46 protein-coding genes, 2 tRNA genes and 1 pseudogene are annotated in these 43,005 nt (G+C 67.5%); 22 read left to right on the top strand and 27 right to left on the bottom strand.

What is annotated here, in order from left to right:
- From EON91_RS07255 to EON91_RS07240, 4 genes and pseudogenes are all read left to right on the top strand, one after another.
- Positions 1-624: pseudogene (locus tag EON91_RS07255) on the top strand (DNA mismatch repair protein MutL); the annotation flags it as partial.
- Between the two features lie 222 nt (positions 625-846).
- Entirely contained in the window at positions 847-2,232 is a 1,386-nt protein-coding gene (drt2, locus tag EON91_RS07250) for an antiviral reverse transcriptase Drt2 (RefSeq protein WP_292092923.1), read from the top strand.
- Between the two features lie 4 nt (positions 2,233-2,236).
- Positions 2,237-2,746, top strand: coding sequence for a low molecular weight protein-tyrosine-phosphatase (locus EON91_RS07245; protein ID WP_292092921.1), 510 nt, complete (start codon positions 2,237-2,239; stop codon positions 2,744-2,746).
- 200 nt (positions 2,747-2,946) lie between these two features.
- Positions 2,947-3,612 carry a hypothetical protein gene (locus EON91_RS07240; protein WP_292092919.1) on the top strand — a complete coding sequence of 222 codons (666 nt, stop codon included), beginning with the start codon at positions 2,947-2,949 and terminating at the stop codon, positions 3,610-3,612.
- Here the strand turns inward: EON91_RS07240 and rsmD are convergent.
- The 3 genes from rsmD to EON91_RS07225 are packed head-to-tail and all read right to left on the bottom strand — an operon-like array spanning position 3,570 to position 6,085.
- Positions 3,570-4,136 carry a 16S rRNA (guanine(966)-N(2))-methyltransferase RsmD gene (gene rsmD, locus EON91_RS07235; RefSeq protein ID WP_292092918.1) on the bottom strand — a complete coding sequence of 189 codons (567 nt, stop codon included), beginning with the start codon at positions 4,134-4,136 and terminating at the stop codon, positions 3,570-3,572. The genes EON91_RS07240 and rsmD overlap by 43 nt on opposite strands.
- On the bottom strand, positions 4,136-4,561 hold the full coding sequence (locus EON91_RS07230) for a GFA family protein (RefSeq protein ID WP_292092916.1): 426 nt from the start codon (positions 4,559-4,561) through the stop codon (positions 4,136-4,138). The genes rsmD and EON91_RS07230 overlap by 1 nt, the downstream gene beginning before the upstream one ends.
- Before the next feature lie 12 nt (positions 4,562-4,573).
- The gene (locus EON91_RS07225; protein ID WP_292092913.1) at positions 4,574-6,085 is read right to left on the bottom strand and encodes a pseudouridine synthase; all 1,512 of its coding nucleotides are present in this window, start codon (positions 6,083-6,085) and stop codon (positions 4,574-4,576) included.
- 12 nt (positions 6,086-6,097) lie between these two features.
- Between EON91_RS07225 and tadA the strand changes: the two genes are divergently transcribed.
- Both tadA and EON91_RS07215 read left to right on the top strand, forming a co-directional pair.
- Entirely contained in the window at positions 6,098-6,559 is a 462-nt protein-coding gene (gene tadA / locus EON91_RS07220) for a tRNA adenosine(34) deaminase TadA (protein WP_292092910.1), read from the top strand.
- Positions 6,560-6,605: 46 nt separating this feature from the next.
- Positions 6,606-7,022 (top strand): MliC family protein, encoded by a 417-nt coding sequence (locus EON91_RS07215; RefSeq protein WP_292092908.1) that lies wholly within the window; start codon positions 6,606-6,608, stop codon positions 7,020-7,022.
- On the opposite strand, the gene EON91_RS07210 is transcribed toward EON91_RS07215, so the two are convergent.
- Genes EON91_RS07210 through EON91_RS07200 form a run of 3 tightly spaced genes read right to left on the bottom strand, consistent with a single transcriptional unit; the run spans position 7,019 to position 9,272 of the window.
- Positions 7,019-7,609, bottom strand: a complete 591-nt coding sequence (locus tag EON91_RS07210; protein ID WP_292092905.1) for a GNAT family protein — start codon at positions 7,607-7,609, stop codon at positions 7,019-7,021. The two genes, EON91_RS07215 and EON91_RS07210, sit on opposite strands and share 4 nt — an antisense overlap.
- Complete coding sequence (aroB, locus tag EON91_RS07205; RefSeq protein WP_292092903.1) at positions 7,606-8,706, bottom strand: 3-dehydroquinate synthase; 1,101 nt, start codon at positions 8,704-8,706, stop codon at positions 7,606-7,608. The genes EON91_RS07210 and aroB overlap by 4 nt, the downstream gene beginning before the upstream one ends.
- Positions 8,703-9,272 carry a shikimate kinase gene (locus tag EON91_RS07200; protein ID WP_292092900.1) on the bottom strand — a complete coding sequence of 190 codons (570 nt, stop codon included), beginning with the start codon at positions 9,270-9,272 and terminating at the stop codon, positions 8,703-8,705. The genes aroB and EON91_RS07200 overlap by 4 nt, the downstream gene beginning before the upstream one ends.
- A gap of 69 nt (positions 9,273-9,341) precedes the next feature.
- Between EON91_RS07200 and EON91_RS07195 the strand changes: the two genes are divergently transcribed.
- The 4 genes from EON91_RS07195 (at position 9,342) to EON91_RS07180 (ending at position 12,402) form a co-directional block, all read left to right on the top strand.
- Positions 9,342-10,247, top strand: coding sequence for a tyrosine recombinase (locus EON91_RS07195; protein WP_292092899.1), 906 nt, complete (start codon positions 9,342-9,344; stop codon positions 10,245-10,247).
- Positions 10,248-10,333: 86 nt separating this feature from the next.
- Positions 10,334-11,284 carry an acetyl-CoA carboxylase carboxyltransferase subunit alpha gene (locus EON91_RS07190; RefSeq protein WP_292092898.1) on the top strand — a complete coding sequence of 317 codons (951 nt, stop codon included), beginning with the start codon at positions 10,334-10,336 and terminating at the stop codon, positions 11,282-11,284.
- 75 nt (positions 11,285-11,359) lie between these two features.
- Positions 11,360-11,926: a response regulator gene (locus EON91_RS07185; RefSeq protein ID WP_292092897.1), complete on the top strand. Its 567-nt coding sequence runs from the start codon at positions 11,360-11,362 to the stop codon at positions 11,924-11,926.
- On the top strand, positions 11,923-12,402 hold the full coding sequence (locus EON91_RS07180; RefSeq protein WP_292092896.1) for a chemotaxis protein CheE: 480 nt from the start codon (positions 11,923-11,925) through the stop codon (positions 12,400-12,402). Before EON91_RS07185 ends, EON91_RS07180 begins: the two co-directional genes overlap by 4 nt.
- Here EON91_RS07180 and EON91_RS07175 read toward each other — a convergent pair.
- From EON91_RS07175 to EON91_RS07150, 6 genes are all read right to left on the bottom strand, one after another.
- A complete protein-coding gene (locus EON91_RS07175; RefSeq protein WP_292092894.1) occupies positions 12,399-14,279 on the bottom strand; it encodes an ABC transporter ATP-binding protein/permease in 1,881 nt (626 codons plus the stop codon). The genes EON91_RS07180 and EON91_RS07175 overlap by 4 nt on opposite strands.
- Positions 14,280-14,331: 52 nt before the next feature.
- Complete coding sequence (locus EON91_RS07170; RefSeq protein WP_292092891.1) at positions 14,332-15,351, bottom strand: beta-eliminating lyase-related protein; 1,020 nt, start codon at positions 15,349-15,351, stop codon at positions 14,332-14,334.
- Positions 15,352-15,354: 3 nt separating this feature from the next.
- A complete protein-coding gene (locus tag EON91_RS07165; protein ID WP_292092888.1) occupies positions 15,355-16,257 on the bottom strand; it encodes a mechanosensitive ion channel domain-containing protein in 903 nt (300 codons plus the stop codon).
- 38 nt (positions 16,258-16,295) lie between these two features.
- A complete protein-coding gene (locus tag EON91_RS07160; protein ID WP_292092887.1) occupies positions 16,296-17,978 on the bottom strand; it encodes a cisplatin damage response ATP-dependent DNA ligase in 1,683 nt (560 codons plus the stop codon).
- 79 nt (positions 17,979-18,057) lie between these two features.
- Positions 18,058-19,866: an ATP-binding protein gene (locus EON91_RS07155; RefSeq protein WP_292092885.1), complete on the bottom strand. Its 1,809-nt coding sequence runs from the start codon at positions 19,864-19,866 to the stop codon at positions 18,058-18,060.
- Positions 19,867-19,973: 107 nt separating this feature from the next.
- Positions 19,974-20,270 carry a BolA family protein gene (locus EON91_RS07150; RefSeq protein WP_292092926.1) on the bottom strand — a complete coding sequence of 99 codons (297 nt, stop codon included), beginning with the start codon at positions 20,268-20,270 and terminating at the stop codon, positions 19,974-19,976.
- Between the two features lie 45 nt (positions 20,271-20,315).
- Between EON91_RS07150 and EON91_RS07145 the strand changes: the two genes are divergently transcribed.
- On the top strand, positions 20,316-20,984 hold the full coding sequence (locus EON91_RS07145) for a J domain-containing protein (protein ID WP_292092883.1): 669 nt from the start codon (positions 20,316-20,318) through the stop codon (positions 20,982-20,984).
- Here the strand turns inward: EON91_RS07145 and EON91_RS07140 are convergent.
- On the bottom strand, positions 20,962-21,216 hold the full coding sequence (locus EON91_RS07140) for a hypothetical protein (RefSeq protein WP_292092881.1): 255 nt from the start codon (positions 21,214-21,216) through the stop codon (positions 20,962-20,964). The genes EON91_RS07145 and EON91_RS07140 overlap by 23 nt on opposite strands.
- Positions 21,217-21,344: 128 nt before the next feature.
- Between EON91_RS07140 and EON91_RS07135 the strand changes: the two genes are divergently transcribed.
- From EON91_RS07135 to EON91_RS07125, 3 genes are all read left to right on the top strand, one after another.
- A complete protein-coding gene (locus tag EON91_RS07135) occupies positions 21,345-21,773 on the top strand; it encodes an organic hydroperoxide resistance protein (RefSeq protein ID WP_292092880.1) in 429 nt (142 codons plus the stop codon).
- Between the two features lie 74 nt (positions 21,774-21,847).
- Positions 21,848-22,852 (top strand): cobaltochelatase subunit CobS, encoded by a 1,005-nt coding sequence (gene cobS, locus EON91_RS07130; protein ID WP_292092878.1) that lies wholly within the window; start codon positions 21,848-21,850, stop codon positions 22,850-22,852.
- Between the two features lie 340 nt (positions 22,853-23,192).
- Entirely contained in the window at positions 23,193-24,269 is a 1,077-nt protein-coding gene (locus tag EON91_RS07125) for a PA0069 family radical SAM protein (RefSeq protein WP_292092876.1), read from the top strand.
- On the opposite strand, the gene EON91_RS07120 is transcribed toward EON91_RS07125, so the two are convergent.
- Positions 24,266-25,510: a class I SAM-dependent RNA methyltransferase gene (locus tag EON91_RS07120; RefSeq protein ID WP_292092875.1), complete on the bottom strand. Its 1,245-nt coding sequence runs from the start codon at positions 25,508-25,510 to the stop codon at positions 24,266-24,268. The two genes, EON91_RS07125 and EON91_RS07120, sit on opposite strands and share 4 nt — an antisense overlap.
- A gap of 150 nt (positions 25,511-25,660) precedes the next feature.
- Between EON91_RS07120 and EON91_RS07115 the strand changes: the two genes are divergently transcribed.
- Positions 25,661-26,260 (top strand): glycine zipper 2TM domain-containing protein, encoded by a 600-nt coding sequence (locus EON91_RS07115; protein WP_292092874.1) that lies wholly within the window; start codon positions 25,661-25,663, stop codon positions 26,258-26,260.
- Between the two features lie 149 nt (positions 26,261-26,409).
- Here the strand turns inward: EON91_RS07115 and EON91_RS07110 are convergent, their stop codons facing one another.
- The 5 genes from EON91_RS07110 to EON91_RS07090 all read right to left on the bottom strand — a co-directional run bounded on the left by EON91_RS07110 (position 26,410) and on the right by EON91_RS07090 (position 33,124).
- Positions 26,410-27,141 carry a TlyA family RNA methyltransferase gene (locus EON91_RS07110; protein WP_292092872.1) on the bottom strand — a complete coding sequence of 244 codons (732 nt, stop codon included), beginning with the start codon at positions 27,139-27,141 and terminating at the stop codon, positions 26,410-26,412.
- Complete coding sequence (locus tag EON91_RS07105; RefSeq protein WP_292092870.1) at positions 27,138-29,879, bottom strand: valine--tRNA ligase; 2,742 nt, start codon at positions 29,877-29,879, stop codon at positions 27,138-27,140. The genes EON91_RS07110 and EON91_RS07105 overlap by 4 nt, the downstream gene beginning before the upstream one ends.
- 126 nt (positions 29,880-30,005) lie before the next feature.
- Entirely contained in the window at positions 30,006-30,611 is a 606-nt protein-coding gene (locus EON91_RS07100; RefSeq protein ID WP_292092869.1) for a DUF2497 domain-containing protein, read from the bottom strand.
- A 167-nt stretch (positions 30,612-30,778) separates the two neighbouring features.
- Positions 30,779-32,359 (bottom strand): TolC family outer membrane protein, encoded by a 1,581-nt coding sequence (locus tag EON91_RS07095; RefSeq protein WP_292092867.1) that lies wholly within the window; start codon positions 32,357-32,359, stop codon positions 30,779-30,781.
- 135 nt (positions 32,360-32,494) lie between these two features.
- Entirely contained in the window at positions 32,495-33,124 is a 630-nt protein-coding gene (locus EON91_RS07090) for a protein-L-isoaspartate O-methyltransferase (protein WP_292092865.1), read from the bottom strand.
- A gap of 129 nt (positions 33,125-33,253) precedes the next feature.
- Between EON91_RS07090 and EON91_RS07085 the strand changes: the two genes are divergently transcribed.
- Positions 33,254-33,327 (top strand) — tRNA-Cys (locus tag EON91_RS07085).
- A 39-nt stretch (positions 33,328-33,366) separates the two neighbouring features.
- Here EON91_RS07085 and EON91_RS07080 read toward each other — a convergent pair.
- Positions 33,367-33,489: a hypothetical protein gene (locus EON91_RS07080; RefSeq protein ID WP_292092863.1), complete on the bottom strand. Its 123-nt coding sequence runs from the start codon at positions 33,487-33,489 to the stop codon at positions 33,367-33,369.
- A 64-nt stretch (positions 33,490-33,553) separates the two neighbouring features.
- Positions 33,554-34,384 carry an RNA methyltransferase gene (locus tag EON91_RS07075; protein WP_292092862.1) on the bottom strand — a complete coding sequence of 277 codons (831 nt, stop codon included), beginning with the start codon at positions 34,382-34,384 and terminating at the stop codon, positions 33,554-33,556.
- Positions 34,385-34,451: 67 nt separating this feature from the next.
- Here EON91_RS07075 and EON91_RS07070 point away from each other — a divergent pair.
- Positions 34,452-34,526 (top strand) — tRNA-Asn (locus EON91_RS07070).
- Positions 34,527-34,659: 133 nt separating this feature from the next.
- On the opposite strand, the gene EON91_RS07065 is transcribed toward EON91_RS07070, so the two are convergent.
- Positions 34,660-35,448: a hypothetical protein gene (locus EON91_RS07065; RefSeq protein ID WP_292092860.1), complete on the bottom strand. Its 789-nt coding sequence runs from the start codon at positions 35,446-35,448 to the stop codon at positions 34,660-34,662.
- An 85-nt stretch (positions 35,449-35,533) separates the two neighbouring features.
- Here EON91_RS07065 and EON91_RS07060 point away from each other — a divergent pair, with 85 nt between their 5' ends.
- Positions 35,534-36,139, top strand: coding sequence for a TIGR00730 family Rossman fold protein (locus EON91_RS07060; RefSeq protein WP_292092856.1), 606 nt, complete (start codon positions 35,534-35,536; stop codon positions 36,137-36,139).
- Positions 36,140-36,266: 127 nt separating this feature from the next.
- Complete coding sequence (locus EON91_RS07055; RefSeq protein WP_292092854.1) at positions 36,267-36,560, top strand: hypothetical protein; 294 nt, start codon at positions 36,267-36,269, stop codon at positions 36,558-36,560.
- A gap of 81 nt (positions 36,561-36,641) precedes the next feature.
- On the opposite strand, the gene gltX is transcribed toward EON91_RS07055, so the two are convergent.
- The 3 genes from gltX to EON91_RS07040 all read right to left on the bottom strand — a co-directional run bounded on the left by gltX (position 36,642) and on the right by EON91_RS07040 (position 39,097).
- Positions 36,642-37,976, bottom strand: coding sequence for a glutamate--tRNA ligase (gltX, locus tag EON91_RS07050; RefSeq protein WP_292092852.1), 1,335 nt, complete (start codon positions 37,974-37,976; stop codon positions 36,642-36,644).
- Positions 37,977-38,050: 74 nt separating this feature from the next.
- Positions 38,051-38,485 (bottom strand): RNA polymerase-binding protein DksA, encoded by a 435-nt coding sequence (dksA, locus tag EON91_RS07045; protein ID WP_292092851.1) that lies wholly within the window; start codon positions 38,483-38,485, stop codon positions 38,051-38,053.
- 183 nt (positions 38,486-38,668) lie between these two features.
- Positions 38,669-39,097, bottom strand: a complete 429-nt coding sequence (locus tag EON91_RS07040) for a flagellar assembly protein FliX (RefSeq protein ID WP_292092850.1) — start codon at positions 39,095-39,097, stop codon at positions 38,669-38,671.
- Between the two features lie 182 nt (positions 39,098-39,279).
- Here EON91_RS07040 and EON91_RS07035 point away from each other — a divergent pair, with 182 nt between their 5' ends.
- The 3 genes from EON91_RS07035 to EON91_RS07025 are packed head-to-tail and all read left to right on the top strand — an operon-like array spanning position 39,280 to position 41,143.
- The gene (locus tag EON91_RS07035) at positions 39,280-40,395 is read left to right on the top strand and encodes a flagellar basal body P-ring protein FlgI (protein WP_292092849.1); all 1,116 of its coding nucleotides are present in this window, start codon (positions 39,280-39,282) and stop codon (positions 40,393-40,395) included.
- Positions 40,395-40,697, top strand: coding sequence for a rod-binding protein (locus EON91_RS07030; RefSeq protein ID WP_292092847.1), 303 nt, complete (start codon positions 40,395-40,397; stop codon positions 40,695-40,697). Before EON91_RS07035 ends, EON91_RS07030 begins: the two co-directional genes overlap by 1 nt.
- Positions 40,694-41,143, top strand: a complete 450-nt coding sequence (locus EON91_RS07025; RefSeq protein WP_292092846.1) for a flagellar basal-body protein FlbY — start codon at positions 40,694-40,696, stop codon at positions 41,141-41,143. Before EON91_RS07030 ends, EON91_RS07025 begins: the two co-directional genes overlap by 4 nt.
- Positions 41,144-41,146: 3 nt before the next feature.
- On the opposite strand, the gene EON91_RS07020 is transcribed toward EON91_RS07025, so the two are convergent.
- Together EON91_RS07020 and EON91_RS07015 are read right to left on the bottom strand one after the other, a co-directional pair.
- Entirely contained in the window at positions 41,147-42,718 is a 1,572-nt protein-coding gene (locus EON91_RS07020) for an ABC-F family ATP-binding cassette domain-containing protein (RefSeq protein WP_292092843.1), read from the bottom strand.
- Positions 42,684-42,815, bottom strand: coding sequence for a hypothetical protein (locus EON91_RS07015; RefSeq protein ID WP_292092841.1), 132 nt, complete (start codon positions 42,813-42,815; stop codon positions 42,684-42,686). Before EON91_RS07015 ends, EON91_RS07020 begins: the two co-directional genes overlap by 35 nt.
- Positions 42,816-43,005 lie beyond the last annotated feature (190 nt).

The raw sequence follows: 43,005 nt of genomic DNA, 5'->3' as shown, positions 1-43,005 counted from the left end.
CCTCACCACTCACCACTCACCACTCACTCCCCCGACCCCCTCGACTACCCCCTGGGCGTCGCCCGGGGTCAGGTCCACGCCACCTATATCGTCGCCCAGACCCGCGACGGCCTGGTCGTCGTCGACCAGCACGCGGCGCATGAGCGCCTGGTCTATGAGCGGATGAAGACCCAGATGGCCGACGGCGCCGTCACCCGCCAGGCCCTGCTGACGCCCGAGGTGGTCGAGCTGGACCCGGCCGAGGCCGAGCGCGTCGCCGCCCGCGCCGACGAACTGGCCGAGATGGGGCTGATCGTCGAACCGTTCGGCGCCGGCGCCGTCCTGGTGCGCGAAACCCCGGCCCTGCTGGGCGACACGGACGTTCAGGGCCTGATCCGCGACATCGCCGACGACCTGGCCGAACACGGCGCCGCCCTGTCGCTGAAAGAGCGCATGGCCGAGGTTTGCGGAACCATGGCCTGCCACGGCTCCGTCCGCGCCGGCCGCACCCTGTCCGCCCCCGAAATGAACGCCCTCCTCCGCCAAATGGAAGCCACCCCCCACTCAGGCCAATGCAACCACGGGCGGCCTACGTATGTGGAGCTGAAGCTGGCGGATTTGGAGCGGCTGTTCGGGAGAAGGTGAGAGCGGTTGCGCGGTGCAGCGACTCGGCTCATCAAGCGATCAACGCTTCCGTAATCTTTGCCGTTGCTGCGCGCTATCGAATCAGTGCAGAACCGTGCTGCCCCGAGATGAGTTCGCTGGACTTGGGGGGACTAGGTTAATGGACGCAAGGGCGATCTTCACCGAGGTGAGGAGTAACTTGCACCAGATCGCGGATTGCCCGGTGGGCATGATGAGGTCTCCATGACCGGCGTCACGACTATACGCCAGAATGTTAATGCCGTGGCCGGTCCAGGCCGGAACATCATCGTGAATGCAGCCGGGGGAGCGCAAGGGTTGAACGGCACCCGCCCCCGGCGCGTAACGTCTCGGACGCTCAAGGTTCGAGAGTATAAACACTTCGATGACCCACTCGACCGGGCAGCCTTGGACGCGCTTGTATTGACGAGCGATCAGGTCGCTCAACATGCGTTCTTCCCCCTTCTGGCCTATACCAAGACGCGACGGAAGATCGACTTCAGCGTCTTCCCGCCAGTGGTTGACGAAAAGCCACGTGAAATTAAGTACGCGGCCCACATGGATTCAGCGATCTATGCAACGTACGCGTCTGTCCTTGCTGACAAATATGAAGCTGTCCTCGCTCAACGCCAGCTCGGATCCAGCGTTTTGGCTTACCGGGGAGGCATCGGCTACAATGTCCCGTTCGCCAAATCTCTTTTCGATGAGATACGAACTCGAGGCGAATGCTCCGTAATCTGTCTCGATATTTCCAAGTTCTTCGACTGCCTAAATCATACCAATCTGCGAAGCAGACTCATGGGCGTCTTGGGTTGCGACCATTTCCCGGACGATTGGCTTTCCATATTCCGCCGACTGACCCGCTTCGAGTATGTCGAAGCGAAGGACATCGAGGCGCGGCTGGGCAAACCGAAAGGTCGACGCATCTGTAGCATTGACGTGTTTCGGGAAGTCATCCGCAAGCTTATTCGCCGAAACCAGAAGGATCACGGAATTCCCCAAGGCACGCCGCTCTCTGGGCTGCTCGCCAACATCTATATGTTGGATTTCGACGCCACGGTTAAGGCGTGGGTCGAGGCGCGTGGCGGATCCTATCGACGATACAGCGATGACATCGCGGTCGTGCTCCCACGGGGAGACCTTGAGGCAGAATTCTTGACGCTCATCCGCGCTGAGGCATCCGCTATCCACCTCTCCCTCAACGACAAGAAGACCTGCCGCACGCAGTTTGCGACACAGGGATCAACGTTGGTGTCTGCAGGAGATCAGCTTCAGTACCTTGGTTTCATATTCGATGGAGCCAACATCCGCATTCGTTCAGAAAGCATGAAGGCCTTCTATGCCCGGATGAAGACAAACCTTCGGCGCTATGTTCGCGCCGCTAAGCGCGACGGGATTCCGGCTGACGAAATCAGAAAGCGCGTAGTCATCGGACGCTTTACGCACTGGGGCGATAGCAGGAATTTTGTACAGTACGCGTACCGGGCGGCACGGGAGCTAGACTCGCCGGCAATTCGCCGTCAGCTGCGTAACCATGTCGGTATTTTCGATCGGTATTGGGCGCAGATGATAGCCAAGTTCTATTCTGAGGCGGGGAACGTAGCTGACTGACCCCATGCCATCCATCCTCTTCGTCTGTCTCGGCAACATCTGTCGCTCGCCCATGGCCGAGGGGGCGCTGCGGGCCGAGGCGGCGCGCCTTAGCCTGGACCTGACCATTGATTCCGCCGGGACCGGGGACTGGCATGCGGGGCAGGCGCCGGATGCGCGGGCGCAGGCGACGGCGCGGCGGCATGGGGTGGAGATCGGGGGCCTGCGGGCGCGGCAGGTGACGGCGGCGGACTTTCACCGTTTCGACCACATCATCGCCCTGGATCACCAGAACCTGACGGATCTGGAGCGGCTGCGGCCCGATGACGCCCCAGAGGACTCACTTGCGGCGCTCAGCCTGCTGCTGGACCATGTGCCCGGCCGCCGGGGTCAGGCCGTGACCGACCCCTGGTTCGGCGACGCGTCCGGTTTCGACACCACCTGGGCCGAGGTCACGGCCGCCGCGCGGGGGCTGGTCGCCGCCCTTCTTCCCTCTCCCGATGGGAGAGGGCTTGAGCCTCCGAGAGCGAAGTGATCGGCAAGGCGAAAGGGTGAGGGTCGCCGGTCGGCCTTCGGCGTCAGCCGCCGCCCCGCCCGCGCCACAGCCAGCGCCCCGGCTTGCGCCGACTGAAACGGCCGACCCTCATCCGGCGCTGCGCGCCACCTTCTCCCAGCGGGAGAAGGAAAATCGCCCACGACCGATTCCGGCGCACCCGGCCTTTAGGGTGCCGCCTCATGACCGAAAGCTATCGCATCCGATCCGCCGAAACCTGGCTGATGGCGCGGGACGACTATCTGTCCGGCATGAGCGCCGAGGCCGTGTGCCATCGCCATGACCTGGGCCTGTCGGCCTTTCGTCGCCGCGCCCGTCGCTATGGCTGGCGACGGGTCGATCAGGCCGATCCGGCGCCGACCGAGGTGGACCTGTCCATCTATGACGACATCGACCCCGACGATCAGGTCGAGACGGCGCGTCTGCGGTTCATTCAGGCGCTGAACCACGGCCGCGCGGTCGAGGCGATCCGGTGGCGGCGCCTGTGGCTGGAACTGCGCACCGAAATGACCGAGTCGGACATCGAATTCTTTGGCGAAAGCGACCCGGCCCGGCTGGCCGCCCGTGTGGCCGCCGCGCGCCATGACGTGGATCAGGACGACATCACCCCCGGTCTGGACGCCCTGGCCATGACCACCCCGCCCGCGCTGGACGCCCAGGTGCGTAACGCCGCCCTGTCAGCCCCCGCGCCGGCGCCGGCACAGCCGCAGGGGGCGGCGACGCGGGCCGGAAATGTGCACGATGTGCACTATGTACACCCTGTTTTTTCTGATCCGGGCGCCATCCCGGCGGGGTCGCGGAACGATCAGTCCGCCCGCTTCAGGAACAGCACCCTCGCCGCGCCATAGTCGCGGGCGTCCAGGCGGTCATAGCCGGGGGTGTCGATCTCGGGCTCGTCCGAGCCGCGCTCGAACACCACGATGGCGCCGGGCGCCAGCCAGTCGCCCTCCAGCAGGCGGGCCAGCGTCTGTTCGCCCAGCCCCTTGCCATAGGGCGGGTCCAGGAAGGCCAGGGTGAACGCCTCGCCCGCCGAGCCGGGGCGGGGGCCCATGTCCGTGGCGCTGCGCCGATGCACCCGGCAGCGGCCGAACAGGCCATAGGCGTCCATGTTCTCGCGGATGGCGCCGCGCGCGCCGTCGTCCGTCTCGACGAACAGGGCGAAGGCCGCGCCGCGCGACACAGCCTCGAACCCCAGGGCGCCGGACCCCGCATACAGGTCGATCACCCGCGCGCCGTTCAGCCCTTCGGACCAGGGGGCATGCTCCAGCACGTTGAAGATGGCCTGGCGGGCGCGGTCGCTGGTCGGGCGGGTGCCCTGCCCCTCCGGCGCGACGATGGCGCGGCCCTTCAGGCTGCCGGCGACGATGCGCATCAGTCGCCGCCCATGCCGAACATCGCCTCGACCTCGGCGCCCGTCAGGCGCTGGCGCTCGCCGGCGAAGGCGTAGTTGCCGGGCTTGGCGTCGATGTAGATCTCGCCGTCAAAGCTGAAGGCGCCGGGGTCGTCGAACGCCTGGACCGCGACGGAGTCCAGGCTGCCGTCGCGCATGCGCCAGAACAGGCTGGCGCCGCAGTCGCCGCAGAACTGGCGCACCGCCCAGTCCGAGGACTCATAGGTCTTGAGCGGGCCTGTCGCCTGGACGTCCACGCACTCGACGCTCAGGAAGACGCCGCCGGACATGCGGCGGCATTTCTCGCAATGGCAGGCGTGCATGCCGCCCCTGGGCGTCGCCTGGAACCGCACCGCCCCGCACAGGCAGCGGCCCGACAGACGGGCGCCGGTCGCGTCCTTGGCCATGCCGCCGCCCCCTTAGCTGCGTCCGCGCGGGCCGCCGCGACCGCCGCCGCCCGGCTTGCCGCCGAAGGGCTTGCCGCCTGCGGGCCGGCCTGCGCCGCCGGGGCGCGCGCCGAACGGCTTGCCCTCCGACCGGGGGCCGCCCGAACGGGCGCCGCCGCCGGGCTTGTTGCCGAACCCGCCGGGCTTGCCGCCCCGCGCCGGGACGCGGCGGTCCTCGATGAACTGATCCGGGCGCGGCTCGGCCCGCTGGAAGGGCTTGCGCGGACGTTCCGTGTCGCCGCCCTCGCCGGCTTCGGGCCGGGCGCGGGGCTTGAAGGTCTTCTTGTGCTCGAACTTGGGCGCGGCCTTAGCCCAACCGTCCTTCTTGACCGGGCGATCGCCGCGGGCCGCGCCCTCTTCGGCGGCCGCCGTGGCCGCGCGGACGCGGCTGGGCTTGCGCGACGGGTCCGACATGGCCGAGCCCGAGTTCCCCTTGACGATGGGGCCGACGGCGCGCCGTCCGGGGATCGGCGCCGGGGTCTGGACCGTGTTGCCGGTGGGCAGGTTCTCGGGCCGGATATGGTCGGCCAGCATCTCGCGGATCACGCGTGGGCCGACCTCCTCGATCGCGCCCACGGGCAGGGCGCCCAGCTGGAACGGACCGTAAGCCAGGCGGATCAGGCGGTTCACGGTCAGGCCCACCGACTCCAGCACCTTGCGGACCTCGCGGTTCTTGCCCTCTGTGATCGAGACGCTGATCCACAGGTTGGCCGAGCTGCGCTCGCCGTCGGCCTTCTCCTTGGCCTTGTCGATGGTGGCCTCGATGGGGCCGTAGTGGACGCCGTCGACGGTGCAGCCGGTCTTCAGCTTGTCCAGCTGCTCCTGGGTGATGCGGCCACGGGCGCGGGCGCGGTACTGGCGCACCAGGGCGCTGTCCGGCAGCTCCAGCGCCCGGCTCAACTCGCCGTCATTGGTTAGCAGCAGCAGGCCCTCGGTGTTCAGGTCCAGCCGCCCGACCGAGATCACGCGCGGCAGGCCGCTGGGCAGGGCGTCGAACACGGTGGGACGGCCCGCCGGATCGTTGTGGCTGGTGATCAGGCCCGCCGGCTTGTGATAGCGCCAGACCCGCGTGGACTGGGCGGCGCCGATCGGCTTGCCGTCCACGGTGATGACGTCGTCGCGCGTGACCAGCACGGCGGGCGTGGCCAGGATGCGGCCGTTGACCGCCACCTTGCCCAGGCCGATAAGCCGCTCGACCTCGCGGCGCGAGGCGATGCCTGCGCGCGCCATGGCCTTGGCGACACGCTCACTGCGGGCCGGCGCCGTCGGTTCCTTGGCCCCTGCGCCCTTGCCCGCACCCTTCGGTCCGGACTTGGAGAAGGGCTTGTCCCCCTTGGCGAAGGGTTTGTCGCCGCGCGGTGGGCCCTTCCGGTCTCCGAAACCGCCCTTGTCCGGGCGCGCATCGGCGAATTTACGGGGTCCACGCGGGCCGTCGTCTTGACGGGAGCGGGGCTTCTTGTCGTTGTCTTTGGGATGGCGATCCATGATGAGCGGTTCATGAGCATGGCGCTCGACCTGGCGCAAGCGGCGGCGAACGTCGGCGAAGTGCCTGTCGGCGCCGTGGTGGTCGATGAAACGACCGGAAAAGTGCTGGGCCGAGGGCAAAATGGCCCCATCGGCGCCCATGATCCCACCGCTCACGCCGAAATCGTGGCGTTGCGCGAGGCTGCGCTGGCCCTCCAGAATTATCGTCTGACCGACCTGACTCTCTATGTGACGCTTGAGCCGTGCGCCATGTGCGCCGGGGCCATCAGCCACGCCCGCATCGGCCGGGTCGTCTGGGGCGCCGACGATCCCAAGGGCGGCGCCGTGATCCACGGCTCACGCGTTTTCGATCAACCGACCTGTCACTGGCGGCCTGCTGTCGCTGGCGGGGTCATGGCCGAAGCGTCGTCCACCGCCCTGAAGGCTTTCTTCCGGGCTCGCCGGGGCGGAACGCGCACGCTCGCCTCGCGTTAAGCGTGGCCGGAGACGGCGACGTGTCCAAGGTGATCAGCGGGGGCCCATGTTCATTCACTCAGCGCGGACAAGTCTGGCGGCCGTAGCCCTGCTGTCGATCGCGGCCTGCGGGCCCAGCCCTGGCAAGGGGCCGACCGACGGCGAAGAGGTCAAGTCCCGCGCCATCCAGGCCCAGACAGCCCGCCAGCGCACCGGCGCCGAGATTCAGGATCGCGCCCTGAACCGCACCATCCGCGCAGTATACCTGTGCGGCAACGGCGAGCGCCTGTCGGTGGATTTCGACAATCCGCGCCAGATGGCCACTGTCCGTAACTCGATGGGCGAGGCCGTCGACCTGTATCAGGAACAGGCGCTTGAGGGTCTGTGGTACCGCGCCAGCGGCCACGAACTGCGCGGCAAGGGCGTCCTGGCCACCTGGACCGCCGACGGCCGTCAACCGACCGAGTGCCGCGCCGTCGACTAGGCTGCGAAGGCCGTCAAACGCGCGTCGAGGCCTCGCCGCACTTCGGGCCAGTCGTCATCCAGGATCGCGAACTGGATCGTGTCACGGATACGGCCCGTCCAGGTGATCTTGTGCTTTCGCAACACGCCTTCTTTCTTCGCGCCCAGCTTGTGGATCGCGGCCTGACTACCGGGGTTGGTGCGGTCAGTAATGATCTCGACCCGCACCGCGCCGGCGTCAAAGGCGTGGGCCAGCAACAGCCGCTTGCACGCGGGGTTGATCGCTCCGCCCCGCGCTTCGGGCCGATAGAAGGTCGAGCCGATCTCGCAGCGGCGGTAGTCGGGCCGGATCTCATACAGGCTGGTCGTGCCGACCACTGCGCCGTCACCCTGACGTCGAACGGCCCAGGCGATACGCGACCCGCCTTCGATCGCCCTCAGCGCCGAGGCCCACCAGGCGTCGAAATGCGGGCCATAGGCCGCCCCGACCATGCCGTTCCAGGCGTCGGGGTCACAATCCAGCGCGGCCCGCATCTCCGCCTCCAACTCCGGCGCAAAGGGCTCCAGCCGGACGAAGCGGTCTTCCAGCACGACAGTCGCAAGGTTCACGCCGACGCGCCCTCTTCGACCAGGAAGGCGCGCACCGACCCCGCATCCACGCCCTTGGCCACGAAGGCGTCGCCGATGTCGCGCGCCAGGATCAGGGTCAGCCGTTCGCCCTCGGCCTTCTTGTCACCAGCCATTCGTCCCAGCATCGCATCCGCGCCGAACCGTTGCGCGACCTGATCCAGCCGTACCGGCAGGCCCGCAGCCGCGATCCCCGCCTCGGCCCGTTCGGCCGCGGACGGCGAACATAGCCCCTCGCGCGCCGAATAACGGAACGCCATGGCGCAGCCCAGCGCGACGGCCTGGCCGTGGGTCAGGGCGTCGCCGAAACCCAGCTCGGCCTCCAGCGCATGGCCAAAGGTGTGCCCCAGGTTCAGCAGGGCGCGCCGCCCCGCCTCCTTCTCGTCTTCGCCGACGATGGCGCTCTTGATCTGGACCGAGCGGACCACGGCCCGCTCCAGCGCCGACGGATCGCCGTCCGCACCCGACGCGCCCTCGCCGCCCAGCCAGTCGAAGAAGGCCGCGTCGCAGATCAGCCCGTGTTTCAGCACCTCGGCCCAGCCTGACCTCAACTGACGCTTGGGCAGGGTCGCCAGCACATCGATATCGGCCAGCACCCGCCGCGGCTGATGGAAGGCGCCGATCAGGTTCTTGCCGCGCAGCGTATCGATCGCGGTCTTGCCGCCCACCGAGGAATCGACCTGCGCCAGCAGCGTCGTCGGGACCTGCACAAAGTCGATGCCGCGCATGTACAGCGCCGCCGCCAGGCCGGCCAGATCGCCCACCACTCCACCGCCCAGCGCTACGACCAGATCCTTGCGATCCAGCCCCAGCTCCAGCAGCCGGTCCAGCACCTGTTCAAGCTGGGCAAAGGACTTGGACGCCTCCCCCGCCGGCACGGTCACCAGGTCCACAGCGCGCGCCACACCGCGCAACTGTTCCAGCAGCGCGGGCGCATGGAGGGCCGCCACCGTCTCGTCGGTGATCACCGCGACGTGGCCGTGCGCGAACGGCGCCAGATAGCGCCCGGCCTCGGTCAGAAGCCCGCGCCCGACCAGCACCTCATAGGGCTGGAAATCGCCGCCCGTGACGGTGATCATGACGCCTCCTGCTTCCGCTTCAGCTTGTTCAAGGCCTTCAGGATGCTCTCGACGGCCTGGGCGTGCGAGCCGCCGCCGACATCCACGGACAGGTCCGCCTCGGCGTAGATCGGATAGCGGGCCTCGGCCAGGCCGTTCAACGCTTCCAGCGGATCGCGCCCTCGAAGCAAGGGACGCGTGTCGCGTCGCCCGACCCGCTCGGCCACGACCTTCAGATCAGCCCGCATCCAGATGGTGATGGCCCGCGCCTTCATCAGGGCGCGCGTCTCGGCGTTCAGCATGGCCCCGCCGCCCGTCGCCAGCACCAACGGCGGGCCTTCCAGCAACCGGCGCATTACCCGCGCCTCGCCAGCCCGGAACTCGGGTTCGCCCATGCTGCTGAAGATCTCCGACACGGTCATGCCTGCGGCCGCCTCAATCTCGGCGTCCCCGTCGGCGAAGGGCAAACCCAGTCGATGCGCCAACCGGCGGCCTACCGTCGATTTGCCCACGCCCATCAGCCCGACCAGAGCTATGGTGCGGTCAGGCTTTGGAATCACGGCACGGGAAGCGGCGCGGGCGGACATGGTCCCCATACCCTCTACACAAGTCCCGGCGGGGCTCCACCCCCGTGTTGCGTTGCAGAAGGCCGCCTGATGCCCACGCCGCAGGTCGAGGCCTTTCTGGAGATGATGGCGGTCGAGCGTGACGCCTCGCCCCATACCCTTTCCGCCTATGCCCGCGATCTGGCGGACGCCGAAGCCTGGCTGACCGACGCGGGCGGCCTGATGACGGCGGGTCAGGAAGCGGTCGAAGCGTGGTTCGCCGACCTGTCCCGGCGCGGCCTCTCGGCGGCCACGGCGGCCCGACGCCGCTCGGCCGTGCGGCAGTTCTATCGGTTCGCCCTGGGCGAAGGCTGGCGCGGGGATGACCCCTCGCGCCGCCTGAACGCGCCGAAGCAAGGCCGTAACCTGCCCAAAACCCTCAGCAGGGATGCAATCGCCGCCTTGCTGACCGCCGCCTCGGCCGCCGACACCATGGCGGGCCTTCGCCTGGTGGCGTTGGTCGAGATGGCCTACGCCTCGGGCCTGCGCGTGTCCGAGCTTCTGGGGCTCAAGGTCGAGGCCGTGCGTCGCGACCCGGCGTATCTGATCGTGCGGGGTAAAGGCGGCAAGGAACGGCTGGCCCCCCTGAACCCCGCCGCGCGCGAGGCGATCAAGGCCTGGCTGTGCGCGCGTGACGCCGCGCGCAAACCGGGCGCGCCCGACAGCGCCTGGCTGTTCCCGTCGCACGGCAAGACCGGCCATCTGACGCCCCGCCGCTTTGCCCAATTGCTGGATCAGGCCGCCGTTCTGGCAGGCATCGACCCTAACCGCGTCAGCCCCCACGTCCTGCGCCACGCCTTCGCTACCCATCTGCTGGAAGGCGGCGCCGACCTGCGCGTGGTCCAGACCCTGCTGGGCCATGCCGACATCGCCACCACCCAGATCTACACCCACGTCGCCACCGACCGCCTGGCCCAGGTGGTGCACAGCAAGCACCCCTTGGCGCGGGACGAATGAACCCCCGCTTGCCCCCCGGCGTTCGTCCCTCTAGGTTCCGCCGCCTTCCGTAGCGCGAACGCGCGCTCCCTCCTCACGGACGCCTGATGGCCACGCACTACCTGGAATTCGAAAAGCCGATCGCCGAACTCGAGGCCAAGATCGAGGAGCTGTCGCTGCTGGCCCCGACCACGGGTTCGTTCGACGCCGAGATCGAAGGCCTGCGCAAGAAGGCCGATCAGCTTCGCAAGAAGACCTATGGCGGCCTGGACCCCTGGATGAAGACCCAGGTCGCGCGTCACCCGCAGCGCCCGCACTTCATCGACTATATCGACGGCCTGTTCACCGATTTCGTCGAACTGCGCGGCGACCGCCAGTTCGGCGACGATCAGGCGATCATCGGCGGGCTGGCCCGGTTCCGGGGCCAGTCGGTCGTCATCATGGGCCACGAAAAGGGCCACGACACCGCCACCCGCCTGACCCACAATTTCGGCATGGCCCGGCCCGAAGGCTATCGCAAGGCCGTACGCCTGATGGACATGGCCGAGCAGTTTGGCATCCCGGTGCTGACCTTTGTCGACACCGCCGGCGCCTATCCGGGTCTGGGCGCCGAAGAGCGCGGCCAGGCCGAGGCCATCGCCCGCTCGACCGAGCGCGGCCTGACGCTGGGCGTCCCGTCCATCGCCACGGTGACGGGCGAAGGCGGATCGGGCGGCGCCATCGCCATCGCCGCGGCCAACCGCGTGCTGATGCTGGAGCATTCCATCTATTCGGTCATCTCGCCCGAGGGCGCGGCCGGCATCCTGTGGCGCGATGGCGCGCGCGCCCGCGACGCGGCCATGGCCATGAAGATCACTGGCCCCGACCTGATCGACCTGAAGATCGTGGATCGCCTGATCCCCGAGCCGGTGGGCGGCGCCCACTCGGACCGCCAGGCCGCCATCGCCACGGTCGGCGACGTCCTGGCCGAGGAACTGGCCGCACTGACCCCGCTGTCGGCGGATGAACTGCGTCGTCAGCGGGCGGATCGTTTCTACGCTATCGGACGCCTCAGCTAAGCCGTTAACCTACCCGACTGCGAATCTCCGGATCATGTCCGATGACGGGGGATCGATTAGATGGCGGGGACTCCCATGGCCGAAGTCGGTGAAGCCCTTCGCGACAGCGCGGTCTTCAATCTCAGTGACGCCGTCACCATGGTGGTCGACGATTCCGAATTCGCGCTGGAGCTGACCACCCAGGCCCTGATGGGGTTCGGCATCCGTCCCCGCTATGTCTGCCGCAGCGCCATCGACGCGATGGAGAAGCTCAGCGTCCATGACGTCGATCTGCTGATCGTCGACGCCGAAATGCCCGGCATGGACGGCTATGAACTGGTCCGCTGGTTGCGGCGGTCGGGAACGGACGGCAACGCCTTTGCGCCCGTGGTCATGACGGCGGCCCACGTCCGGCGGTCAAAGGTCAACGCGGCGCGCGACTGCGGCATCAATTTCCTGGTCACCAAGCCGTTCAGCGCTTCGGCCCTGCTGGAACGGCTGATATGGGTGGCGCGGGACACGCGGCCGTTCCTGCAGGTCGGCGACTATTTCGGCCCGGATCGCCGGTTCCACAACATTCCCCCGCCCGATGGGGTCGAGCGGCGGGCGGATCGGCTCCGCGACGGCGGGGCGACCGTGAGTGAAGCGGAGACTGAAGCGTGAGCGTGATTACCTGGGTCCAGCGCAAGTCGCGCCTCTCCACCCTTATCGACAAGCCCGGCGGTGTCAGCGTGGGCGTCGCCTTGGCCGAGGCCAAGGCCAATCTGGCGACGCTGGAGGGCCGTAGCCGACAGGTCGTCGCCGAACGCATCGGCGAGCTTCTGGCCCTGCCCGTCCCCACCACGGCGGACGAAAGCGACCAGTTGCGACAACAGGCCTACCGCGCGTCCAGCGCCGTGATCGACGCCGCCGGCCCGTTTGAGCTGACCGATCTGTGCGCCGCCGCCTCGGGCCTGTGCGACCTGATCGACGCCGCCCCGGCGGGGAAGCCGTTCGACTGGCGTATCGTCACCGTCCACGCCCAGGCGCTGCAACTGCTGATGTCGCTGGGGCCCGACGCGACGGAATCCAAGGCCCTGGTGCTGGACAACCTTCGCCTGGTGCTGGAACGCAAGCTGGGCTCGGCCTCGACCGGCTAGGCGGTCGTCCGCGCGCCGCGCGTCTGTTTGCGCCACAGGGCCGCGTATTCCCCGCCTTGGCGCGCCACCAGCTCATGGTGCGCGCCTCGCTCGATGATCCGCCCGGCTTTCAGCACCAGGATCTGATCCGCGTCGGCGATGGTCGATAGCCGATGCGCCACCACCAGCGTGGTGCGGCCCGCCCGCGCACGGCGCAGGGTCTTCTGGATCGCCGCCTCGGTCCGGCTGTCCAGCGCGCTGGTCGCCTCGTCCAGGATCAGCACGCACGGGTCGGCCAACAGGGCGCGAGCGATGCCCACCCGCTGACGCTCGCCGCCCGACAGTTTCAGCCCGCGCTCGCCGACCTTGGTCTCCAGGCCCTGGGGCAGTCCGCGGATGAAGTCGTCCAGTTCCGCCGCATCGGCCGCCGCCCATATCGCCGCCTCGTCGGCGTCAGGCCGGGCGAAGGCGATGTTGGCTCGGATCGTGTCATTGAACAGGGCCACGTCCTGCGGCACCAGCGCGACCGCCGCGCGCAGCGACGCCTGGGTCACCGCCCGTGCGTCGTGACCGTCGATCAGCACACGGCCTTCCTGCGGGTCCAGCAGGCGCAGGGCCAGCTTGACGACAGTGGACTTGCCCGCTCCTGACGGCCCGACCAGGGCCGTCGTCGTGCCCGGCGCAACGTGGAAGCTGATATCTTCCAGCCCCGCCGCCCGCGCATCATGACGGTATCCGACATAATCGAAGTCGATGGCGGCGCCCCGGGCGTCCGAAGGGCGCGGCAGAGGTATGGCGTTCGGCGCGTCGGCCACCTGCGGATCCTGACGCGTCACCTTCAGCATTTCCTCCATATCGATGAAGGACTGACGGATTTCTCGATAGGCGAAGCCCAGGATGTTCAGCGGCGCATACAGCGAAATCATGATCAGCACGGCCGCCGTGACGTCGCCGGGGCCCATCCGTCCGGCCGCCGCCTCCATACCCGCCATCACCGCCATGACGCCCAGGCCGACGTTCATCACCAGCGCCTGGATCATGTTCAGCAGGGCCAGCGAGCTGTTGGCCTTCAACGCCGCCTCGCCATAGACGCCCAGCGCCCGGTCATAACCCTCGGCCGCCCGCGCCTCGGCGCCGAACGACTTGACCGTCTCATAGTTCAGCAGGGCGTCCACCGCCTGGCCGGCCGCCTCGGAATCGGCCGCGTTCATGATGCGGCGATGCTCCAGCCGCCAGTTCGACAGGGCGAAGGTCGCGGCCGTGTAGACCGCCACCACCGCCACCGCGACGGCCGCGAAACGCCAGTTGTATTTTCCGCCCAGAACCGCCGCCGCCAGCATCAGCTCCAGCGCCGTCGGCACCAGATTGAACGCCAGGATCCGCAACAGGAAATCCACCGCCCGCGAGCCGCGCTCCACCGTTCGCGACAGAGCCCCGGACCGTTTGGTCTGGTGGAAGTCCAGCGACAGGTTCAGGGCGTGGGCAAAGGTTTCGGCCGCTGTACGGCGCTGGGCCGCCTGTCGCACCGGGGCGAACACCACGTCCGAAATCTGCGGCGTCGCCGAGGACAGAAACCGGATCAGCGCCCAGCCAATGGCGAAGGCGGCGAAACCTGCCCCCACGGCCACCCCGGCGCCCTGCCCCGCCGCCAGCCTGTTGACCGCAGCCCCCAGCACCAGCGGCGCCAGCACACCCAACCCCTTGCCCGCCAGTGTCAGGGCGATGGCCCCGGTCAGGCGCAATCTCAGTTGCGGCGCACGCGACCGCCCGACCAGCCGGATCAGGTCGGCCAGCGCCTGACCCGTCGGCGGGCCCTCAGGCTTGGCCGCTGCCAGACCGGCCATCTGGGCGCGGATTTCGGGGTCGGCGCGACGGCCGCCGGAGCGTTCACCTCTCATGGTCGCACATATGGCCACGCCGAATGGCGGGCGTAAGGCCGCGAGGGCGGTTTCAGCCCGCCAAGCCGGTCATGGCGGCGATCAGTTCGTCCACCGCCTCTTCCGTCGTCGCCCACGAACAGACGAACCGCACCGAACCGTCGTCGAAACGATAGCAGGTCCAGCCCTTTTCGTTCAGCCGCTCATGCGCGCGCGGCGGCATCCGCACAAAGACGGCGTTGGACTCCACCGGATGCGCCAGCACGAACGCGGTCTGGCCGGTCACGCCCGCCGCCAGCCGCTGGGCCATCAGATTGGCGTGCGCGGCGCCGGTCTCCCATGCGCCGCTTTCCAGAAGGCCCAGGATCGGCCCGGCCAGATAGCGCGCCTTGGACGCGGTCTGTCCCGCCTGTTTCAGCCGGTTGTCCAGCCGCCGGGCCAGGCTCTTGTCGAACAGCACGATGGCCTCGGCGCAATTCGCCCCTGCCTTGGCCCCGCCGAACACCAGAACATCGACGCCCAGTCGCGGAATATCCTTGGGGTCAAACCCGGCCGCCACCGCATTGGCCAGCCGCGCGCCGTCCATGTGCACCCCGCAGCCCCGCGCCTTGGCCGGCTCGATCAGGCGTCGCAGTTCTTCTTCGGTATAGACTGTGCCGTATTCGGTGGACTGGGTCAGCGACAGGGCCGCCGGCGGCTGGCGATGCGCCACCTCGGGTTCGTCCAGCGCAGCCAGCAACGCCCGCTGCTCGATCTTGCCTGAGAAGCCCGGCAGGCCGATCAACCCGACACCCTGACCAAAGAATCCCGGCGCCCCGCTTTCATCCGTGCAGACGTGGGCCGCGTGGTGCGCCATCACCGCCTCGAACGGAAAGGCCAGCATCGACAGGGCGATGGCGTTGGCCGCCGTGCCCGAAAAGACGAAACGGATCTCGGCGTCGGCCTCCAGCCGCTCGCGGATCGCATCGGCCGCCCGGGCGCACACCTCGTCGGCGCCATAGGCGCGAGCGAAGCCGTCATTGGCCCGGATCAATCCGTCCAGCGCCGCCGGGGCCATGCCCGCCGTATTGTCGGACCCGAAATCGTAACGCACGGCTCAGTTCTCCAGGACGCGTCCGTCCGCGCCGTCTTCCCTGTAGGGCACGGCGACCTGATGCGGGAACGGAATCTCGATCCCGGCCTCGTCCAGCGCCTCCTTGCCGCCCTGCATCAGGTCGGCCTGCGTCTGCCACCAGTCGCCGGCCTTGACCCAGGCATGCAGGGTGATCTGTACCGAGCTGTCCAGCAGACCCGTTACCCCGGTCCACGGCGCGGGGTCAGGCAGCACCTTGTCATGCACCCGCGCCACCGCGGCGATCACGTCGCGCGACCGGCCCAGATCGTCGCCATAGCCGACGTTGAAATGAATCTCGATCCGCCGCGTCTTCTGTCCCGTCAGATTGATGATGACATCGCTCAGCACCTTGCTGTTGGGCACCACGATCTTGTGGTTGTTGGCGTTCGACAACTGGGTCGTGAACAGATCCAGCCGTTGCACCGTGCCCGAGGCGCCGCCCACGTCGATCACCTCGCCCACGCGGTAGGGCCGCAGGATCAGCAGCATCACCCCCGCCGCCACGTTCGACAGCGTGCCCTGCAAGGCCAGACCGACCGCCAGCGACGCGGCGCCCAGCACCGCAATGATCGAGGTCGTCTGCACGCCCAGCCGCTGCAACACGGCGATCAAACCCATGATGATCACCACCACCCGCACGACCTGGGCGATAAAGCCGATCACAGTGGGGTCCCGCCGCATGGATCGGGCCCGGCCCAGAACCTGTCTGGTCGCGCTGGACGCCCAGCGGGCGACGAACAGCGTCACGATCAGGATCAGGATCGCGATGGACAGATTAACGGCGAAGTCGCCCAGCAACTCCACCGCCTTGGCCATGATGACGGCGTCAGTGGTCAGGCGTTTCTCGCCGGCGGCGATGGCGTCTTGCAGGTCGATCAGGATCATGTTTCGGGTCTAGCGTTTCGGGCGATGAATGGAAGAGGTCATGCGGTCACCCGCCCGCCGCCGCGCTCGATCCTGTCCAGCAGATCCAGCACGGCCTCCAGCGTATCCGCCTCGCGCGCCGGCTTGTCCCAGCGGATGCGGCTGACGCGCGGAAAGCGCATGGCCACGCCCGACTTGTGCCGGGTCGAGCGCTGCAGGCCCTCGAACGCGATCTCCAGCACCAGGCCGAAATCCCGCGCGGCGCGGACGGACCGCACAGGCCCGAACCGTTCGACGGTGTGATCGCGCACGAACTTGTCCAGTTGCTTCAGCTCTTCATCAGTAAAACCGAAATAGGCCTTGCCCACAGGGGTCAGCACCCCTTCGTCCGTCCAGACGCCAAAGGTGTAGTCTGAATAGAAGCTGGAGCGCTTTCCATGCCCGCGCTGGGCGTACATCAGCACCGCATCGATGACGTGCGGATCGCGCTTCCACTTGAACCACGGCCCCTTGGGTCGACCCGCGACATAGGCGCTGTCCCACCGCTTCAGCATCAGTCCCTCGGCCGCCGCCCCCACCGGCGGATCGGCTCGCAGCGCCGCCAACTCGTCCCAGCTGGCGTGCGTGAGCATCGGCGACAGATGCAGCCGCTCGCCTCCTGTCGCGACCAGCGCTTCCAGCCGTGTTCGGCGATCGCGCAGCGGCAGGGCGCGCAGGTCCTCGCCCGCCTGTGCCAGCACGTCATAGGCCAGGATCGCGGCCGGATAGGCGGCGACCAGTTTCGGATCAACCGTCTTGCGGTTCAGCCGCTGCTGCAGATCCCCGAACGGCGCAATCGTCCCCTCTCGCCAGACCAGCAGTTCGCCGTCCACCGCGCCTTCGAACGTCAGGCCCGCCAGCACGTCAGGAAAGGCGCCCGAGATATCGTCCCCCGTGCGCGAATACAGCCGCACGCGCCCCTCTTCTCGCACCGCCTGGACCCGGATGCCGTCCCATTTCCATTCGGCCGCATAGTCCGCGGGGTCCAGCCGGGCCAGATCGACCGCCTCGTCCAGCGCGACGGCCAGCATGACCGGACGAAACCGTCCCGGCGCATCGCCACTGGGCCGTTCTCCCCTGCCCTCCAGCCAGGCGAACAGGTCGGCATAGGGTGGCTCCAGCGCGTGCCAGATCTCCTCGATGTCGGATACCGAGACCGGCTCCAGCGCCTTGTGCGCTTCACCACCCTCCGGATCCGGCGGCTCCGACAGGGTATCAGGCCTCATCATCGCCACAGCCGTGCGGGCCAGCCGCGCCGACAGTCCGACGCGCAGGCCCCCGGTCATCAGTTTCAGCAGGGCCCACCGCCCCTTGGGCTCCAGTTCGTCCAGCCAGCGTTCGACCAGGAGGGGAACTTCGCCTCGCCCCGCCTGGGACAGGGTGTCCACCACCTCGCCCAGCGACGGCTCGCGATTGGGTCGATAGTCGGGATCGCGCGGCCAGATCAGCGCCACCGTTTCGGCCAGGTCGCCGACATAGTCATAGGACCAGCCGAACAGGACCTTATCGACCCGCGCCTCGACCGCCTTGCGGATCATGGCCGGCTTGGCCGCGGTGAAGGTCAGGTCGCCGGTCAGCGACGCTAGCGCCCAACCGCGATCCGGGTCGGGCGTGACGCGCAGATAGTCCCGCAGCAGCACCAGCTTGGCGTTGCGCGAGGCTGTCAGCGACAGGCGATCCAGCAGTTCGGCGAAGGCGCGCATAAGGCTCCGGGCGGCAGCGTCCGAAGCCTAACGGATGAAACGGCCCCGGTTTCCCGGACCTGGCGCCCGATGACGCAGTTCAGGCCGCGACGGCGTCCTTGACCAGACCACACCTCAGACCGGTCCGTCCCCCGCCGACCCGCCCCATGACATCCGCCAGAGCCGCAAAGTCGATCGGCTTGTTCAAATAGGCGTCGGCGCCCGCCTCCATGCCCGCGTCATGGTCTTCTGTCCGCGCCGAGGCGGACAGTACGACGATCGGCGTGTCCCGGTTAGCTCCCGGCTGATCGCGAATGATGCGCGTCGCGGTCAGGCCGTCCATCACCGGCATATTCACATCCATCAGGATGACGTCGAACGCCTGCTGCTCGGCCATCTCGACGGCGAACTGGCCGTGTTCTGCGGTCTGCACCCGGTGACCGGCCGACCCCATCCACGCCTCGATGATCATGCGGTTGACGGGGTGATCCTCGACCACCAGCACGTTCAGGCAAGGGTTCTCGTCGGCTTTGGCGGCGACATCGGCCGTCACCTCGGCCCGGGCCCATTCGACCACCTCGGCCTCCAGGCTTACGGTGAAGGTCGAGCCGACGCCCAGGCTGGAGCGCACGGTGATGTCCCCGCCCATAATATTGGCCATGCGCCGCGCGATGGTCAGGCCCAGACCCGTTCCGCCGAACCGGCGCGTGGACGAGGCGTCCAACTGGGTGAAGGGCTGGAACAACTGCTCAAGATCGTTCGGCGCGATCCCGGCGCCGCTGTCCGTCACCTCGAAATCGAAACGCACGCGGCGCTCGGCGATCTTCTCGCCCCGCACGACATAGCGAATGACGCCAGCCTCGGTGAATTTGACGGCGTTCGACAGCAGGTTCTGGATCACCTGGCAGACGCGCAACGGATCACCGCGCACCACCGCCGGCACATCGCCCTCGAACTCGGCGACGAAATCCAGTCCCTTGGCCTGGGCCTGGGCCTCGAACGGGCCGGTCACGCGCTTTTGCAGGTCCGCGATCGCTACGTCGACGACCTCGAAGGTCATCTTGCCCGCCTCGATCTTGGTCATGTCCAGGATGTCGTTGAGCAGGCTCAGCAGGTTGTCACCCGAATTGCGAATGATCGACAGATATTCGCGCTGGGTCGTCTCCAGCCGGGTCGCGCTCAGCAACTGCGCCGCGCCCAGGACGCCGTTCATTGGGGTGCGCAGTTCGTGCGAGATGACGCCCAGGAAGTTCGACTTGGCGTCGTTGGCGGCGTTCGCCCGGTCGCGGGCGGCCTCCAGCTCGCCGATCAGATGGGACTGATGCTCCTGGAAGGCGCGGATGCGTTCCTCGCGCAGCATGGTCATCATCACCATGACGATGATGCCGCCGCCCGTGAACGGGATCAGGGTCAGCAACGACCAGAATGTCGGCGTGCCCCACTGGCTCAGCAGAATGATCGCCGTGACCAGCGTGTAAGGCGATGACACCACCACGGCCTGACGCGGAGAACTGCGCAACTGGCCAAACACCAGGACATAGCCGGAAATCAGCAGGGCCACGGCCAGCGCCTGACCAAACGGAGCGCTGGAATACCAGGCCAGCAACGGCGCGACGGCCCAGACAGCGGTGGTCACCGTCGCGACCGCAGGGAAGATCAGGCCCCAGCCCGTGCCGACACGCTGGCTGACCCGGCGCTCGACCGCGCCCCGCAGTGAGCCCGCCAGCATGGTCGCCACGAACCACAGACCGGCGACCTGCCAGCCCAGGGTGCCCAGCACGCCGATCGCCCAGCTGGCGATGATCAGATAGCGGAGATACTGCGTCTGCAAGATCGCGCGCAAAGCCTGCGCGGCTTCGCCGGGACGCTGCTCTTTCAGCGCGCCCGCGATGCTGTCGGACTCGACCATCCCCCACTCCGATCCGTTGTCCCCAGCGTCACGCTATCGTCAAAGGTTCTAAGAGGGTGTGAACACAGCACCCGTTTACAAACCGACGGTTGTCCAGTTTGGGACAGTCAGCCTGCCTCGTCTTTCGTCAGGGCCCGGATCGACAGCGCATGCACCGGCCCCGCCAGTTCTTCTCTCAGCGCGGCGTTGACCGCTCGCTGGCGCGCCAGCCTGCCCTGCCCGGCGAACGCATCCGACACGATCATCAGGTTGAAGTGACTCTCGCCCCCCGGTTGGGCGTCCATCCCGCCTTCATGGTGGTGGCCGGCATGCCGCCAGCTGTCATCTTCCAGCTCCAGCCGTTGCGGCGCGAACGCATCCGTCAGTTTTTTGCGGATAATCGTCGCTATGGGGCCTTCTGACATGCGCTGTTCCTTGATGAGGTCCAAATCAGCCTTACACTTCGGATGATGGCCGCGTCGTTTCAATACAAGCCGCGCTTCACCGACATTCGTGTGAAGCCTCCGAAGCCCGAAGAGGAAGCGGCGCAGGCTGATGTCCTGCACCTCAAGCCGGGCGAGAAGCCGTGCCAGTGGCCTGACTGCCGCCGGCCCGCCACTGCCCGTGCGCCCAAGTCACGCGAACGCATCGGCGACTTTTACGACTTCTGTCAGGGTCACGCAGGCGAATACAACAAGGGCTGGAACTTCTACGCTGGCATGAGCGAGGGCGAAGTCCGCGCCGCCCAGGAAAACGAGGCCATGACCGGCGGTCGCCCGACCTGGGAAATGAAGGCGGGCAAGAACACGCGTGAGGCCGCCGCCTTCGCCGCCAAGTTCGGCACGGCCAACAATACGGGCGCGGGCTCATGGCGCGACAGCTTCGGCCTGTTCGGTCGCCGCACGCGCGAGGCCGCCGCCGCAGTCCCCGAAGATCGCCGCATCGGTAAGCTGGAGCGCACCGCCCTGAGCGACCTGGGTCTTGAGCCGGGCGCCGACAAGGCGGCCATCAAGGCCAGCTATCACGAGATGCTGAAACGCTTCCACCCCGACACCAACGGTGGTGACCGCGGCGCCGAGGCCAAGCTTCAGCGGGTTATCAAGGCCTGGAAGACGCTCAGGAAAGCCGGGCTCGCCTGAGGCTACGCAAAAGACCGGGCGGTGTCGGTTCCGGGATGGGCGGCTCGACACGCGTTACAACGCTGTCCTTCAGACCATCCCATATCTCGGCGAAGGCCGGGTGCGACCGGTCATCGGAAATCATCTGCCGCGCCTCGCTGACGGCGTCCGGCAGCGTGTCCGCCTCAAGTGGGAACATCAGCGGCGTGGCTTCAGGCAGATCGTAGACGTAGCAGAAATACTGCGGTCGCATCGTCGTTCTCCCCCGACGGGAGGTTGATTACGCAATCCTAATCCCCGCTCGCCGAACAGGCGAATCACATCGGTTGTTATCGCGAGACGGGCGCCCACATCAGGGCTGCACCAAACAGGAGATCGACGATGGAAGTCCTCTACCGCGCCCACGCCACCGCATCCGGCGGCGGCCGTGACGAAGGCCGCTCGGCCACCGACGACGGCAAGATCGACGTGCGCCTGTCCGTTCCCACGGAAATAGGCGGCAAGGGCGGCGACGGGACCAACCCGGAACAGCTGTTCGCTACCGGTTACGCCGCCTGCTACCTGGGCGCCCTTCGACTGGTCTCGGGCAAGGCCGGCGCGCCTGTGGGGCCGGACACCCGCGTCCATTCCACCGTCGGCTTCGGCAAGAACACGCGCGGCGAAGGCTTTAACCTGGATATCGCGCTCAAGATCACCGACCACGGCCTTGATCAGGCGGTGATCGACGACCTGATCCAGAAGGCGCACCAAGTCTGCCCCTATTCCAACGCCACGCGCGGCAACGTCGACGTGGCCCTGTCGGCGGAGTGACTGAGCGCCGAATAACTGCGCCTGAACGCCGCGCGTGTGTTGAGCCGCGCGCGCGGCGGTTCTAGAGGGTGGACATGACCTCTCCGCTCGACGCCACGCCCGATCCCCTGATGACGCTGGAACCGCACCGCAAGGTGACGGTCAGGGAGGCGTTCGGCGTCGATTCCGACATGGTCGTGCCCGCCTTCGACACGCGCGACAGTCATGTGCCCGAGATCGACGAGGCCTATCGCTTCGATCCCCAGACGACCTTGGCCATCTGCGCCGGCTTCGCCTTTGACCGCCGCGTCATGGTTCAGGGCTATCACGGCACCGGCAAGTCGACCCACATCGAACAGGTCGCCGCCCGCCTGAACTGGCCGCTGGTCCGTGTGAACCTTGACAGCCACGTCTCGCGGATCGACCTGGTGGGCAAGGACGCCATCGTCCTGAAAGACGGCAAACAGGTCACCGAATTCCGCGAAGGCATGCTGCCCTGGGCGCTGCAACGCCCCATCGCCCTGGTGTTCGACGAATATGACGCCGGCCGCCCCGATGTGATGTTCGTGATCCAGCGCGTGCTTGAGGCGCAGGGCCGCCTGACCCTGCTGGACCAGAACCGGGTCATCCGCCCGAACCGTTGGTTCCGCCTGTTCTCGACCACCAACACCATCGGTCTGGGCGACACCTCGGGCCTGTATCACGGCACCCAGCAGATCAATCAGGGTCAGATGGACCGCTGGAACATCGTGACCACGCTCAACTACCTCGATCACGACGTCGAAGCGGACATCGTCGCGGCCAAGGTGCCCGAGTGGGACAACGCCGAGGGCCACCGCCGCATCGCCGCCATGGTCCGCGTCGCCGACATGACCCGCAACGCCTTCATGAACGGCGACATCTCCACCGTCATGTCGCCGCGCACGGTCATCACCTGGGCCCAGAACGCCATCATCTTCGGCGGCGACGTGGCCCTGGGCTTCCGCCTGACCTTCCTGAACAAGTGTGACGAGCTGGAACGCCCGACCATCGCCGAATTCTACCAGCGCGCCTTCGGCGAAGACCTCCCCGAAGCCGCCACCCGCGTAAAGGTCGGCTGACCCGTCTCCCGCCTCCCCTTGCGGGGGCGGCAGGCAAGATGAGGCGTCGCAGCGCCTCATGATGACTGGCGCTGGAAAGTGTCGCGTTTTCAAAGCCCGCGCGCTCGCCCGCGCCTTTCGACCCGCCCTGCCCCGCAATGCGGCCATCATCCACGGGTCCGGCCGTTTTCAGACTAATCAGACTATTCAGACCCTCTTTTCGGGTCCGCCTCTCCTTCACGGGGAGGGTGGTCGCGCAGCGACCGGGTGGGGAGGGCTAGGTGATCAGGTCCGACCCACCAGAAACCTCCCACCCATTTTGTTCTTGCTTTGTTCCGTTTTCCGGAACATCTTCCAATCCATGGGAGCCGCAACAGCAAAAGGTCGTGGCGCACGATCGAACGCTTCGGGCCGGTACGAACCGGTCGTGCATGAGACGTTCGACGACGGATGGACGGGCGACGATCAGGACGCCCCGCCCCTGCGCACCACCCTGACGGGCGAGCGGGCCCGCACCATCATCGCCCGGAACGACAGTCCGGACGTTGGCTTCGACCGCTCCATCAACCCTTACAAGGGCTGCGAACATGGCTGCATCTACTGCTACGCCCGTCCGTCCCATGCCTGGATGGGCCTATCCCCGGGCCTGGATTTCGAGAGCCGGATCTTCTTCAAGCCCGAGGCCGCGCGTCTGCTGGAACAGGAGCTCGCAAAGCCCCGATATGTCTGCAAACGCATCCACATAGGTGGCAACACCGACCCCTATCAGCCGATCGAGCGCGAGACGAAATCGACCCGCTCTATCCTGGAGGTGATGCAGCGGTTCAGACAGCCCTTCAGCATCATCACCAAATCGGTGCTGATCGCCCGCGACGCCGACATCCTGGGGCCGATGGGTCGCGATGGCCTGTGCTCGGCCTATGTCTCGATCACCACCCTGGACCGCAAGCTGGCCCGGGCGATGGAGCCGCGCGCCTCGACCCCCGCCAAACGGCTTGAGGCGATCAGCCGCCTGGCCGACGCCGGCGTGCCCGTCGGCGTCGGCTTCGCCCCCGTCATCCCCGGCCTGAACGACCACGAGATGGAAGCGGTGCTCGAGGCCGCGGCCAAGGCCGGTGCCACCAGCGCCATGTACGTCACCCTGCGCCTGCCGCTTGAGATCAAGGATCTGTTCCGCGAATGGCTGGCCAACGCCCGCCCCGACCGCGCCGCCCGCGTCATGTCCCTGGTCCGCCAGACGCGCGGCGGCCGCGACTACGACCCCGACTGGTCCCAGCGCATGAAGGGAACCGGCCCCATCGCCGACCTGCTGGCCACCCGCTTCAAGGCCGCCATCAAACGCTACGGCCTCGACACCCCTCGCACGCCCCTCGACATCACCCGGTTCCGTGTCCCGCCCGACATGAAGACGCAGTTGGACCTGTTCGATGCGGCCTAGCGGCGGAACACCCCCACCAGTTCCACATGGGTCGACCACAGGAACTGATCGATGGGCGTGACCTTTTCCAGCCTGAAGCCGGCGTCGATCAGCACGCGAGCATCGCGGGCGAAGGTGCTGGGATTGCACGACACGCCGACCACCACCCCCGCCTTGGTCCCGGCCAGTTGCTGGGTCTGTTCCAGCGCGCCGGCGCGAGGCGGGTCGATGACGATGGCCTCGCACCCCTTCAGATCGTACGGCGACAGCGGCCGCCGGAACAGATCTCGCGCCTGCGCCTCGATGGACTTCAACCCCTTGGCCGTGCCGATCCCGGCCTTCAATCCCGCGATCGAGGCCGCCGAGGAATCGGCCGCCGTCACCGCCGCGACCTCGGCCAGCGGGAAGGTGAAGGTCCCGGCGCCGCAGAACAGATCGGCGACCTTCTTCACGCCCTTCACCGCCGCGACCGCCCGTTCGACCATGGCCGCCTCGGCCGCTGGCGACGCCTGCAGGAATCCGCCCGCCGGGATCGGCACGCTGGCCCGTCCGAACGTCACGCGCGGCTGGCGCGCCATCACCAGTGTATCCCCGTCCAGGCTCAACCGCGCCAGATCGGCATCGACCGCCGCCGCGATAGCGAGCGTCGTCTGGTCAGCGGTCAGGCCCCCACTGCGCTTCTCCACACCGGTCACATCGACGTCCAGCCCGGTGTCCGTGATCGTGACATGCAGCGTCGGCGCCGATTTCGGATGCCCCAGGAACGGCGCAGCGATCCGGGCCAGCGCCGGCAGGGCCGCCGTCAGGCGCGGGTCCGACACCGGGCAATCCGTCAGCTCCACCAGACGCCACGACCGGCGCGCCTTGAAACCCAGCAACACCCGCCCGTTCGGTCCGCTGCGCGCATGCAGCGCCAGGCGACGACGGCTGGCCGGCGGCGTCGCCACCGTCGCCTCGACCTCGGTCTCGATCCCTTCGCGGGCCAGCGTCTGGATCACCAGATCACGCTTCCACGCCAGATACGGTTCATCCGCCCAGTGCTGAAGCGGCGCGACACCGCATTCGGCATAGGCCTCGGAATGGATCGGGCGCCGGTCCGGACTGGCTTCTACGATGTCGAACGCTTCGGCGCGCCCGTCCGTGACCTCGGCCGCGACGACCTCGCCCGGCAGGGCGCCCAGCACGAACACCAGTCCGCCCGGCGTCTCGGCGATCCCGTCGCCCTGATGGCCCATGCGGGCGATGGTCAATATCTGCGGCATGGGCGGCTTCTAGCCTTCCTTGGCCGCGCAAGAAACATGAACGAACATGAACGCCCCGATCAAAAGCCGTTCAGCTTGGTTCACCTAATCCTTGTCTCACAGACAGGGGACCGCGCCACGACGAGCCGGACTGTCGCGGAGGATGAGAGAATGATCGGTTCCAAGTCGCGCAACGCCGCCGCCGTCGTCGCCCTGGCCCTGACCGGCGCCATGGCCCTGCCCGCGGGCGCCAACGCCCAGTCGTACGGTTCCTATCCCTACACCAGCCACGGCTACAGCAATGGCTACAACCAGTCCTATTACGACCCCTGCGCCCGCGATAAAACGCAACGTGGCACGACAGGCGGCCTGCTGGGCGCCGCGATCGGCGCCGTGGCGGGTTCGCAAATGGCCGCACGCGGCCGTCGCACCGAAGGTTCGGTCCTGGGCGGCGTCCTGGGCGCGGCCATCGGCGCCGGCGTCGGCAACTCCTCGGCCGCCTGCCAGACCCAGCGGTACGAGGGCGGCTACGATCGCTACGACACCGCCTACGCCCCGCCTCCGCCGGCCTACGAAGAGCCGCGCTATGACGACCGCTATGACCGTTATCCCGAGCGCGACTACACCTACCCGCCGCGCGAGACCAACTATCAGAACACGGACGGATGCCGCCTCGCCGAGAGCACCATCCGCCTGCCGGACGGCCGGACCGAGAGCCGCTATGTGCGGACCTGCCCGGACGAATACGGCCGCTATCGCGTCGTCGATTAATTTTCAGCCCCCCTGTCGATCGACGACGTGACGGGAACCGCCGGAGGAGCAATCCTTCGGCGGTTTCTCTTCGTGAGGGGCCTAACGCGCCTTGCGCTACTTGAGGCATGTTTGAGGGGCCTGCCGCGCTTCGCGCTACTTGAGGCCTGTTAGTCTCTGCGGGCCCATATCAGGAACTCGACGTTCCCATCGCCGCCCGTGATCGGGCTTTCGGCCTCGGCCTGAACGGCCCAGCCCTCGGCTTCCAGCCAGTCGCGGACTCGGCGCACGGCGGTGACATGCGCTTCGGCGTCCTTGACCACGCCCTTCTTGCCGACCGACCCCGGCCCCTCGGCCTCGAACTGCGGCTTCACCAGCGTCACCAGGTCCGTCCCCGGCCCCGCCAGGGCCAGGGCCGCCGGCAGCACCTTGGACAGGCTGATGAAGCTGGCGTCGCAGACGATCAGGCCCGGCGCGTGGTCGATGAGATCGCTGGTCAGGTCTCGCGCATCGGTGCGCTCCAGGTTCACGGCCCGGTGATCGGCCGCCACCTTCGGATGCATCTGGCCAAAGCCGACATCGACGGCAAACACCCTGGCCGCGCCACGATCCAGGCACACCTCGGTGAATCCGCCGGTCGAGGCGCCGACGTCCAGCACCACCCGCCCCTCGACCGCGACGGGCCACAGAGTCAGGGCGTGGTCCAGCTTCAACGCCCCGCGCCCGACCCAGCGGTGGGCGGGCTCGGCCTCGATCACCGCGTCGTCGGCGATCTCTTCCGACGGCTTGGCCACCGTGCGCCCGTTCGCCGTCACCCGCCCCGCCTCGATGGCGGCGCGGGCGCGGGCGCGGGTGTCGAACAGGCCGCGCGCGACCAGCAACTGGTCGGCGCGCGTCTTCACCCGATGGCGCTCAGACGAGCCAGCGCCGATTCCAGGCGCGCCTTGCCCGCCTCGGCTTCGGCCAGTTTCTCGCGCTGTTCGTCGACCACTTCCGGCGCGGCGCGGGCGACGAAATTGGGGTTACCCAGCTTCTTGTTCACATGCCCGATATCGCTGTCGAAGGCGGCGATCTCCTTCTCCAGACGCGCCGTCTCGGCCGTCAGGTCGATGATCCCGGCCAGCGACAGGGCCGCCGTGGTCGAACCCGAGACGATGGTCACCGCCCCCTCTGGCGCAGCGTCGGCGACCGCGATCCCGGACACCCGCGCCAGCGTCAGGATCAGATCCTGATGCCGCTCAATCTGCGCGCCGGTCGCCGCATCCGGCGCGACGAAGGTCAGCGGCGGCTTGGCCGACGGCGGCACGTTCATCTCGCCGCGCAGGCCACGGATGTCCGTCACCAGATCGACCAGCCAGCCAATCTCGGCCTCGGCGGAGGCGTCGATGAAGGCGTCGGGCAGCACCGGCCATTCGGCGCCGATCAGCAGGCCTTCCCGCGCCGGGCCTTCCTTGCCCAGCTCGGCCCATAGCTCCTCGGTGATGTAGGGCATGACCGGGTGCAGCAGTTTCAGCATCTGGTCCAGCGTCCAGGCGGTCATGGCGCGGGTCTCGGCCTTGGCCGCCTCGTCCGCACCGTTGAACACCGGCTTGGCCAGCTCCAGATACCAGTCGCAGAACACGTTCCAGACGAACCGGTACAGCGCGCCCGCCGCATCGTCGAACCGGCCGCCCTCGATCGCTTGCGACACCTGCCGTTCGGCCCTGGTCAGCTCGCCGCGGATCCAGCGGTTGATCGTCTGCTGGACGGTCGCGGGGTCGAATCCTTCGACCCGCTTCGCCTCGTTCATCTGGCTGAAGCGCGCGGCGTTCCACAGCTTGGTGCCAAAATTGCGATAACCTTCAATGCGCTGCTTCGACAGCTTGATGTCGCGCGTGCCCGACAGGATCGCCATGGTGAAGCGCAGCGGATCGGCGCCCAGCTCGTCGATGATGCCCAGGGGGTCGATGACGTTCCCCTTGGACTTGCTCATCTTCTGGCCCTTCTCGTCGCGGACCAGGCCATTGATGATGACCCGCCTGAACGGGACTTCGTCCATGAAATGCAGGCCCATCATCATCATCCGGGCGACCCAGAAGAAGATGATGTCCGCCGCCGTCACCAGATCGCTGGTCGGATAGAAACGCTCCAGATCCTCGGTCTGGTTCGGCCAGCCCATGGTCGAGAACGGCCACAGGGCCGAGCTGAACCAGGTATCCAGAACGTCCTCATCCTGCGTCAGGACGACCTCGGAATCATAGTCGGCCAGCGCCTGTTCGCGCGCGTCCTCTTCCGTTTCGGCGACATAGATTTCGCCGTTCGGGCCATACCAGGCGGGGATGCGGTGACCCCACCACAGCTGGCGCGAAATGCACCACGGCTCGATGTTGCGCAGCCATTCGAAATAGATCTTCGAATAGCTGGCGGGCTCAAAGACGGTGTCGCCCTGCTCCACCGCCTTGATCGCCGGCTGGGCCAAGGTGTGGGCATCGACGTACCACTGGTCCGTCAGCCACGGCTCGATGACGACGCCCGACCGGTCGCCGTGCGGCACCATGTGCCTGGTCTTCTCGATCGCCTTCAGCCAGCCCTCTTCCTCGGCGCGGGCGACGATGGCCTTGCGCGCGGCGAAGCGGTCCATGCCCTCGTATTCGGCGGGCACGTCGGGCGTATCGGCGGCGGTGATGCGGCCGAAGGCGTCCATGACGTTCAGGGCGTCCAGCCCCGCCCGCTTGCCGACGCCGAAGTCGTTGAAATCGTGCGCCGGCGTGATCTTCACCGCGCCCGAGCCCTTAGTCGGATCGGCGTAGTCATCGGCGACGATAGGGATACGGCGCCCGGTGATCGGCAGGGTCACAGACTGACCGACCAGACCCTTGTACCGCTCATCCTCCGGATGCACCGCCACGCCGGTGTCGCCCAGCATGGTCTCGGGCCGGGTGGTGGCGACGACGATGTAGTCGCGCGTCTCGAACTCGGTTGCCTGGCCCTCTTCGTTGAAGGCGACGGGATACTGATAGGTGACGCCGTCGGCCAGCGGGTAGGCGAAATGCCAATAGGCGCCGTCGACTTCCTTCTGTTCGACCTCCAGGTCCGAAATGGCGGTCTGGAAATGCGGGTCCCAGTTCACCAGCCGCTTGTCGCGATAGATCAGCCCGTCCTGATGCAGTTTGACGAAGACCTTGCGCACCGCGACCTGCAGGTCCGCATCCAGGGTAAAGCGCTCGCGCGACCAGTCGCAGGACGAGCCCAGGCGCCGCAGTTGGTTCTGGATCGAGCCGGCGCTGGTCGCCTTCCATTCCCAGACCTTGTCGACAAAGGCGTCGCGACCCATCTCGCGCCGCCCGACATTGCCCGCTGCGGCCAGCTGGCGCTCGACCACCATCTGGGTGGCGATGCCCGCGTGGTCGGTGCCGGGCAGCCACAGCACGGCTTTGCCCTTCATCCGGTGATAGCGCGCCAAAATGTCCTGCAAGGTGTTGTTCAGCGCGTGACCGATGTGCAGCGAGCCCGTCACGTTCGGCGGCGGGATGACGATCGAATAGGCGTCGGCCGCGCCGTCAGTCGGTTGGGCGGCGCGGGGGGCGAACAGACCGCTGTCTTCCCACTGGGCGTACAGGCGGGGTTCGGCGGCCTGGGGTTCGAAGGTCTTCTCGAGCATCGTCATCTCTTTGTCCCTACCGCTCCGCACGCGGTGCGTCGCTGCATGAGGGTGGGTTTCTTGAAAGCAAAAGGGCGGCCCCGCCGGAGCCGCCCTTTATGACTTAGTGTCAGGTGAAGCGAAGGGCTAGCCGGCGTTGCGGGCGATGCGTTCCACTTCCTTGCGTACCTGCGCCTCGACGATGGCCGGCAGGTTCTCGTCCAGCCACGACTTCAGCATCGGGCGCAGCAGCGAGCGGACCAGTTCGTCCAGCGTCGGGCCGCTGGGCAGCGGATCGGGCGCGTCCGGACGACGCAGCGAGGCGGCCAGGCCGGCAAAGGCCGAGGCGGCGCTGGCGGCGGCGCTTTCGCCAACCAGCGGATTGTAAGCCGGGGCGGACGCAGCGGGCGCTGCATCAAAGGTATCCGGGAACGGCTCTGCCGAAACTTCCTCGACATCCAGATCGCCGATCGACTGGGATGCGGGCGCCTCATAGCGATCCGTCAGCTCCAGCACGTCCTCTTCGGACGAGACGGGTTCTTGGACCGAAGGCGTCTCGTCCATCAAGGCGGGCGATACCTCGGGTTCGGCGGCGAAGGATTCGGCGGCCGCGGGCTCCGGCATGACCTCCGGCTCAGGCGTAGCGACCGGCGCGGCGGCGGTTTCGGCCGGGGCGTCGTCTTCAGAGATGATCCGGCGGATCGACGCCAGGATTTCCTCCATGGTCGGTTCCTGGGCGGTCTGATCGGTCATGGCGCAACCTTAGAATCGCAGCGGTGGAAGAACCCAAGGCGCCGCCCGAAGACAGCGCATCGAGAAGGCGGCCGACTCCAGCCGCTCGCCCCCTCGCCCTTTGTCGTCGCATCAACGCCCGTCGGAATCAACGGGCGTTTTCGCCTGACAGGGTATTCGCTCCGCCCTTAGTCGCGCGGCGCCGTCTGGATCACCTCGCCCTTGAGCTGGGTGTCGATCGGGGCGTCGGCGGCGTCATTGGCCGGAACCACGGCGGGCGCGGCGATGCGGTCGATGGCCTCGATCACCCCATCCCACGGCAGGGCGCCGCGGTTGCGGACGCGGTTATAGTTGGCGCTGGGGTCATAGGCCTCGACCGAAGGGCTCAGGGTCGGACCGTCCAGAATGCCCATGGCGGCCAGCAACTGGGCCTGTGCGACGTACTCATTGCGACGGGCGCTAGCCAGTGTCACCTGGGCCGAGCGCAGCTCCAACTCCTGGTTCAGCACGTCCAGGGTGGTGCGCAGGCCGACCTGGGCCTCCTGACGCACGCCCTCGGCGGCGACCGAGGCCGCGCGAACCGCCTGTTCTCCGGCCTGCAGGGTCGCGCGCGACGACACCACCTGGGCGAAGCTGCTGCTGACAGTCTGAAGCACGCCGCGGCGCTCGCCCTCGACGCCGATCTGGGCGGCGTTGGCCTGTTCCAGGGCCTGTGCGACGCGCGAACGGTTCAGGCCACCGGTGAACAGCGGCACCGAAATGGAGGCCGTCGCCTGGAAGCTGGTGCGATCGGCCAGGTCAAAGTTCGACAGATCGTTGGTTGAGCCGCCATACGACGCCGACAGGCGCGCCGACGGCAGATACTCGGCGCGGGCGGCCGCCACGCGGGCCTCGGCGGAGCGCAGGCTGTAGCCGGCGGCCAGAACGCCCGGATTGTTCTCCAGCGCCCGATCCAGGGCGGCGTCGAAGTCGCCGGGAACGCCCGGCAGGGCCGGCATCGGGGCCAGGTCGCCCGGCGCCTGACCGACAACGGCGGCATAGGCCGCGCGCGAGGTCGACAGTTGAGCCTGGGCGTTGGCCAGATCGGCTTCGGACTGGGCCAGGCGGGCCTCGGCCTGGGCCACGTCGGTGCGCGTGATCTCGCCGACTTCGAAGCGGGCGCCGGCTTCATCCAGTTGGCGACGCAGGACGCCCAGATTGTCCTGACGGATGCGCAGCACCTCCACGTCGCGGATCACGTCGGCATAGGCCTGGATGACCGAAGCCATCACCTGCTGCTCGATCTCGCGCAGGTTTTCGCGGCCGCCAAGAATGTTCGCCTCGGCCGCCGAGATGGCCAGGGTGGTCCGGCCGCCGGTGTAGAGGTTCTGCGACAGGCCGATGCTGGCGCCGCCGCTTTCGCTGTCGCTGGACCCGCCCGAGGTCGTCGTCGAACCGGGGATCGTGCCCGTGGCGTCGGCGATGCCGTCGCCGTCCGTATCAATCGGGAAGGTCGTCGCAGACGTGGTCGTGGTGATGCGCGGCGTATCCGTGCGGGTGTAGCCGGCGCTGCCGCTCAGATCGATGTTCGGGCGCAGGCCTGCGCGGGCCTGAACGACGGATTCATCCAGCGCCCGTTGGTTAGCGCGCTGGGCCAGGATGGTCGGGTTGGTCTGATAGGCCAGGGCGATCGCGTCCTGCAGCGTCTCGGCCCAGGCCGGCGCAGCCCCGCTTCCCAACGCGATGGCGATCAGGGCGACCGAAGCGAGCGAGCGCGAACGAGTAAACATGGGCAGTTCCTGCAGGCCCCGGACACCGGCGCCGATTAAGCCTTAGAGTGGCGTAAGTGCGAAATAGCCTCGCCCGGCGCCAGTTAAGTTTTTTTCACGCAATCGGTCCCGGTTTCCGTCGCGCCGGCCTGAGCTTTAAAGCGCGAAGGCGGGCTCGGCGCGGGTTTCGTCCAGAATCGGCGGCGCGGCGTTGAACAGTTCACGGCGCGAGACGCCCTCGCGCCCCTTCACATACAGGACCGCCTGACCGACTGGCCCGGTGCGCTCGACCGTCACCAGGCGGCCGCCTTCGCGCAGAGCGGCGATCCACGGCTCAGGGCGGGTCGCCGTGGCGCCCTCGCAGACGATCAGGTCATAACCTTCGCCCGAAGGTTGGGTCAGCGGAGCTATGATCAGGGCGACGCCCGCCTCGGTCAGCGCCGGCGAAACGACCTCGGCGACCGCCGCGTCCGATTCCTGGGCGGTGACGTCCAGCCCCATTTGCGCCAGCACCGCCGCTGCATAAGGCGCGGCGATGGCCAGGGCGCGTTCGCCACGCCGGGCCTCTGCGGCTTGCAGCAGCTTGGACAGATCGCGGGGCAGCATCAGCTTGCGCTCTCCGGCGATCGGCGTCTCGACCTCGGCATAGGCTGAGAAGGCGCGGTCCGGCGCGCAGAAGCGCTCGCGGGCGACCACGCCCAGCGCGGCCTGCAGCTCACGGTCGGTGACGTCGTTCACGCGGACCTGCGAGTCCACCATGACCTTGCGCGCGGCGGCGAAATCCATCTGTCGCTGATCCCTACTGATCCGAAAGTTCGGAAAACTGACGGGCTTATAGGTCTCTGCGTTGCAGCGGACAATCCGATCTGATAGCGAACGCCCCTCGCGATGGCGCAGCCCCGGTTCCGGGGTAACGGCCTGATGGCGGAGTGGTGACGCAGAGGACTGCAAATCCTTGCACCCGGGTTCGATTCCCGGTCAGGCCTCCATCGCGAGTATTCTCCCCACGATCCGGCCCGTTTGGGCCTTCAGGCCACGGGCGCCGTCAGCCAGCCTATGGCCCCGGCAGCGCTGAGCGCGGCCATCGTCATCGCCACAAACATGACCAGGCGCGCGCGACGCCCGACAAAGACAGTGATGCTGCTGAACATATCGCTCCCCTTCCCTGTGGACAGGTCGCCACAAGCGGAGCCGTTCATCAAGGTGTATAAAAGGTTAACCGCCTGACATCCCTGTGATTGAACGCCTGGAGACCGAAAGGTGATGTAACGCCACCGCGCTGGCCACCGCGACGTTCAGGGAATCGAAATCACCCGCCATCCGGATCGCCACGGGCCGGCAGCGGTCGATGATCGCCTGCGGCAACCCCGGCCCCTCGGAGCCCAGCAGGATCGCAGTCCGCCCCGTGGGCCGGACCTGATCCAGCGCCACCGTAGCCCCCGGCGTCAAGGCCAGGACATCCACCCCCGCCGCCTGCAGTTGAGTCACGATTTCGGCCCCGCTCAGGCCGGTCACTGTGGGCATGCGCATCACCGCCCCGACCGAGACGCGGATGGACTTGCGATAGAAGGGATCGCCGCAGCGATCGTCCAGGATCATCCCCGCCGCGCCGAACGCCGCCGCATTGCGGAAAAGCCCGCCGATGTTGTCGTGATTGCCGATCCCGCACGCTGCGACCAGAATCGCCCTGTCGTCTGTCCGCGCCAGAAGCGCGTCCAGCGTCGTTATTGGCGCCTTTGCCCCCAGCGCCAGGATGCCACGATGCAGATGAAAGCCCGCAATGGCGTCCAGGATTCCCTGCGGCGCCACATATATCGGCGGTCCCCCGGGCAAGGCCGACAGAATCGGAACCAGCCCCTCCAGCCGATTCTCCGCAATCAGCACCGAAACCGGCCGACAACGGCACGCGGGCGACGCGAAGGTGCGCAAAACCACCTCGCCCTCGGCCACGAACAGGCCCTCACGGCCCGTCAGGTCGCGCTCGCGAATGTTCAGGAAGCCCGCAATCCGGGGATCTGCGGCGTCTTCGACGCGTATGATGTCCATCAGTCCATATTTCCGTTGCGCTAGGCGGAAGTGTGTTGCTATAGCCGCCGCCTTCCCGAGCAACTGTTCCGCGGTAGCTCAGTGGTAGAGCAGCCGACTGTTAATCGGCTGGTCGTAGGTTCGAATCCTACCCGCGGAGCCACTCGGGTCTTTCCAGACCATCACCACCCAAAAAAAAGCCCGACGCGAGCGTCGGGCTGAAGAAGTTCGGTGATGGTGGGTGTCCTCGAAGAAAGAAGACGCCCCCTAGATCGGGCGGTTTGGTTAACGACGCCTTAATCGACCACACGCTTGATCGGTAACCAGCTGCTCTGCCGCGTTTCCGCAGGACCCGCATCCGCTGCTACGGCCGAAGACGATGCGATGGCCGGCCACGCAACCAGCACGCCTTCGCCCGCCCGGACGGCGGAAAAGCCTGTGCCCGCTCCGCCGCCCGGATAGGCGAATTCAGCTCCGGCGACACGAATCGTCATCGCCCCGGCCCCGTTGACCATCAGGCTCCACCGGCCGCTGGAATCAGCACCGACCTGTTGGGTCCGGGCGCCGACCGCCACGGTCACAGAGGCGTTGGGCTGGGTCCGCCCCGACACCAGCAACGCATGGCCGTCGCTGTCGACCGCGCCCAGTGCGGGCGCGTCATCCAGTCGCCGCGTCGCCTCACCGCCAGAAACCACGGCGACCGGCCCCTGCTGCAGAATCAGCAGCCGTTCCTGCCCAGGCGCAGCGTCCTCTCCCACCTGAATTTCAGGCGTAAACAGGGCGTCAGTGGCCGGGGTTGTCATACGTAAGGAAAAGCGGCCCGTATCATCGGCCACGGCGGCGAAGGCGGCGGCGCCCTGCCCCCTCAACACCACCCGGCCTCCCGGCTCGGCCACGCCCTGAACGATCAGGCCTGAGCGGCTGTGGCTCACCGACTCGATTCGAGGCGGCGCGACCCAGCCCGTCGGCCGGAGCGCCTCCACCCGATCCGGCGCACGCTCGCCTGCCGGCGAACAGCCGCCCAGCGACATCAGCACCGCAGCCATAGCCGCGGAATACAGGGAAAGGTTGATCCGGCGTTCCATCCAGCCTCGCGTAGCGATATGGCTATTCACCCTGATAGCGCGTCGCTCGGCGCGGCGTCTCGCGTTTCGTCCTTCCTGAGGTTTCATGTCGCTTTCCGCCTTCACCATCGAGCCTTTCGAAGGCTCTTCCGTCTGCCTGTTCTGCGGATCGTCGGATGCCGCCCATCCCGACTATATCGCCGCGGCTCAGCAGTTCGGAACGGCGACGGCCGAAGCGGGCTGGCGCCTGGTCTATGGCGGCGGCGGCGTCGGCCTGATGGGGGCGTCCGCACGAGCGGCGCACGAGGCCGGCGGACGGGTCATCGGCATCATGCCCGCCTTCCTGCGCAGCCGCGAACGCCTGTTCGACGAGGTCGAGACGATCGTCGTCACCTCGATGCACGAGCGCAAACAGCTGATGTACGATCAATCCGACGCCTTCGTGGTCGCGCCCGGGGGCGTCGGCACGCTGGAGGAAGTGGTCGAGCTGCTGTCCTGGAAGCGTCTGGACCTGCACACCAAGCCCGTGATCTTCCTGAATCTCAATGGCTTCTGGGAGACCTTCTTCGCCATGATGCGTCACAGCGTCGAGGAAGGCATGACCCCCCGCTCGTTCCTGGATGCGTGGATCGTCTGCAACACCGTGGAAGAGACGATGGCGGCCCTGACGCGGGCGGACGATACGCCTCACTTGCAACATGATCGCCGTTAAGTAAACGTCAGTCACATTCGTCGACTTGTTCGTCGCTTTTGAAAACCCGCGCTTGACAGTTTTCTAAAACAACGGACATTGGCGAGGCAGGCCCGTCGGGCCAACCCGTTTACCCCGGAGACCATCCATGCGTGCTCTGCTTATCGCTGCGGCCCTGTTCGCCGCCGCCCCGGCCCTGGCCGACACCCCCGCCACCAGCCTGACCCTGGTCGACGCCGCCAAGGCTCCGGCCAGCCGCACGATCATCGACGGCGCCGCCTGGCGCTGTGATGGCGCCCAGTGCACCGCCACCGGCGGCGCCAGCCAGCCGGCCTCGCGCGCCTGCCGCCGGGTCGTCGCGAAATTCGGCGCGGTCGCCGCATTCAGCTACAAGGGCGAGACTCTGGACGAACAGGCCCTGGCGACCTGCAACGCCGCCTGATCCTGACGCTCATGCGCCGGAATTGAGAAAGGCCGCCTTCCTGCGAAGGCGGCCTTTCTTGCATCTGACGATCGCCTGACCTCAGGCCGTCTCACCCTTCAGGCGTCGTTCGATCTTCTCGCGGCCGATCAGGGGCGTCATGGCCGCCATATCCGGGCCGTGCGCCTGTCCGGTCAGGGCCAGTCTCAGCGGCATGAACAGCCCCTTGCCCTTGGCTCCGGTCTTGTCCTTTACCGCCGCCGTCCACGCCGACCACGCGCCCGCGTCGATGACGTCCGGCAGCACGTCCAGAGCGGCGGCCGCAAAGGCGGGGTCCTCGATCACAGGCATGATCGGGCCGCTGACGATCCGGGCCATGTCGACCACGTCGGCGAATTTCTGCAGGTTCGGCCGCACCGCATCCCAGAAACTCTCGCCCAGATCAGCGTCCATGGCCGCCAGACGGGGCTTGGCGGTCACATAGTCCATCGCGTGCAGCGCCTGCGCGTTCAACCGATCCAGATCGGCGGTGTCATAGCGCGCCGGCGACCGGCCCATCTTGGAGAAGGCGAACGACTGACCCAGGGCCTCGACCGACCCGGCGACTTCCAGCGCGTCCGAAGTGCCGATCTTGCCCAGATGGCTAGTGATGGCGATCGGCTCATAGCCTTGGTCGCGCATGTCGCTGATCGACAGCGAGCCCAGACGCTTGGACAGGGCCGCGCCATCGGCGCCGACCAGCAGCGGCATGTGCGCAAAGCCCGGAACCTTGGCGTCCAGCGCCTCGAAGATCTCGATCTGCGCGCCGGTATTGGTGACGTGGTCCTCGCCCCGGATGATGTGGGTGATGTCCATGTCGATGTCGTCGACCACCGACGGGAGCGTGTACAGGAACAGGCCGTCCTCGCGGATCAGCACCGGGTCCGACATCGAGGCGGTGTCCACCTCGGCGTGACCGCGCGCCAGATCTTCCCAGGCGACACGCTTGCCTTCCAGCTTGAAGCGCCAGTGCGGACGACGCCCCTCGGCCTCGTACGCGGCCTTCTCGGCGTCGGTCAGCTCCAGCGCCGCGCGGTCGTAGATCGGCGGCAGGCCCCGCGATAGCTGCACCTTGCGGCGGCGGTCCAGTTCCTCGGACGTTTCATAGCAGGGGTAAAGACGGCCCGACGCCTTCAGGCGCGCGGCGGCGTCCTCATAGCGGTCAAACCGCTTGGACTGGTTGTAGCGCTCGTCCCACGTCAGGCCCAGCCAGGTCAGGTCGGCCTCGATGCCGTCCTCATATTCCTGGGTCGAGCGGGCCAGATCGGTGTCGTCGATCCGCAGGACGAAGCTGCCGCCCTGCCCTTTCGCGAACAGCCAGTTGACCAGGGCGGTGCGCACGTTGCCGACGTGCAGGCGACCCGTGGGGGACGGGGCGAAGCGGACCTTGACGGACATGGTTGTTCAGCGACCTCTGAAAGAGAGGCGGCTAGGTCGCGCCGCCGCCCCCGCAAGTCAAGCCGAACCCGCCCTCAGTCGTCGCGATGGACGCGTTCGCGACGCTCGTGTCGCTCCTGGGCCTCGACCGACAGGGTCGCTGTCGGACGCGCTTCCAGGCGGCCCAGGCTGATCGGTTCGCCCGTCTCCTCGCAATAGCCATAGCTACCGTCCTCAATCCGGCGCAGGGCCTCGTCGATCTTGGAGATCAGCTTGCGCTGGCGGTCGCGGGTCCGAAGCTCCAGCGCCCGATCGGATTCGGAGGACGCGCGGTCCACCAGATCGGGGTGGTTTTCGGTCTCGGCCTTCAGGTTGACGACCGTGCCCTTGGACTCCCGCAGGATGTCGTCTTTCCAGGCCAGCAGCTTGTTCTTGAAATAGGCCAGTTGCCGCTCATTCATGAACGGCTCGCCGTCGGACGGCTTGTAGGTGGCCGGGTCCGTTTTAATTACAGACGCCAATGCGTTCATCGCACTCACGCTCGGTTGTCGCGCCCCCCTGTGGCGCAGACCCGGCTATAAGCAGAGCGGCGATCCGCCGCAACGCGCTTCTCGTCAGCGTGATCTTGTTAAGCTTCGCTAACGATTACGGCGTGACATTTCTTCATCACTCGCCAATCGGTGGATGCTGATTTTGCTAACCTTTTTTGGTGATCAGGCGCGAGAGCGCGCGAACTCGACCTTGGCCAACTCAACTGCCGCGCGAAGGTCGATCTGATCCAGCACGGCCGAAAGACCCGGTTCTGCGTCCAGCGGACGTTCTTCGCGGACCGCGCGCGACAATCTTTCAAGCGCCAGCGCGCCAGATTCGCCCGACAGCAGCTCCAGCTTCAGCTCGTCCAGCCGATCCAGAAGCCCCCCGCCCCGGCGAATCGCGCGGCGCCGCCGCTCGGTTGCGTCCTCCACCCCTTGCAGGGCCATCAGGGCCGAGATATCGGCCACGCCCGAGGTCGACGCCGTCTGGGCCGCCGGACTCGCGGACGCCGCAGCACCCGTGGATGGCAGGGCGAAACCGCCGGCGGACTTGCCCGCGCGCGACGATGACGACGAAGATGTAGGGCCGGTCGGACCTGTGACCTTCATGGGCGGAAACTCCGGTTCGTGACCTTCGTATCAGATCTCGCGTCACCTCTTGGTTAACGCCCCGGCAGAATCTGCCGCGATGCAGACCGCACCGGCCGGGTCGATTGTTGAAATGCTTATGCTTTTCCTCCGGCACGATCTTCGCATGGTTAAGCACGACAACCGTGACCGGACACCGACCGATGCAAAAGTTGCTGGCCTCCCTGCTCGCCCCTCTCGCTGCCGTGGCCCTTCTGGCCGGGGCTGACGCCGCGTCGGCCCAGTCGCGAATCAAGGACATCGCCTCGATCGAGGGGGTCCGCTCGAACCAGTTGGTCGGCTACGGCCTGGTCGTCGGCCTGAACGGCACCGGTGACAGCCTGCGCAACTCGCCCTTCACCCGCCAGTCGCTGGAAGGAATGATGGAGCGTCTGGGCGTCAACATCCGCGACGCCAACACCAACACCAAGAACGTGGCCGCCGTCATGGTGACCGCTGAACTGCCGCCCTTCGCCACGCCGGGCTCGCGCATCGACGTCAACGTCTCGACCATGGGCGACGCCAAGAGCCTGCTGGGCGGCACCCTGCTGGTGACCGCGCTTCAGGGCGCGGACGGTCAGGTCTACGCCGTCAGTCAGGGGTCCATCCAGACGGGCGCCGTGTCCGCCTCGGGCGGCTCAGGTTCGTCGGTGACACGCGGCGTGCCCACGGCGGGCCGGATCGCCTCGGGCGCGACGGTCGAACAGGAAAGCGGTTTCAACCTCGCCAATCAGCAGCAGGTGCGCCTGAACCTGCGCAACCCCGACTTCACCACCGCCCAGCGCGTCGCCGCCGCAATCAATCAGGTCTATCCCCAGACCGCCCTGGCCGAGAACGGCACGGTCATCGCCCTTCGCGCGCCTGCACAACTGGGCATGCCCGGCTTCATCAGCCGGATCGAGAATCTGGCGGTCGCGGTCGACACCCCGGCCAAGGTCATCATCGACGAGGTCAACGGCGTGATCGTGATGGGCGAGGCCGTCCGCGTCTCCACCGTCGCTATCGCCCAGGGCAATCTGACCGTCTCGGTCCAGGAAACGCCCCTGGTCAGCCAGCCCGAGCCCTTCAGCCGGGGCGGCCAGACGGTCGTGGTTCCGCAATCGACCGTGAACGTCGAGGAGGAGCTGGGCCGCCAGATGCGGATCGTCGGCGGCGGGACCTCGCTCTCGACCCTGGTCAACGGCCTGAACGCCCTGGGCGTCAGCCCCCGCGACATGATCAGCATCCTGCAGGCGATCAAGGCCGCCGGCGCCCTGCAAGCCGACATTGAGGTGATGTGATGGACAGCCTGACCACCCTTTCCCCCGACCTGCTGCGTCCCGCGGCCCAGGCGCCGTCCGCCCAAGCGGGCAAGATGCGCGAGACCGCCGAATCCTTCGAGGCCACCTTCCTGGCCCAGATGATGAAACCGATGTTCGAGGGTCTGAAGACCGACGGCCCCTTCGGTGGCGGCGAGAGCGAGGCCACCTGGCGCAGCTTCCTGGTCGAAGCCATGGCCAAACAGACCGTCAAGGCCGGCGGTATCGGCCTGGCCGACCATGTCGTCGCCCAGATGATGAAGATGCAGGAGCAAGCCGCATGACCGTTCAGGACGCCGCCGTCATCACCGCCACCGCCCGCGTGCGCCAACTGCTCGGCCTGACCCAGACCCTGACCGCCCGTCTGGAGACAGAAACCGCCGCCTTCGCCGCTCAGCGTCCCCAGGATGTGGCGGACGGTCTGGCCGAGACCCAGGATCTGGCGAACGCCTATCGCCGCGAGTCGGCGCAGGTAAAGGCCGATCCTTCGGCCTTGGCCGCCGCGCCTCTGGCCGAACGCAAAGCCCTGATGACCGCGACGCGCCTGTTCGACGCCGCCGTCGCCGCCCACGCCACCGCCGTCGAGGCGGCCCGTCAGATTTCCGAGGGCCTGGTCCGCGCCATCGCGGGTGAAGTCACCGAGGCGCGCGGCTCACCCGCCGGCTATGGCGCCTCGGGCCATGCGGCGGTCGCCGACGGCCGGGCCTTCGCCCTGAACCGCACGGCCTGACGCCTACTGCAACTCAAGCGTCCGCTGCACGCCGACGGCATCCAGAAAGTCGGCGTCGTGGCTGACCACGACCAGCGCACCGTCATAGGCCCTCAGCGCCGCCTCGACCGCTGACAGCGAGTCGAGATCCAGATGGTTTGTCGGCTCGTCCAGGATCAGCAGTTGCGGTGGCCGCAGCCCGGTCATCACGCAGGCCAACCCCGCCCGCAGCCGTTCGCCGCCCGACAGCATACTCACCGGCTTGTGGGCCGCGACATTACGGAACAGGAATCGCGCCAGACCCGCATGGGCGTCGTTCGGCGACGCGCCGGGATTAAGCCTGAGCCAGGCCTCCAGCAGGGTCTCGTCCGATCTCAACAAACTGACGTGCTGGTCCATCAAGGCGGCGGGAACGGGCCACTCCACCCGCCCTGTGGTCGGCGCTAGCGCGCCGGTCATCAGTTTCAACAGGGTCGTCTTGCCCGCTCCGTTGCGGCCGGTGACCGCGACCCTCTCCGCCCCCGTCAGACGTAGGGAGATCGGCTTCAACACCTGTCGCCCCTCGGGCGTCGCCCATCCTGCCTGATCCAGCACCAGCACGGTTCGACCCGCCGCCAGGCCGGACGGGGGCATGGGAATGTCCATCTGCCGGCCCCGCTCGACCTTGGCCGCCGCGTCGCTCAGGGCCGCATCGGCCGCTGCGGCCAGTCGGGCGGCCGTCTGCTGATCGCGCGCGCCGGACTGCTCGGCCCGCTCGGCCCTGAAATCCAGCAGCATCTTCGGCTCCGAGGCGCGGGCGCGGAAGGCGCGGCCCGCCTTGTCCCGGCGCGCCTTGCGCTCCACCGCAGTCTGGGCCGCGCGCGCGGTCTGTTTGACCTGTCTTTGCGCGCTCTCCAGCTCACGTTCGGCCGCGGCCCGCTCCAGCGCCTTGCGCTGCTCATAGGCGTCATAGTCGCCGCCATAGACTGCCGCCCCCAAACTCGACAGTTCCACGATCCGGTCCATCTGGCGCAGCAGCGACCGGTCATGGCTGACCACGACAGCCCCGCCCTTCCAGCCGCCCAGCACCTTCGCCACGATCTGGCGCGCACCCGCGTCCAGATTGTTGGTCGGCTCATCCAGGATCAGCAGCTCCGGCCGCGCCATCAACAGGGCCGCCAGCCGCAGGCGGGTCTGCTCGCCGCCGCTCAGACTGGCCGTCAGCCGCTCACAAGGCAGGCCCGCCAGACCCGTCTGGCCCAGCGCCTCGTCCATCCGCGCGTCCAGCGTCCAGTCGGCCTCGGCCATATCGGCCTCGGATCCGCCCCCGGCCAGGATACGCGCCTGAATCGCCAAGGCGTCAACCACGCCCAGCGTATCCGCCACGGTTTCGCCGGGCGCCGGCTCATGACGCTGGGCCAGCACGCCCAGACGACCGGCGCGCGTCACCGTGCCTTCGGCGGGCGCCGTCAGCCCCTCGATAAGACGCAGCAGCGTGGTCTTGCCCACGCCGTTGCGGCCCACCAGGCCGGTACGCTCACGCCCGAAGGCGAGGCTCAGATTGTCGAAAAGCGTGTGTCCGTCAGGCGTTCGGGCGGCGACGCTGCTGAGCGTCACGAACGCGGATGGGTTTGGGGCGAGGCTGGAGAAGGACATAGGCGAACACGAGCAGCGGAGCGGAAAGGGCGAAACCGATTTCCAGCGTGCTGATCATGATCGTCAGGCCTCCTGTAAAACACTCGACAGGGAGACAATGGGGTCATGGGCGGTTGGTTGCAAGCGCCACCTTTGGCGCCCGCGCGCCTCCTGTCGCATGGCGCGCCGCTGTGACCGGCCCCATATTGCCGGCACGACGAGGCCCTCATGACCGCCATCCCCTTCCCCGGCATCCACCGACGCCACCT

This window comes from Brevundimonas sp. (genome assembly GCF_004210735.1).
Taxonomy (GTDB): domain Bacteria; phylum Pseudomonadota; class Alphaproteobacteria; order Caulobacterales; family Caulobacteraceae; genus Brevundimonas.
Note: the sequence above shows the minus strand (reverse complement) of the source record. Positions and strands in the feature narration are given on the sequence as shown.

What these genes read in the sequence shown, in the direction of transcription:
- EON91_RS07215 (WP_292092908.1), top strand. Translation starts at nt 6,606, where the DNA reads ATGTTCATTCACTCAGCGCGGACAAGTCTGGCGGCCGTAGCCCTGCTG.
- EON91_RS07165 (WP_292092888.1), bottom strand. Translation starts at nt 16,257, where the DNA reads ATGATCCTGATCGACCTGCAAGACGCCATCGCCGCCGGCGAGAAACGC.
- EON91_RS07120 (WP_292092875.1), bottom strand. Translation starts at nt 25,510, where the DNA reads ATGCCGCAGATATTGACCATCGCCCGCATGGGCCATCAGGGCGACGGG.
- EON91_RS07090 (WP_292092865.1), bottom strand. Translation starts at nt 33,124, where the DNA reads ATGGATTTCGCCGCCGCGCGCAAGGTCATGGTGGACTCGCAGGTCCGC.
- EON91_RS07230 (WP_292092916.1), bottom strand. Translation starts at nt 4,561, where the DNA reads ATGGCCAAGGACGCGACCGGCGCCCGTCTGTCGGGCCGCTGCCTGTGC.
- EON91_RS07060 (WP_292092856.1), top strand. Translation starts at nt 35,534, where the DNA reads ATGTCGCTTTCCGCCTTCACCATCGAGCCTTTCGAAGGCTCTTCCGTC.
- cobS (WP_292092878.1), top strand. Translation starts at nt 21,848, where the DNA reads ATGACCTCTCCGCTCGACGCCACGCCCGATCCCCTGATGACGCTGGAA.
- EON91_RS07030 (WP_292092847.1), top strand. Translation starts at nt 40,395, where the DNA reads ATGGACAGCCTGACCACCCTTTCCCCCGACCTGCTGCGTCCCGCGGCC.
- EON91_RS07240 (WP_292092919.1), top strand. Translation starts at nt 2,947, where the DNA reads ATGACCGAAAGCTATCGCATCCGATCCGCCGAAACCTGGCTGATGGCG.
- rsmD (WP_292092918.1), bottom strand. Translation starts at nt 4,136, where the DNA reads ATGCGCATCGTCGCCGGCAGCCTGAAGGGCCGCGCCATCGTCGCGCCG.
- EON91_RS07055 (WP_292092854.1), top strand. Translation starts at nt 36,267, where the DNA reads ATGCGTGCTCTGCTTATCGCTGCGGCCCTGTTCGCCGCCGCCCCGGCC.
- EON91_RS07135 (WP_292092880.1), top strand. Translation starts at nt 21,345, where the DNA reads ATGGAAGTCCTCTACCGCGCCCACGCCACCGCATCCGGCGGCGGCCGT.
- EON91_RS07140 (WP_292092881.1), bottom strand. Translation starts at nt 21,216, where the DNA reads ATGCGACCGCAGTATTTCTGCTACGTCTACGATCTGCCTGAAGCCACG.
- EON91_RS07125 (WP_292092876.1), top strand. Translation starts at nt 23,193, where the DNA reads ATGGGAGCCGCAACAGCAAAAGGTCGTGGCGCACGATCGAACGCTTCG.
- EON91_RS07155 (WP_292092885.1), bottom strand. Translation starts at nt 19,866, where the DNA reads ATGGTCGAGTCCGACAGCATCGCGGGCGCGCTGAAAGAGCAGCGTCCC.
- EON91_RS07185 (WP_292092897.1), top strand. Translation starts at nt 11,360, where the DNA reads ATGGCCGAAGTCGGTGAAGCCCTTCGCGACAGCGCGGTCTTCAATCTC.
- EON91_RS07015 (WP_292092841.1), bottom strand. Translation starts at nt 42,815, where the DNA reads ATGATCAGCACGCTGGAAATCGGTTTCGCCCTTTCCGCTCCGCTGCTC.
- EON91_RS07040 (WP_292092850.1), bottom strand. Translation starts at nt 39,097, where the DNA reads ATGAAGGTCACAGGTCCGACCGGCCCTACATCTTCGTCGTCATCGTCG.
- EON91_RS07225 (WP_292092913.1), bottom strand. Translation starts at nt 6,085, where the DNA reads ATGGATCGCCATCCCAAAGACAACGACAAGAAGCCCCGCTCCCGTCAA.
- EON91_RS07115 (WP_292092874.1), top strand. Translation starts at nt 25,661, where the DNA reads ATGATCGGTTCCAAGTCGCGCAACGCCGCCGCCGTCGTCGCCCTGGCC.
- EON91_RS07100 (WP_292092869.1), bottom strand. Translation starts at nt 30,611, where the DNA reads ATGACCGATCAGACCGCCCAGGAACCGACCATGGAGGAAATCCTGGCG.
- EON91_RS07025 (WP_292092846.1), top strand. Translation starts at nt 40,694, where the DNA reads ATGACCGTTCAGGACGCCGCCGTCATCACCGCCACCGCCCGCGTGCGC.
- EON91_RS07075 (WP_292092862.1), bottom strand. Translation starts at nt 34,384, where the DNA reads ATGGACATCATACGCGTCGAAGACGCCGCAGATCCCCGGATTGCGGGC.
- EON91_RS07200 (WP_292092900.1), bottom strand. Translation starts at nt 9,272, where the DNA reads ATGTCCGCCCGCGCCGCTTCCCGTGCCGTGATTCCAAAGCCTGACCGC.
- EON91_RS07080 (WP_292092863.1), bottom strand. Translation starts at nt 33,489, where the DNA reads ATGTTCAGCAGCATCACTGTCTTTGTCGGGCGTCGCGCGCGCCTGGTC.
- EON91_RS07105 (WP_292092870.1), bottom strand. Translation starts at nt 29,879, where the DNA reads ATGCTCGAGAAGACCTTCGAACCCCAGGCCGCCGAACCCCGCCTGTAC.
- EON91_RS07245 (WP_292092921.1), top strand. Translation starts at nt 2,237, where the DNA reads ATGCCATCCATCCTCTTCGTCTGTCTCGGCAACATCTGTCGCTCGCCC.
- EON91_RS07175 (WP_292092894.1), bottom strand. Translation starts at nt 14,279, where the DNA reads ATGAGAGGTGAACGCTCCGGCGGCCGTCGCGCCGACCCCGAAATCCGC.
- aroB (WP_292092903.1), bottom strand. Translation starts at nt 8,706, where the DNA reads ATGATCACCGTCACGGGCGGCGATTTCCAGCCCTATGAGGTGCTGGTC.
- tadA (WP_292092910.1), top strand. Translation starts at nt 6,098, where the DNA reads ATGAGCATGGCGCTCGACCTGGCGCAAGCGGCGGCGAACGTCGGCGAA.
- EON91_RS07145 (WP_292092883.1), top strand. Translation starts at nt 20,316, where the DNA reads ATGGCCGCGTCGTTTCAATACAAGCCGCGCTTCACCGACATTCGTGTG.
- EON91_RS07035 (WP_292092849.1), top strand. Translation starts at nt 39,280, where the DNA reads ATGCAAAAGTTGCTGGCCTCCCTGCTCGCCCCTCTCGCTGCCGTGGCC.
- EON91_RS07195 (WP_292092899.1), top strand. Translation starts at nt 9,342, where the DNA reads ATGCCCACGCCGCAGGTCGAGGCCTTTCTGGAGATGATGGCGGTCGAG.
- EON91_RS07095 (WP_292092867.1), bottom strand. Translation starts at nt 32,359, where the DNA reads ATGTTTACTCGTTCGCGCTCGCTCGCTTCGGTCGCCCTGATCGCCATC.
- dksA (WP_292092851.1), bottom strand. Translation starts at nt 38,485, where the DNA reads ATGAACGCATTGGCGTCTGTAATTAAAACGGACCCGGCCACCTACAAG.
- EON91_RS07160 (WP_292092887.1), bottom strand. Translation starts at nt 17,978, where the DNA reads ATGCGCGCCTTCGCCGAACTGCTGGATCGCCTGTCGCTGACAGCCTCG.
- EON91_RS07065 (WP_292092860.1), bottom strand. Translation starts at nt 35,448, where the DNA reads ATGGAACGCCGGATCAACCTTTCCCTGTATTCCGCGGCTATGGCTGCG.
- drt2 (WP_292092923.1), top strand. Translation starts at nt 847, where the DNA reads ATGACCGGCGTCACGACTATACGCCAGAATGTTAATGCCGTGGCCGGT.
- EON91_RS07150 (WP_292092926.1), bottom strand. Translation starts at nt 20,270, where the DNA reads ATGTCAGAAGGCCCCATAGCGACGATTATCCGCAAAAAACTGACGGAT.
- gltX (WP_292092852.1), bottom strand. Translation starts at nt 37,976, where the DNA reads ATGTCCGTCAAGGTCCGCTTCGCCCCGTCCCCCACGGGTCGCCTGCAC.
- EON91_RS07190 (WP_292092898.1), top strand. Translation starts at nt 10,334, where the DNA reads ATGGCCACGCACTACCTGGAATTCGAAAAGCCGATCGCCGAACTCGAG.